At 73.0% G+C, this 57,671-nt stretch carries 47 protein-coding genes and 1 tRNA gene (2 of these 48 running past the window's edge); 37 read left to right on the top strand and 11 right to left on the bottom strand.

All coding sequences use genetic code 11. The features are described 5' to 3' along the window. Positions 1-24 (top strand) — tRNA-Glu (locus tag ACIP4O_RS14775); it begins 149 nt to the left of the window's first position. Positions 25-207: 183 nt separating this feature from the next. Here ACIP4O_RS14775 and ndgR read toward each other — a convergent pair. After that, on the bottom strand, positions 208-927 hold the full coding sequence (gene ndgR, locus ACIP4O_RS14780) for an IclR family transcriptional regulator NdgR (RefSeq protein WP_007821702.1): 720 nt from the start codon (positions 925-927) through the stop codon (positions 208-210). A 178-nt stretch (positions 928-1,105) separates the two neighbouring features. Between ndgR and leuC the strand changes: the two genes are divergently transcribed. The 4 genes from leuC to ACIP4O_RS14800 all read left to right on the top strand — a co-directional run bounded on the left by leuC (position 1,106) and on the right by ACIP4O_RS14800 (position 4,474). Then, entirely contained in the window at positions 1,106-2,527 is a 1,422-nt protein-coding gene (gene leuC, locus ACIP4O_RS14785; RefSeq protein ID WP_401574824.1) for a 3-isopropylmalate dehydratase large subunit, read from the top strand. Positions 2,528-2,533: 6 nt separating this feature from the next. Further along, positions 2,534-3,127 carry a 3-isopropylmalate dehydratase small subunit gene (gene leuD / locus ACIP4O_RS14790; protein ID WP_401574825.1) on the top strand — a complete coding sequence of 198 codons (594 nt, stop codon included), beginning with the start codon at positions 2,534-2,536 and terminating at the stop codon, positions 3,125-3,127. A gap of 336 nt (positions 3,128-3,463) precedes the next feature. Further along, positions 3,464-3,691 carry a hypothetical protein gene (locus ACIP4O_RS14795; RefSeq protein ID WP_361330163.1) on the top strand — a complete coding sequence of 76 codons (228 nt, stop codon included), beginning with the start codon at positions 3,464-3,466 and terminating at the stop codon, positions 3,689-3,691. 153 nt (positions 3,692-3,844) lie between these two features. Next, positions 3,845-4,474, top strand: a complete 630-nt coding sequence (locus ACIP4O_RS14800) for an HU family DNA-binding protein (RefSeq protein WP_009068862.1) — start codon at positions 3,845-3,847, stop codon at positions 4,472-4,474. 229 nt (positions 4,475-4,703) lie between these two features. Here ACIP4O_RS14800 and ACIP4O_RS14805 read toward each other — a convergent pair whose 3' ends face one another. Then, positions 4,704-4,907, bottom strand: a complete 204-nt coding sequence (locus ACIP4O_RS14805) for a hypothetical protein (protein ID WP_401574826.1) — start codon at positions 4,905-4,907, stop codon at positions 4,704-4,706. Positions 4,908-4,963: 56 nt separating this feature from the next. Next, entirely contained in the window at positions 4,964-5,662 is a 699-nt protein-coding gene (gene cofC, locus ACIP4O_RS14810; RefSeq protein WP_401574827.1) for a 2-phospho-L-lactate guanylyltransferase, read from the bottom strand. A 201-nt stretch (positions 5,663-5,863) separates the two neighbouring features. On the opposite strand from cofC, the gene ACIP4O_RS14815 reads away from it, so the two are divergent. From ACIP4O_RS14815 to ACIP4O_RS14825, 3 genes are all read left to right on the top strand, one after another. Further along, on the top strand, positions 5,864-6,754 hold the full coding sequence (locus ACIP4O_RS14815; RefSeq protein WP_401574829.1) for a lysophospholipid acyltransferase family protein: 891 nt from the start codon (positions 5,864-5,866) through the stop codon (positions 6,752-6,754). After that, positions 6,751-7,782, top strand: a complete 1,032-nt coding sequence (locus ACIP4O_RS14820) for an NAD(P)H-dependent glycerol-3-phosphate dehydrogenase (RefSeq protein WP_401574830.1) — start codon at positions 6,751-6,753, stop codon at positions 7,780-7,782. Before ACIP4O_RS14815 ends, ACIP4O_RS14820 begins: the two co-directional genes overlap by 4 nt. 269 nt (positions 7,783-8,051) lie before the next feature. Beyond that, positions 8,052-9,221 (top strand): D-alanine--D-alanine ligase family protein, encoded by a 1,170-nt coding sequence (locus tag ACIP4O_RS14825; RefSeq protein ID WP_361330178.1) that lies wholly within the window; start codon positions 8,052-8,054, stop codon positions 9,219-9,221. Positions 9,222-9,666: 445 nt separating this feature from the next. Here the strand turns inward: ACIP4O_RS14825 and ACIP4O_RS14830 are convergent, their stop codons facing one another. Together ACIP4O_RS14830 and ACIP4O_RS14835 are read right to left on the bottom strand one after the other, a co-directional pair. Continuing rightward, positions 9,667-10,167 carry a DUF3515 domain-containing protein gene (locus ACIP4O_RS14830; protein WP_401574831.1) on the bottom strand — a complete coding sequence of 167 codons (501 nt, stop codon included), beginning with the start codon at positions 10,165-10,167 and terminating at the stop codon, positions 9,667-9,669. Positions 10,168-10,188: 21 nt separating this feature from the next. Beyond that, on the bottom strand, positions 10,189-10,422 hold the full coding sequence (locus ACIP4O_RS14835) for an Lrp/AsnC family transcriptional regulator (protein WP_009068869.1): 234 nt from the start codon (positions 10,420-10,422) through the stop codon (positions 10,189-10,191). Between the two features lie 221 nt (positions 10,423-10,643). Here ACIP4O_RS14835 and ACIP4O_RS14840 point away from each other — a divergent pair, with 221 nt between their 5' ends. After that, positions 10,644-11,636, top strand: coding sequence for a thiamine-phosphate kinase (locus ACIP4O_RS14840; protein ID WP_361330184.1), 993 nt, complete (start codon positions 10,644-10,646; stop codon positions 11,634-11,636). 280 nt (positions 11,637-11,916) lie between these two features. Next, on the top strand, positions 11,917-12,726 hold the full coding sequence (gene thiD, locus ACIP4O_RS14845; RefSeq protein ID WP_401574832.1) for a bifunctional hydroxymethylpyrimidine kinase/phosphomethylpyrimidine kinase: 810 nt from the start codon (positions 11,917-11,919) through the stop codon (positions 12,724-12,726). 319 nt (positions 12,727-13,045) lie between these two features. Here thiD and ACIP4O_RS14850 read toward each other — a convergent pair whose 3' ends face one another. The 3 genes from ACIP4O_RS14850 to rpmB form a co-directional block, all read right to left on the bottom strand. Then, on the bottom strand, positions 13,046-14,353 hold the full coding sequence (locus tag ACIP4O_RS14850; protein ID WP_401574833.1) for an FAD-dependent monooxygenase: 1,308 nt from the start codon (positions 14,351-14,353) through the stop codon (positions 13,046-13,048). Between the two features lie 176 nt (positions 14,354-14,529). Further along, positions 14,530-17,880, bottom strand: a complete 3,351-nt coding sequence (locus ACIP4O_RS14855) for an AfsR/SARP family transcriptional regulator (RefSeq protein WP_401574834.1) — start codon at positions 17,878-17,880, stop codon at positions 14,530-14,532. Positions 17,881-18,115: 235 nt separating this feature from the next. Then, on the bottom strand, positions 18,116-18,301 hold the full coding sequence (rpmB, locus tag ACIP4O_RS14860; protein ID WP_008745436.1) for a 50S ribosomal protein L28: 186 nt from the start codon (positions 18,299-18,301) through the stop codon (positions 18,116-18,118). 268 nt (positions 18,302-18,569) lie between these two features. Between rpmB and ACIP4O_RS14865 the strand changes: the two genes are divergently transcribed. From ACIP4O_RS14865 to mutM, 9 genes are all read left to right on the top strand, one after another. Further along, positions 18,570-20,423 (top strand): DAK2 domain-containing protein, encoded by a 1,854-nt coding sequence (locus ACIP4O_RS14865; protein WP_401574954.1) that lies wholly within the window; start codon positions 18,570-18,572, stop codon positions 20,421-20,423. A gap of 356 nt (positions 20,424-20,779) precedes the next feature. Continuing rightward, entirely contained in the window at positions 20,780-23,020 is a 2,241-nt protein-coding gene (recG, locus tag ACIP4O_RS14870) for an ATP-dependent DNA helicase RecG (RefSeq protein WP_401574955.1), read from the top strand. 190 nt (positions 23,021-23,210) lie between these two features. Beyond that, positions 23,211-23,798: a 16S rRNA (guanine(966)-N(2))-methyltransferase RsmD gene (gene rsmD, locus ACIP4O_RS14875; RefSeq protein WP_401574835.1), complete on the top strand. Its 588-nt coding sequence runs from the start codon at positions 23,211-23,213 to the stop codon at positions 23,796-23,798. A 26-nt stretch (positions 23,799-23,824) separates the two neighbouring features. Further along, a complete protein-coding gene (coaD, locus tag ACIP4O_RS14880) occupies positions 23,825-24,304 on the top strand; it encodes a pantetheine-phosphate adenylyltransferase (RefSeq protein WP_203606758.1) in 480 nt (159 codons plus the stop codon). Positions 24,305-24,604: 300 nt separating this feature from the next. Continuing rightward, the gene (locus ACIP4O_RS14885) at positions 24,605-25,843 is read left to right on the top strand and encodes a cell division initiation protein (protein ID WP_401574836.1); all 1,239 of its coding nucleotides are present in this window, start codon (positions 24,605-24,607) and stop codon (positions 25,841-25,843) included. A gap of 196 nt (positions 25,844-26,039) precedes the next feature. Further along, on the top strand, positions 26,040-26,687 hold the full coding sequence (locus ACIP4O_RS14890) for a YceD family protein (RefSeq protein WP_401574956.1): 648 nt from the start codon (positions 26,040-26,042) through the stop codon (positions 26,685-26,687). 2 nt (positions 26,688-26,689) lie between these two features. Next, positions 26,690-26,863: a 50S ribosomal protein L32 gene (gene rpmF / locus ACIP4O_RS14895; RefSeq protein WP_007493396.1), complete on the top strand. Its 174-nt coding sequence runs from the start codon at positions 26,690-26,692 to the stop codon at positions 26,861-26,863. A 29-nt stretch (positions 26,864-26,892) separates the two neighbouring features. Then, positions 26,893-27,720: a ribonuclease III gene (gene rnc / locus ACIP4O_RS14900; protein WP_361330203.1), complete on the top strand. Its 828-nt coding sequence runs from the start codon at positions 26,893-26,895 to the stop codon at positions 27,718-27,720. A 166-nt stretch (positions 27,721-27,886) separates the two neighbouring features. Beyond that, positions 27,887-28,741 carry a bifunctional DNA-formamidopyrimidine glycosylase/DNA-(apurinic or apyrimidinic site) lyase gene (mutM, locus tag ACIP4O_RS14905; protein WP_401574837.1) on the top strand — a complete coding sequence of 285 codons (855 nt, stop codon included), beginning with the start codon at positions 27,887-27,889 and terminating at the stop codon, positions 28,739-28,741. Positions 28,742-28,965: 224 nt separating this feature from the next. Here the strand turns inward: mutM and ACIP4O_RS14910 are convergent, their stop codons facing one another. After that, entirely contained in the window at positions 28,966-30,240 is a 1,275-nt protein-coding gene (locus tag ACIP4O_RS14910; protein WP_401574838.1) for a CAP domain-containing protein, read from the bottom strand. Between the two features lie 135 nt (positions 30,241-30,375). Between ACIP4O_RS14910 and ACIP4O_RS14915 the strand changes: the two genes are divergently transcribed. From ACIP4O_RS14915 to ftsY, 4 genes are all read left to right on the top strand, one after another. Then, on the top strand, positions 30,376-30,657 hold the full coding sequence (locus tag ACIP4O_RS14915; RefSeq protein WP_401574839.1) for an acylphosphatase: 282 nt from the start codon (positions 30,376-30,378) through the stop codon (positions 30,655-30,657). A 380-nt stretch (positions 30,658-31,037) separates the two neighbouring features. Then, positions 31,038-31,247, top strand: coding sequence for a hypothetical protein (locus ACIP4O_RS14920; RefSeq protein ID WP_361330215.1), 210 nt, complete (start codon positions 31,038-31,040; stop codon positions 31,245-31,247). 682 nt (positions 31,248-31,929) lie between these two features. Beyond that, positions 31,930-35,871, top strand: coding sequence for an AAA family ATPase (locus ACIP4O_RS14925; RefSeq protein ID WP_401574840.1), 3,942 nt, complete (start codon positions 31,930-31,932; stop codon positions 35,869-35,871). Positions 35,872-36,090: 219 nt separating this feature from the next. Beyond that, positions 36,091-37,314, top strand: coding sequence for a signal recognition particle-docking protein FtsY (gene ftsY / locus ACIP4O_RS14930; protein WP_401574841.1), 1,224 nt, complete (start codon positions 36,091-36,093; stop codon positions 37,312-37,314). Positions 37,315-37,559: 245 nt separating this feature from the next. Here the strand turns inward: ftsY and ACIP4O_RS14935 are convergent, their stop codons facing one another. Further along, positions 37,560-38,213: a bifunctional DNA primase/polymerase gene (locus ACIP4O_RS14935; RefSeq protein ID WP_401574842.1), complete on the bottom strand. Its 654-nt coding sequence runs from the start codon at positions 38,211-38,213 to the stop codon at positions 37,560-37,562. A gap of 539 nt (positions 38,214-38,752) precedes the next feature. Between ACIP4O_RS14935 and ACIP4O_RS14940 the strand changes: the two genes are divergently transcribed. The 6 genes from ACIP4O_RS14940 to ftsH all read left to right on the top strand — a co-directional run bounded on the left by ACIP4O_RS14940 (position 38,753) and on the right by ftsH (position 49,851). Beyond that, complete coding sequence (locus ACIP4O_RS14940) at positions 38,753-40,267, top strand: hypothetical protein (protein WP_401574957.1); 1,515 nt, start codon at positions 38,753-38,755, stop codon at positions 40,265-40,267. A gap of 593 nt (positions 40,268-40,860) precedes the next feature. Next, a complete protein-coding gene (locus tag ACIP4O_RS14945; RefSeq protein ID WP_361330226.1) occupies positions 40,861-42,219 on the top strand; it encodes an ammonium transporter in 1,359 nt (452 codons plus the stop codon). Then, positions 42,216-42,554 carry a P-II family nitrogen regulator gene (locus ACIP4O_RS14950; RefSeq protein WP_030995537.1) on the top strand — a complete coding sequence of 113 codons (339 nt, stop codon included), beginning with the start codon at positions 42,216-42,218 and terminating at the stop codon, positions 42,552-42,554. Before ACIP4O_RS14945 ends, ACIP4O_RS14950 begins: the two co-directional genes overlap by 4 nt. Positions 42,555-42,913: 359 nt before the next feature. Then, positions 42,914-45,439, top strand: a complete 2,526-nt coding sequence (locus ACIP4O_RS14955; protein WP_401574843.1) for a [protein-PII] uridylyltransferase — start codon at positions 42,914-42,916, stop codon at positions 45,437-45,439. Positions 45,440-45,788: 349 nt separating this feature from the next. After that, on the top strand, positions 45,789-47,330 hold the full coding sequence (gene ffh, locus ACIP4O_RS14960; RefSeq protein ID WP_361330232.1) for a signal recognition particle protein: 1,542 nt from the start codon (positions 45,789-45,791) through the stop codon (positions 47,328-47,330). 598 nt (positions 47,331-47,928) lie between these two features. Beyond that, a complete protein-coding gene (gene ftsH / locus ACIP4O_RS14965; protein WP_361330235.1) occupies positions 47,929-49,851 on the top strand; it encodes an ATP-dependent zinc metalloprotease FtsH in 1,923 nt (640 codons plus the stop codon). A gap of 401 nt (positions 49,852-50,252) precedes the next feature. Here ftsH and ACIP4O_RS14970 read toward each other — a convergent pair whose 3' ends face one another. Beyond that, on the bottom strand, positions 50,253-51,218 hold the full coding sequence (locus tag ACIP4O_RS14970) for an SAM-dependent methyltransferase (protein ID WP_401574958.1): 966 nt from the start codon (positions 51,216-51,218) through the stop codon (positions 50,253-50,255). A gap of 680 nt (positions 51,219-51,898) precedes the next feature. Between ACIP4O_RS14970 and ACIP4O_RS14975 the strand changes: the two genes are divergently transcribed. The 8 genes from ACIP4O_RS14975 to lepB (ACIP4O_RS15010) all read left to right on the top strand — a co-directional run. Then, complete coding sequence (locus ACIP4O_RS14975; protein WP_401574844.1) at positions 51,899-52,543, top strand: hypothetical protein; 645 nt, start codon at positions 51,899-51,901, stop codon at positions 52,541-52,543. 562 nt (positions 52,544-53,105) lie between these two features. Next, on the top strand, positions 53,106-53,534 hold the full coding sequence (gene rpsP, locus ACIP4O_RS14980) for a 30S ribosomal protein S16 (RefSeq protein WP_030995531.1): 429 nt from the start codon (positions 53,106-53,108) through the stop codon (positions 53,532-53,534). Between the two features lies 1 nt (position 53,535). Next, positions 53,536-53,775 carry an RNA-binding protein gene (locus tag ACIP4O_RS14985; protein ID WP_009068901.1) on the top strand — a complete coding sequence of 80 codons (240 nt, stop codon included), beginning with the start codon at positions 53,536-53,538 and terminating at the stop codon, positions 53,773-53,775. Between the two features lie 141 nt (positions 53,776-53,916). Then, positions 53,917-54,603 carry a ribosome maturation factor RimM gene (gene rimM / locus ACIP4O_RS14990; RefSeq protein WP_401574845.1) on the top strand — a complete coding sequence of 229 codons (687 nt, stop codon included), beginning with the start codon at positions 53,917-53,919 and terminating at the stop codon, positions 54,601-54,603. Next, positions 54,600-55,520 carry a tRNA (guanosine(37)-N1)-methyltransferase TrmD gene (gene trmD / locus ACIP4O_RS14995; RefSeq protein ID WP_401574846.1) on the top strand — a complete coding sequence of 307 codons (921 nt, stop codon included), beginning with the start codon at positions 54,600-54,602 and terminating at the stop codon, positions 55,518-55,520. Before rimM ends, trmD begins: the two co-directional genes overlap by 4 nt. Before the next feature lie 128 nt (positions 55,521-55,648). Next, positions 55,649-55,999, top strand: coding sequence for a 50S ribosomal protein L19 (gene rplS, locus ACIP4O_RS15000; protein ID WP_009068904.1), 351 nt, complete (start codon positions 55,649-55,651; stop codon positions 55,997-55,999). Positions 56,000-56,086: 87 nt separating this feature from the next. Then, complete coding sequence (gene lepB, locus ACIP4O_RS15005) at positions 56,087-56,782, top strand: signal peptidase I (RefSeq protein WP_401574847.1); 696 nt, start codon at positions 56,087-56,089, stop codon at positions 56,780-56,782. Further along, positions 56,775-57,671, top strand: partial view of a signal peptidase I gene (lepB, locus tag ACIP4O_RS15010; RefSeq protein WP_401574848.1) — the 5' portion only. The gene runs 480 nt beyond the window's last position; 897 of the gene's 1,377 nt are visible here — the first part of the coding sequence; it begins with the start codon at positions 56,775-56,777; its stop codon lies off the right edge, out of view. The genes lepB (ACIP4O_RS15005) and lepB (ACIP4O_RS15010) overlap by 8 nt, the downstream gene beginning before the upstream one ends.

Here is a 57,671-nt window from a genome sequence, read left to right on the forward strand (position 1 = left end):
CCGGTTCGAATCCGGTCGGGGGTACTTCTCGAAAAGCCCTCCATCCTTCACGGATGGGGGGCTTTCTGCTGTGCGCGGGCTGTCCGCTGTGCGCGCGGCGGGCGCTGGTCCGGACGGGCGGGGCGGCTTCGTCGGCGTCCCGCCCGTACCGGCGGGGTACGGGAATGGTGCGTGCGGTACGGGGTCCTGCGTGCGGGTGCGGAGTGTTCAGCCACCGTTGCGGCGCAGCGCCTCGGAGAGGCGGGCCGCGGCGTCGATGATGGCCTGGGCGTGCATCCGCCCCGGGTGGCGCGTGAGGCGCTCGATCGGCCCGGAGACCGAGACGGCGGCGACGACACGGTTCGAGGGGCCCCGTACCGGCGCCGAGACCGAGGCCACGCCCGGCTCGCGCTCGCCGATCGACTGGGCCCAGCCCCTGCGCCGTACCCCCGAGAGCGCGGTCGCGGTGAAACGCGCGCCCTGGAGGCCGCGGTGCAGCCGCTCCGGCTCCTCCCAGGCGAGCAGGATCTGCGCCGAGGAACCCGCCTTCATCGTCAGCGTCGAACCTACGGGCACCGTGTCCCGCAGTCCGGACAGCCGTTCCGCCGCCGCGACGCAGATCCGGGTGTCGCCCTGCCTGCGGTAGAGCTGCGCGCTCTCGCCCGTCACGTCGCGCAGGTGCGTGAGCACCGGGCCCGCCGTGGCGAGCAGCCGGTCCTCGCCGGCCGCGGCGGCGAGTTCCGAGAGGCGGGGGCCGAGGATGAACCGGCCCTGCATGTCCCGCGCCACCATGCGGTGGTGCTCCAGTGCCACGGCAAGGCGGTGTGCCGTGGGCCTGGCGAGCCCTGTCGCGCCGACCAGGGAGGCGAGAGTGGCCGGACCGGACTCAAGGGCGCTCAGAACGAGAGCAGCCTTGTCGAGTACGCCGACGCCGCTAGAGTTGTCCATGCAACGATATTCGCGTCTCACTCTGTGAAACGCAAGTTCAATTTCCACGGGAAGTTGCCACTCTGTACGAGCGGGCCCGAGGACCACCGGGCCCCAGGACCGCCGCCACCCACGAGGGGACGGTTGGGTACTCACCTCCTAGTTGGGCCAGGCATCGCCGCCGGCCGAAGGGAAAGCGATGGGTAGGACACTCGCGGAGAAGGTCTGGGACGACCACGTCGTCCGGCGCGCCGAGGGCGAGCCCGATCTCCTCTACATCGACTTGCACCTGCTGCACGAGGTCACCAGCCCACAGGCGTTCGACGGCCTCCGCCAGAACGGCCGGCAGGTGAGGCGCCTCGACCTCACCATCGCGACCGAGGACCACAACACCCCGACCCTCGACATCGACAAGCCCATCGCGGACCCCGTCTCGCGCGCCCAGCTGGAGACGCTGCGCAAGAACTGCGCGGACTTCGGCGTACGGCTGCACCCGCTCGGCGACGTCGAGCAGGGCGTCGTCCACGTCGTGGGACCGCAGCTCGGCCTCACCCAGCCCGGCACCACCGTCGTCTGCGGCGACTCGCACACCTCGACGCACGGCGCCTTCGGCGCCCTCGCCTTCGGCATCGGCACCTCGCAGGTCGAGCACGTGCTCGCCACGCAGACGCTGCCGCTCGCCCGCCCGAAGACGATGGCCGTCACCGTCGAGGGCGAACTGCCCGCCGACGTCACGGCGAAGGACCTGATCCTCGCCGTCATCGCGAAGATCGGCACGGGCGGCGGCCAGGGCTACATCCTGGAGTACCGGGGCAGCGCCATCGAGAAGCTCTCGATGGAGTCCCGGATGACCATCTGCAACATGTCGATCGAGGCCGGTGCCCGCGCGGGCATGATCGCGCCCGACGAGACGACGTTCGCCTACCTCAAGGACCGCCCGCACGCGCCGCAGGGCCCCGAGTGGGAGGACGCGGTCGCGTACTGGAAGACACTGCGCACCGACGACGACGCGGTCTTCGACGCCGAGGTCGTCATCGACGGCTCCGCGCTCGCCCCCTTCGTCACCTGGGGCACCAACCCGGGCCAGGGCGCGCCGCTCTCGGCGAACGTCCCCGACCCGGCGAGCTTCGACGACCCCTCCGCGCGCTTCGCCGCCGAGAAGGCCCTGGAGTACATGGGCCTCGCCGCCGGGCAGCCGCTGCGCGAGATCCCCGTCGACACCGTCTTCGTCGGCTCGTGCACCAACGGCCGTATCGAGGACCTGCGCGCCGCCGCCGACGTGCTGCGCGGTCGCGCGGTCGCCGACGACGTCCGCATGCTGGTCGTCCCCGGTTCCGTACGGGTCGCGCTCCAGGCCGTCGAGGAGGGCCTCGACAAGGTCTTCACCGAGGCCGGGGCCGAGTGGCGGCACGCCGGCTGCTCGATGTGCCTGGGCATGAACCCGGACCAGCTCGCCCCCGGCGAGCGCTCCGCGTCCACGTCCAACCGCAACTTCGAGGGCCGGCAGGGCAAGGGGGGCCGCACCCACCTCGTCTCGCCCAAGGTGGCCGCAGCCACGGCGGTCCTGGGCCGCCTCGGCTCGCCCGCCGACCTCACCGCCACCGCGCCCTCGGGAGTCTGAACCACCATGGAAGCCTTCACCGTCCACACCGGCCGCGCCGTCCCGCTGCGGCGCTCCAACGTCGACACCGACCAGATCATCCCCGCGCACTGGCTCAAGAAGGTCACACGCGACGGCTTCGAGGACGGCCTCTTCGAGGCCTGGCGCAAAGACCCGGAGTTCGTACTGAACAAACCGGAGCGCGCCGGGGCCACCGTCCTCGTCGCCGGCCCGGACTTCGGCACCGGCTCCTCGCGCGAGCACGCCGTCTGGGCGCTCCAGAACTACGGCTTCAAGACCGTCATCTCCTCGCGCTTCGCCGATATCTTCCGCGGCAACTCGCTGAAGAACGGTCTCCTGACGGTCGTCCTCGACCAGAAGGTCGTCGAAGCGCTCCAGGAACTGGTCGAGCGGGACCCGCGGGCCGAGATCAGGGTCGACCTCCAGGAGCGCCAGGTGCGCGCCGAGGGCGTCACCGCGGACTTCGAGCTCGACGAGAACTCCCGCTGGCGGCTGCTCAACGGACTCGACGACATCAGCATCACGCTGCGCGAGGACGACTCGATCGCGGCGTACGAGGCGCGCCGGCCGGCCTTCAAGCCGCGCACGCTCCCGGTGTGAGGTGAGGGCCGGCCGCCGGATGGTGTGAACCGGCCGCTCGTGGAACCCGTTCTGTGCCCCTGGTCGTACGACGACCGGGGGCACGGTCGTGTGCGGCGTCGGCCGACCGGCTCGCGGAGCCTTGGCCAAAAACCCTCGGTCGGCGCAGTGTTGCGGTTGCCGGCGACGCGCCCGGGGCGCCGCCGAACGGGTGGTGTCAACTCCCTTGCCCCGCAAGGCAGAAGACCTGCGATTATGGCCTCTGCCTGCACTTCCCCGGGCCGCCGACGAGGCCGCCCCAGACGGTAGTTACCCCCTGCGCAGGCGACAACTCAGGCCAGATGGCACAATCGAGGCATGGAAAGCGACGGCCAACTCCAGCTTTACGGCGCGGTCGCCGACCAACTCAAAGAAGCACATACAAGGGTGCGCACACTGCAAGTCCCGGAGAGCGTACGGATGGCGCTGACCCGGAAGCTGCTGGTCATTACGGCCGCGGCCAAACACGATCTCGCAGGTGCGGCGGCACGCCTGGACCGGTTGTTGAAGGACATCGACGAGGGACGTTATCCCGGTGACGGCTGAATCCAGCCGTGGAGCGGGACTCTCCCGGGTCCAGTGGGTGTTGCGGCACAAGGGTGATTAGCCCGTTTCGTGTTTGATTTGCGGTATATATCCGCCTAGCGTGCGAAAAAGCTTGAACAGATTCGTTCTGGCAATGTCTCCGAAGGGGAAGACGTGAACAAGGCGCAGCTCGTGGAAGCGATTGCCGACAAGCTCGGCGGGCGGCAGAACGCCGCCGACGCCGTGGACGTGGTCCTGGACGCCATCGTCCGGGCCACCGTCGCCGGTGACCGGGTCTCCGTCACCGGGTTCGGCTCGTTCGAGAAGGTCGACCGTCCGGCCCGGTACGCCCGCAACCCCCAGACCGGGGAGCGGGTCCGCGTGAAGAAGACCTCGGTACCGCGCTTCCGCGCGGGCCAGGGCTTCAAGGACCTCGTCGCGGGGACCAAGAAGCTTCCGAAGAACGACGTCGCGGTGAAGAAGGCCCCCAAGGGCAGCCTCACCGGCGGTACCAAGACCACCGCCAAGGCGGCGGCGAAGAAGGCCACGGCGAAGAAGGCGACGGCCGCCAAGAAGGCCACCACGGCCGCCGCTCCGGCGAAGAAGACCACCGCCACGGCGAAGAAGGCCACCACCAAGAAGGCCACCCCGGCGGCGAAGAAGGCGACGGGCACCTCCGCGACCGCGAAGAAGACCACGGCCAAGACGGCGCCGGCGAAGAAGGCGACCGCCAAGAAGGCCCCGGCCAAGAAGAGCACGGCGCGCACGACCACCGCCAAGAAGGCGACAGCGCGCAAGAAGTGACCCTCCCGCACGTCGTGCGCCTTCGGCGGTGACGCTCTTTCTCCCGCACCGGACGCAGTGACGTCACGGCCGCGGCCGGACCTCCGGTCCTCCGGAGGGACGTGGCACCCACGCGTCGGGCCGGGCTCCTCGGGGAGCCCGGCCCGCGGCGTGTCCGGAGGGTGCGTGGTGGGGCGGGCGCGTACGGGGGCGCCGGGTGCGCGCGTGCGGGCCGGCCGCCGACGGTGGTTCAGAAGGTCTGCAGCGTCACCAACGTGATGCGCGGTGCCGCCGCTTCGCCCTCGGTCTCGATCCGCACGCGCTGCCCGGGACGCAGCAGCCGCAGCCCGCCCGCGAGGAACGCGGCGCCGTCGAAGGGCACGGGGGTGCCGTCGTCGAGCAGCACGCTGCCGCTGTGGTCCGAGGGATCGTAGGTGTACGCCGTTGCCTGCATGGGGGGACCCTAACGGGGCGACGGCCGCGGCGGGTCGGCGGGACGCCGCGCGGTGGCTACGTACCGGCGGGGCCCGCGACGTGTTCCCGCGACGGGAGCGCGGCGGCGACGCGGCGGGTGTGCGGGCCGACGCCCAGGGCGAGTGCCGCGCGCAGATCGGTGACCGTGTCCACGTCCTGCCGCACCGAGGCGACGGCGCCCGGGTCGAGTTCCACCGCGCCCGAGGCCCGGTGGCGGCTGCGGGAGTGCCCGCCGAAAAGGGGGCTCAATTCCGTACCGGAAAGCGCGGCGAGAAATGTCGTGCCGATTTCCGCGGCATCGGGAAGAAAAGAACGCGGGAAATGCGCGGCGGCGCGCAGGACGGCGGACAGCTCCGCCGGGCGCAGGGCGGGCAGATCCGCGTTGAGGGCGGCGACGGCGCCGCGCGCGGTGCCGCGCCTGGCCGCGCTCGCCCCGTGCGCGAGGGCGGCGTTGAGGCCGGCCCCCGGAGTGTCGGGGACCACACGCGCGCCGAGCGCGGCGAGGGCGGCACCGCCCCGCGCGTCGTCCGTGACGACCACCACACCCCGTACCTCGGGACACGCGAGCGCGGCCGCGACGGTGTCCTGCGCGAAGGCGAGCGCGAGGCGGCGACGGCTCGGCGCCGAGAGCGGCCCGGCGAGCCGGGACTTGGCCAGGGAGAGGGGCTTCACCGGGACGACCAGGGTCCATGGTGGGGGCGCGGCGGGCCCGGCGGGAGTGTTCATCGCCGCCATTGTCGCCCGTGGACGCCGCGCGGGCAGGGGGCGGTACGGCGGCCCGGACGGCGCGGGAGGGGGCGCGCGAACCGGCCTCGGGGGAGTGCGCGGGCGTACCGTGTTCTCGACAGACGGGGGAGGCGGGTCCACACTTGTGCGGCCTGCCAGGCGCAGTACGTGATCTTTGGCCCGGGTCGGGCCGAACAGGAAGGTGCACGCGTGTCCCGCCGTAAAATCGGCTTTTGGTATCGCTTTGCCGCGGCGATGCTCAAGCCGCTGTTGCTGGTCTTCTTCAAGCGGGAATGGCGCGGAGCGGAGCACATGCCCGAGGACGATGGATTCATCACCGTCGTCAACCACAATTCGTACATCGACCCGTTGTCGTACGCGCACTTCCAGTACAACACCGGACGGCTGCCGCGTTTCCTCGCGAAGGACGGCCTTTTCAAGCACGGCATTGTCGGCGCCATGATGCGCGGCACCCAGCAGATCCCCGTCTACCGTGAGACGACCGACGCGATGGACGCCTTCCGGGGCGCCGTGCGGGCCATCGAGAAGGGCGAGTGCGTCGCCTTCTACCCCGAGGGCACCCTCACGCGCGATCCCGCGCAGTGGCCCATGAGCGGCAAGACCGGTGCGGCGCGTGTCGCGTTGGCGACGCGCTGCCCCGTGATCCCCGTCGCGCAGTGGGGCGCCAACCTCGCGATGCCGCCGTACGCCAAGGAGAAGAAGCTGCGGCTGCTGCCCCGCAAGACGCTCCAGGTGCTCGCCGGGGCGCCCGTCGACCTCTCCGCGTACTACGGCAAGGAGCCGACGCCCGAACTCCTGCGCGAGGTCACGGAGGTGCTGATGCGCGCCGTCACGGACCTGCTGGAGGAGTTGCGGGGCGAGAAGGCACCGGCGGAGATCTACGATCCGCGCAGGGCCCGGATAGAACAGCGTCGTCGGGCCGCGGCCAAGCGTGCCGGCGGTCCGGACGGCGCGGCCCAGGCGCACGACGCGGACGGGAGCGGTCCGCGCGACGCGGGCGGGATTCGTCCGCGCGGCGTGGACGGAACGCGTCCGCGCGACGAGAGCACGACGCACGCGACAGGGGAGCACACCACGTGACAGGCCAGTCCGGCCGGAACGACCGTCCCGCCAAAGCCGCCGTCTTCGGCAGCGGTTCCTGGGGCACCGCCTTCGCCATGATCCTCGGCGACGCCGGGAACGACGTGACCGTATGGGCCAGGCGCCCCGAGGTCGCGGAGGCGATCAACACGACGCGCACCAACCCCGGCTATCTGCCGGGCACGGTCCTGCCCGAGCGGGTACGTGCCACGAGCGATCCCGCGGAGGCCGCGGACGGCGCGGAGCACGTCTTCTTCGTGGTCCCCTCGCAGACGCTGCGCGAGAACCTCACCGCCTGGGCGCCGTTGTTCGGGCGCGAGAGCGTGCTCGTCTCGCTCATGAAGGGCGTCGAACTCGGTTCGACGATGCGGATGAGCGAGGTCATCGAGGACGTCACGAAGGCGCCGCGGGAACGGGTCGCCGTCGTCACCGGGCCGAACCTCGCGGGCGAGATCGCCGCGCGGCAGCCCGCCGCCGCCGTCGTCGCCTGCCGCGACGAGGACGTCGCCCGGCGCATCCAGCACGCCTGCCTCACCCCGTACTTCCGGCCCTACACCAACACCGACGTGGTCGGTTGCGAGCTCGGCGGCGCGGTCAAGAACGTGATCGGGCTCGCGGTCGGCATCGCCGACGGCATGGGGCTCGGCGACAACACCAAGGGCTCGCTCATCACGCGCGGGCTCGCCGAGACGACGCGGCTCGGCCTCGCGATGGGCGCGGACCCGATGACGTTCTCCGGGCTCGCGGGGCTCGGCGACCTCGTCGCGACGTGCTCCTCGCCGCTCTCGCGCAACCACACCTTCGGCACGAATCTCGGGCGCGGGATGAGCCTCGCGGAGACCGTCGCGGTCACCAACCAGACGGCGGAGGGCGTCAAGTCCTGCGAGTCCGTCCTCGCGCTCGGCCGCGCGCACGGGATCGACATGCCGCTCACCGAGACGGTGGTGAGCATCGTGCACGAGGGGAAGTCGCCGCTGGTGGCGGTGGAGGAGCTGATGTCGCGCAGCGCGAAGTCCGAGCGGGCGTAGGGGGCGGGACGGCGCGTTCGATGGGCGTGGGGCGGGGCGATTGATGGGCGTGGGGCGGGGCGGGCCGGGAACTGTGGGGCTCCGTCCCACGCCCCGCTCCTCAACCTCCCCCAGCCTTCGGCCGGGGGGACGCCCGGGAGGGGCTGGATCGGTGGCCGGTGTGGTGCCGGGGCGCGGCTCCGTGAGGTTCGGCCGGGTGGTGACGGCGGGCGACAAGCCGGGCGCCGGGCGCTGACGGGGCGGGGAGCAGCAGGTACCCTCATCGCGATATGAGCAGCCAGAACCTCCCCCAGAGCCCTGTTCCTCCCGTCGAAGGGGGAGAGCCGCGCAAGCCGCGGGTCGCCGTCGTCTTCGGCGGGCGAAGCTCCGAGCACGGAGTCTCCGTCGTCACGGCCGGTGCCGTGCTCAGTGCCATCGACCGGGAAAAGTACGACGTGCTGCCGATCGGCATCACCGGAGAGGGCCGCTGGGCCCTCGCCGTCGACGAACCGGCCCGGATGGCCATCGCGGACCGTGCGATGCCCACCGTCGAGAGCCTCGCGGAGTCCCTGGAGGGCAGCGTCGTGCTGCCCTTCGACCCCTCCGTGCGTGAGGTCGTCTACGCCGAGCCGGGCTCGGTCCCCAAGGCGCTCGGCGAGGTCGACGTCGTCTTCCCGATGCTCCACGGGCCCTACGGCGAGGACGGGACGCTCCAGGGCCTCCTGGAACTCTCCGGGACGCCCTACGTCGGCGCCGGGGTGCTCGCCTCCGCGGTCGGGCAGGACAAGGAGTACATGAAGCGGATCTTCACGTCGTTCGGGCTCGCGGTCGGCCCGTACCTCGTGATCCGCCCGCGCGAGTGGGAGCAGGACCCCGACGGCGCGCGCCGCCGCATCGCCGATTTCGCCGGTGACCACGGCTGGCCGCTCTTCGTGAAGCCCGCGCGCGGCGGCTCCTCCGTCGGCATCAGCAAGGTCGACGGTTTCGACGACCTCGACGAGGCGATCGAGGAGGCGCGGCGCCACGACCCGAAGTTCCTGATCGAGGCGCTCGTCCAGGGGCGCGAGATCGAGTGCGGGGTCCTGGAGTTCGAGGACGGGCCGCGCGCGAGCGTGCCCGCCGAGATCCCGCCGGTCACCGACCACGCCTACTACGACTTCGAGGCGAAGTACATCGACTCGGCCTCGGGCCTCGTGCCGGCTCCGCTCACGCCCGAGGAGACCGCCGAGATCCAGCGCCTCGCGGTCGCAGCCTTCGAGGCGACCTCCTGCGAGGGCCTCGTGCGCGCCGACTTCTTCCTCACCGACGACGGCTTCGTCATCAACGAGATCAACACCATGCCCGGCTTCACTCCCATTTCGATGTACCCGCAGATGTGGGAGAAGAGCGGCGTCGGCTACGCCGAACTCGTGGACCGGCTCATCCAGGCGGCGCTGCGGCGGTCCACGGGGCTGCGGTAGGGGGTTGCGGGGGGGCGTGGGGCGTGGGGTGTGTGTGGCGCGGGGCGCGCGGTGCGTGGCGTGCGGTGCGTGGCGCGGTACGCGTGGCAGCGCGGTGCTTGTGGCTCCGTGTGCGTGGCGTGGCGCGGGTGGCGCGGTGTTTGTGGCTTTGCGTGCGCGTGGCGTGGCGCGGGTGGCGCGGTGCGCTGAGTCGTGACGCAGGTGCGGTGACGTACGCGACGTGGCATATGCGACGTCGCGTGTGACCTGCGGTGATGCGCGCGACGTAGGCGGTGCGACGTACGCGACGTACGCGACGTGGTCTCAGCGGCGGGCGGTGACGTCGTGGGCGCGGGGGCTGTGTGGCGGGGCCGGCGGGTGGGGTGCGCGCGACGCGGGTGGCCGCGTCGTGCCCGTACCGTCGCCTCGTCCCCGTACCACTGCCGCGGCGGGACCCTCTCGGCGCTCAGCCCTCCGCGATGCCCTTCGGGATGGTGCCCGCGACGGGCTTCGCGAGGTCGGTCAGGGGGGAGAGGCCGTTGTCGGTGCGTGAGGCGGGGATCGTGACCTCGACGTAGGCGATGCGCAGCGTCGTGTAGAGGCGGTAGGGGCCACCGTCCTTGTGGACGATGGCCCAGTCCACGCCGTTGACCTCGACGCCGTCCGTCTTCGGGTCGTCGAGAGCGGCCGGACGGGGCACTCCGCAGCGCAGTATGATCGCCGGGCCGCCCCATCCGGCCGTCAGTTCGGACTTCGGAGCCGGGTTGTTCCTGTCGAGTCCGTCCACGTGCTCCGGAAGCTTCGTGTGCAGCTTCCGGCACGCCTTCGCGGCCGCGGCGTCCGGTGCGGGGACCGCGGCCTTCGCCGCGGAGTCCGCCGCCGAGTCCGACGACGAACAGCCGACGGCGGTCAGCAGCGGGAGCAGGACTGCGGGAACGAGCAGTCGCCGCAGCACGGAGATGTTCACGCCGCCCAGCCTAGACGGGGGTTACAGATGGACGACGGGGCAGGTCAAGGTCCTGGTGATGCCCTCCACCTGCTGCACCTTCGCGACGACCATGCGACCGAGGTCGTCCATCGTCGTCGCCTCGGCACGCACGATCACGTCGTACGGGCCCGTGACGTCCTGGGCTTGTATCACACCGTCGAACGAGCCGATGAGTTCGGCTACCGCGGAGGACTTGCCGACCTCCGTCTGGATCAGAATGTACGCCTGTACCACGGAACCTCCAGGGCGGCCATGAGGATCATGGGGGAAAGGGGACGCCACGGTATCGCGTCGCCGCGCGCCGCGGGGAGCCCCCCGCGCGTGCTGCGCCCCGCTCCGTACGGCGGTGCCGCTTCCGGGGGACGCGGCGCACGGAAGTTCAGGCAAGACTTGACGGTATCCGCGGCGGCGAAGGCACAGGGCCGTGCACGGTACGGCGCAGAAGGGGCACAGGGATGAAGGGCACTGTGGGGGAACTCGGCGAGTTCGGGCTCATCAGAGAGATGACGGCGCGACTCACCACGACACCGGCGGTGCGGCTCGGCCCGGGCGACGACGCCGCCGTCGTGGCCGCGCCCGACCGCCGCGTCGTGGTGAGCACCGACGTCCTCGTGGAGGGCCGGCACTTCCGGCGCGACTGGTCGACCGCGTACGACGTCGGGCGCAAGGGCGCGGCGCAGAACCTCGCCGACATCGCCGCCATGGGCGCGGTGCCCACCGCCCTCGTCCTCGGCCTCGTCGTACCCGCGACGCTGCCCGCGACATGGGCGACCGAGCTGATGGACGGGCTGCGCGACGAGTGCCAGGTGGCGGGCGCGGCGGTGGTCGGCGGCGACCTCGTACGCGGCGACACGATCACCGTCGCGATCACGGCGCTCGGCGACATGCGCAACCAGGAGCCGGTCGTGCGCTCCGGGGCGCATCCGGGCGACGTCGTCGCCGTCACGGGCTGGCTCGGCTGGTCCGCCGCCGGGCACGCCGTCCTCTCGCGCGGCTTCCGCTCCCCGCGCGCCTTCGTCGAGGCGCACCGCAGGCCCGAACCGCCCTACCACGCGGGCCCCGCCGCCGCCGCGCTCGGCGCGACGTCCATGACCGACGTGAGCGACGGCCTCATCGCCGACCTCGGGCACATCGCCGAGGCGAGCAACGTCCGCATCAACCTCGTCTCCGGCAAGGTCGACGTGCCCTCGCAGATGTACGACATCGGGCAGGCCGTCGGCGTCGACCCGCTCCAGTGGGTGCTCACGGGCGGCGAGGACCACGCGATCGTCGCGACGTTCCCGCCGGACGTGAAGCTCCCGGCGCGCTGGAAGGTCATCGGCGAGGTCCTGCACCCCTCGGCCCGCCCCGAGGTGACCGTCGACGGCGCGCCGTGGACGCGCGCGGGCGGCTGGGACCACTTCGGCGCGGACGAGGGGGACGACGGGATCGAGGTGCCGGGGCGGTGACGGCGCGGGGGTGAACGTCGCGGGGTGGGGGCTGGTGACGTCGCGCGGGGGCGGCGTCGGTGCGGGGTGAGTCGGTGTGGTCGGCGCGGTCGGCGCGGTCGGCGTGGGGTGCGTCGGCGCGACGTGGCATATGCGACGTCGCGTGTGACCTGCGGTGATGTGCGTGGCGTGCGCGACGTGCCGGGGCGGCGCGGGGCGGTACGCGACGTGCCGGGCTGCGTGGGCGACGTAGCGCGACGTGAGTGCGCCGCGAAGCGGAGGGGGCGGTAGATTCGAGCGTATGCACATACCCCCGCGCGTTCTGACCGTGGCCGGTTCCGACTCCGGCGGCGGCGCCGGCATTCAGGCGGACCTCAAGACGATGCTCGCGCTGGGCGTGCACGGGATGAGCGTGCTCACCGCCGTCACGGCGCAGAACTCGCTCGGCGTGCAGGGCGCCTGGAACCTCCCCGTCGAGGCCGTGCGTGCCCAGTACCGCAGCGTCGTCGACGACATCGGCGTCCAGGCTGTCAAGACCGGGATGCTCTCCTCCGCCGCGCTCGTCGAGACGGTCGCGGAACTCCTCGCGGCGACGGACGCGCCGACCGTCGTCGACCCGGTGGGCGTCTCCAAGCACGGCGACGCGCTGCTCGCCTCGGAGGCCCTCGACTCGGTACGCACGCGGCTGCTCCCCGTCGCCACCGTCGCGACCCCCAACCTGGACGAGGTCGCCCAGCTCACCGGCGTCCACGTCACCCGCCCCGAGGACCTGCCCGAGGCGGCGGCGGCCGTCCTCGCCCTCGGCCCGCGCTGGGCCCTGATCAAGGGCGGCCACCTGGAGGGCGAGGCCGTGGACCTCCTCACGGACGGTACGGAAGAACACTGGCTGCGCGCCCCCCGCCTCGACAACCGCCACACCCACGGCACCGGCTGCACCCTCGCCTCCGCCGTCGCCTCCCACCTCGCCCTCGGCCACGACGTCCCGACCGCGGTCCGCGCCGCGAAGGACTACGTCACCGGCGCCATCGCGGCGGGCTTCCCGCTCGGCGCGGGCATCGGCCCCGTCGACCACGGGTGGCGGTTCCGGGGGGCGGAGGCTCAGGCGGGCTGAGCGGGCTGAGCGGGCTGCGGTTGGCGGTTGAGGCAAGCCGGCGGGGGTGTCGTGGTGACGCCGCGGAAGCCGCCGACGCCGTTGGACCTCACGACGTAGGGAGGGGCGGCGAGAGGTGTGACGCGGCGTGGCGTCCGCGCGACGTGGCATATGCGACGTCGCGTGTGACCTGCGGTGATGCGGGGCGTCTCCGCGACGTGGCGGCGCGAGCGCGCGACGTCGCGCCGCTTTCTCCTCGCGACGTCGCGTCGCCTGCTCCACGCCACGCCTACGCGCCTTCCACGCGGCGTCACCCCAGCCCGCACGCGACGTCGCGGCATCATCCGCGCGCGACGTCGCGACGCGCCCCGTAGCGCAGGGGGTAGTCCTTGAGCCGGATGTTCTGCGCGGCGTGGAGGGTCAGGCGCCGGAAGACGCGCGTCATGAGGCGTGCGCTGAGGACGCGGTACATGCGGTCGCGGCGGCGGATCGCCGCTTCTGTCGCGGGGGCGAAGAAGGGGCCGACGTTGGCGGCGGTCTTCTGGCAGCCGCGCGCGAAGGCCGTCATCTCCGCCTCGTAGGCCGCGAAGGCCTCACGGTGCGCGCCGCGCGCCGCCGCGAGTTCGCCGGCGAGCACGTATGCGCCGACGAGCGCGCAGCCCGTGCCCATAGCGCCCATCGTCGCGCCGTACCCCGCGTCGCCGAGCAGGACGACGCGGCCTCGCGCGAGCCCCTCCACGTCGCTCCGGGCGAGCGCGTCGAAGTACAGGTCGTGCGCGTCGTCCAGCGCGTCGAGGACGCGCGCCGTGTGCCAGCCGCCGCCCGCGAACCGCTCCCGCAGCACCCGCTTGTGCGCCGCGACGTCGCGGCGGTCGTGGTCCAGCGGCTCCGAGGCGAAGACGAGCGAGGCGAGGGCGCGCGCCGGGTCGCCGCCGTAGTGGCTGAGCAGGACGGTACGCCCGGGCTCCGTGTACATGCGCGCCGTGCGTTCCAGACCGAGGTGGTTCGGGAGACCGAAGGCGGCGAAGTAGTAGCCGCCGAAGCGTACGTGGCGCTCTTCCGGACCGAAGACCAGGGCGCGCGTGTGCGAGTGGAGGCCGTCGGCCCCCACCACGAGGTCGTACCGCTCCGGCGCGCCCCGCTCGAACGACACGTCCACGCCGTCGTCGTCCTGCCGGAGCGAAGCGATGGAGTCGTCGAAGACGTAGCGGACCGAGTACCGCGTGTGCTCGTACATGATCTCCGCCAGGTCGCCGCGGTGGATCTCGACGTCGCCGCTGAGCATCGACGCCGTCAGCGTCACGAGCACCTTGTCCCTCGCGTCGACGACGCTCTGCGCGCCCATGTGCGTCTGCCGCGCCGCCACGTCGTCCGCGATGTTCATGGCGCGCAGCACCTCGGCGTGAACGGCGCCCCGGAAGTCCACGGCGAAGCCGCCCGGGCGGAGTTCCGGCGCCTTCTCCACCACGGTCACCTCCGCCCCGTAACGGTCCAGCCAGGCCGCGACCGCAGGGCCCGCCACGCTCGCCCCGGAGACGAGGACGCGCAGCCCGGCGAGCGGCGGGCGTGCGACTGCGGGGGCTGGGGCGGGGGTGGCGCGGAGGGGGCGTCTGACGTCGGGCGGGGTGGTGTCGCTCTTCTCGGTCATGCCGACAGGGTCGGGCCGGGCGCTTACCGGGCGCTTACCGTGCGCTGACGGGCGGGTACAGGAGACGTCGCGGGGGAACGGTGCGGCGCGACGTGGGGGTGCTGGGTGTCTGATACGTCGCGAAGTGGCGGGCGCGGGATGCCCGGTGCGTCACGACGCGCCGTCACTACGCCGCGTCACGACACCTCCGGCTCCGCGCGACTTCCCCGCTCCCACGCCGTGCGGTACGCGGCATCGCCCAGTGCCTCGCCCAACGTCGCGCGCAGCCCGGCCTCTTCACTGCCCTCGCCCGAGCTAACGGCCGGGACCCCCCACAGGGCCTCCGCGTGCCCCAGATGCTCCGCCGCGCCGCGGAGAAGCTCCCGCGACGCCGCGGTGCCCGCGCTTCGAGCGGCTCCCGACGTGCGCGTCCCGTGCCCGGACTCCGCGACGTACAGGCGCGCGAGCACCTCGTACGTCTCCGCGCGCACGCTTCGTACCGGCACCGTCGCCGCCTTCGCCCGTGCGCGCTCCGCGCCGTCTCTCGCGCGCGCCACTTCGCCCGCGTCGAGGTCCGTTCGCACCAGCCCGAGCAGGGCTCGGACCTCCTCCGCGACGCCGAACCACGTCCCGGAGAACAGCTTGAGCGCCGCGGCGTAGCGCTCGCGCGCCGTGGACGCGGCGCCGTCGTGCCGCGCGACGTCGCCCAGGCCACGCAGCGCGACGCCGACTTTGTCGGCCAGCCCGTAGCGTCGGTACGCCGCTTCGGCACGCCTCAGGTCCGCTTCGGCGTCGCGTGGACGACGCGCCCGTAGCAGCACCTCCGCACGGTGGGTGAGCATGTCGGCGTGCTCCTCCGACGACCGCAGTCGCTCCGTCAGTTCCAGCGCCTCGTCGAGCATCACGAGCGCCTCGGCGCGACGCCCGAGGAACTCCGCGGCGTACGCGAGCCTGTCGAGGGTGTTGGCGATGCCCCAGCGGTCGCCAAGCGCGCGGAAACCGCGCAGCGCCTCGCGATACGTCGCCTCCGCCGCGTGGGGGCGTCCCGCCTCGGTCTCCAGCAGACCGGTGCCGAGCAGGAGCAGCGACCTCGCCCATGGCGACCCGCTCAGCTGCCACCCGGCCGACTCGTCGCCCCACTCCCTCGGCCCGCCCGCCAAGGACCACAGCACGCCGACCGCGGGGTGTCGCACCGGCGTCGTGAGACCTTCCAGCAAAGCGTTCGCACGGTCCGTCAGGGCCCGCCGCTCCTCCACCGGCAGATCCTCCGACGTCGCGGCGCACAGACACAGCGCGTACTCCTCGGCGAGACCCGGCGGCGGTATGTCGCCCAGCACCGCGAGGAGCGCACGCGCCGCGCCGACCTGTCCGCCGTGCAGTCCGCGTAGCCGCCAGAACCAGGCGAGCGCGGCGACCATGCGCAGGGCGCGGTCCGGCGCACGGGAGCACAGATGACGCAGCGCCGCGTCGAGTTCGTGGCGCTCGGACATGAGACGGTCCAGGGCCGCCACCTGGCGGGCCTCGTGCAGCAGAGGCTCGCTCTCCTCGGCGAGGCGCAGGAACCAGGCGGCGTGGGCATCCCGCAGGCGCTCCGTATCGTCCTCGGCGGCGAGTTGTCCCGCGCAGTAGTCGCGGATCGTCTGGAGCATGCGGTAGCGGCCGGACCGCACCTCAAGGAAGGACTTCTCGACGAGCGAGTCGAGAAGGTCCGCCGCGGTGGGCGTCGAGCAGACCTCGGCGATGGTGGCGGCGTCCGCGCCGTCCACGAACACGGAAACACGTCGCGCGAGTTGACGCTCACGCGCGTCGAGCAGCTCCCAGCTCCACGCTACGACGGCACGCAACGTCCGGTGCCGCGGTGCCGCCGTCCGGTCCCCGCGTGACAGCAGCGCGAAGCGGTCGCTCAAGCGACCTTCCAGCTCGCGCGGAGACAACGTGCGCACGCGCGCCGCAGCCAGCTCCACGGCGAGCGGAAGTCCGTCGAGCCGCACGCAGATCCGCCGGATCACGTCCCTTTCGTCGGAGGCCCCCGGATCGGACGAGGTGTCCCCCGTGTCCGCCTCGTGCGTCGTGCTCCAGCCCTCGTGTCTCGGCGGGCGGACCGCCGCGGCGCGCACTTCGAAGAGCCGTACCGCGTCGGGGAGAGGAAGCGGCCGCACCGGGCGGACGTACTCGCCCGTGAGCCCGAGTGCCTCGCGGCTCGTCGCGAGCACCCGTGCACCGCCGCAGCCGGCGAGGAGCGAGGCGACGCATCGTGCGACGTCGGCGACAAGGTGCTCGCAGTTGTCCAGGACGAACAACACGGGGTGCGCACCGACCGAGGTGAGCAGCCGTCCCAGAGCGTCGTCCCCCACCGGACCCAGGAACGCGTCGCGCACGCCGAGCGCCGTCAGCAGCGCGTGGGGCACCTGGGCGCCGTCCTCCAACGTGGCCAGCTCGACGTAGCGAACCGGCGCGGCCACCGCCCGCGCCGTCTCGACCGCAAGCCTGGTCTTGCCCGCACCGCCGGGGCCCGTGAGCGTGACGAGGCGGCGGTCGGGATCGGCGAGCAGCGCGGTGAGCGCGGCGCGTTCCCGGTCGCGGCCGATGAACTCGGTGAGCGGAACGGGAAGGCTGTGCGGGACGGTGGGGGACGTCGCGTCGTCCGGTGCGTATGGCGGGGACGTCGCGGCACCACGACGCGATGTCGCGTGCCGTGGGGATGCCGCCCCGTCCGGTGGGGACGTCGCGTGCGACCTGCGGATTCGAGGCGACGTCGGCGCGACGTCGGGGCGTGACGTACCCGCGACGTCGCGTGACGTCGTTCCGCGCAGGAGGTCCGTGTGCAGCTCCGCGAGTTCCGCCGACGGGTCGGTGCCGAGACGTTCCGCGAGGAGCGCGCGGGTCTCCTCGTACAGCACGAGTGCCTCGGCCGGGTGGCCCGTGTCACGCAGGGCGCGCATCAGGAGGGCACGCAGGGGCTCGTCGAGCGGGCATGTCGCGAGCAGGCCGCGCAGTTCGGCGATGAGCGCCGGCGTCGGCCGCACTCGGAGGTCCGCGGCGATGCGCCCGCGCAGGGCGGCGGCGCGCAGTGCGTCGAGCCGCGCGGCGTGGGCGGTCCGTACCGCGACGTCGGGCAGTGCCTCGCCCCGCCACAGTTCCAGGGCCGTACGGAAAGCGACGGCAGCTCCCGTCGCGTCATCGGCTTCCAGCCGTCGGTGCCCCGAATCCGCGAGCGTCGCGAAGCGGTGCGCGTCGACGCATGCGCGGTCGGGGAGGCGGAGGCGGTAACCGGCGGCGACGTGCGTCACTTCGGCGCCTGTCGCGGCGATGCGGAGGCGCAGCCGGGAGACCTGTGACTGGAGGGCGTTGCGCGCGCCGTCGGGCGGCTGCTCGCCGTACACGCCGCGCAGCAGGTGCACGGCTGGTACGGCGCGTCCTTCGTCGAGCAGGAGCAGGGTGAGCAGGGCTCTCGGGCGGGAGCCGCCCATGGGCAGCGTCGCACCGTCCGGTGAGCGCACCACAAGCGGGCCGAGCACGCCGAAGAAGGGGAGCGGAGCGGCGCTCACGGGACACGGCCGGCAGCGTCCGGCCCCTTGCGTGGAGGCGGTCCCGTGCGTGGAGTCGGTCCGGTACGGGGCCTCGGCCCCGTACCGGGAGGAGACGCCCCCGCATCCGGGTACACGTAAGAGCCGGTCCGCCCTGAGGGGGACCGGCTCTCACAGCAACCAGCCAGGTGGCCGCGCCGCACTACGTCAGCGCGAGACCGGATCGGTACCGTCGTGAAACGGGACCGCCTCACGCTTAGCGCGAGACCTTGCCGGCCTTGATGCACGAGGTGCAGACGTTGAGCCGCTTCGGCGTTCCACCGACCACGGCACGCACGCGCTGGATGTTGGGGTTCCAGCGACGCGGCGTACGGCGGTGCGAGTGCGAAATGTTGTTGCCGAAGCCCGGCCCCTTGCCGCAGACGTCGCAGTTGGCAGCCACGGGTCACTCCAAAGACTTCAGATGCACTTACAGTGAATCCCGGCAGGCCGGGATCAGAGACGGAAGTGCCTGATTTGGCGTTGCCGGGGGGAATGGCCCGATTCTCATCGGGCAACCGGAGCAGCATACAGCGGCTACTCCCGCTCTACGAAACTACCATGACCGCGGCGATGGCTGTCCCCGGGCTCCGGCCGCACCCGGTCCGAGCTGCGACTACGCTGCGTTCGTCCGGCTGCGCAAGGAGGCCCTGGTGCCCGGGAAGGCCCTGATGTCCGGGAACGAAGGACGGCTCCTCGACGCCGCCACGCTGCGCGCCTGGTGCGCGACGGCACTCGACGCACTGGGCCGGGCGCGCGAGGAGATCGACTCCATCAACGTCTACCCGGTCGCCGACGGCGACACCGGGACCAACCTCTACCTCACGACCGAGGCGGCCTCCCGCGCCGTCGAGGCTGTTTTCGAGGCGTACGAGGACGGGGCGGCGTCCGGGGACGGTACGGACGCCTCGCCGGGGCCCGGCCTCGACGGGGTCGCCCGCGCCATGGCGCACGGCGCGCTCGTCGGCGCGCGCGGCAACTCGGGCACCATCCTGGCGCAGTTGCTGCGCGGCGCCGCGCAGGTGCTCGTCGGGGCCGCGGGCGAAGCGGTCGACGGCGTCGTCCTGGCCGCCGCCCTGCGCCGCGCCGCCGACGCCGCGTACGAGGCCGTGGCGCATCCCGTCGAGGGCACGGTCCTCACCGTCGCGTCGGCGGCGGCGCGCGCCTGCCCGCCGGACGAGGCCGACTGCCGCGTCGTCGCCCGCGCCGCGTACGACGCCGCGCGCGACGCCTTGGAGCGCACCCCGGGACAGCTCGCCGCGCTCGGTCGCGCGGGCGTCGTGGACGCGGGGGGCAGGGGCTTCGTCGCGGTACTCGCCGCGCTGGTGGCGGCGTTGGGCGGGGAGCCGTTCGCGGGCGGCCCCGTCGCGCGACCGGAGCGTTGGCAGTCGCGGCACCCGGAGACCCCGCGCGGGGTACGGGGCGGGGACGCGGCGCGGGTGGACGGCGCGGGATTGGACGGCGCGGGGGACGGGGACGACGCGGCGTCCGGGGAGGACGTCGCGGGGGGTGACGCCGCGCGGGGCGGAGACGTCGCGCGCGCGGGCGACGTTGCGGGGCGGGGGAGCGGTGACGTCGCGTGCCGGGACACCGAGGAGTGGGACGGGTCGGGGCCCGGGTACGAGGTGATCTACCTCCTCGACGCCGAGGACGACGCGGTGGCGCGTCTGCGCGCGCGGCTCGACGCGCTCGGGGAGTCCCTCGTCGTCGTCGGCGGGGACGGCCTGTGGCACGTCCATGTGCATGTGGACGACGCGGGGGCCGCCGTCGAGGCGGGTATCGAGGCGGGCCGCCCGCACCGCGTCCGCGTCACGCACTTCGCCTCCGACGCCGCGCGGCCCGCCCCCGCGAGCGGAGAGCGTGTCCCGCGCGCCATCGTCGCCGTCGTCCCGGGCGAAGGGCTCGCCGGGCTCTACGCGGAGGCGGGCGCCGCGACGGTGCCCGCCAGGCCGGGCGAACTGCCCGGCAGCGGAGAACTCGCCGAGGCGGTGCGTCGCGCGCACGCCCACGAAGTCGTCCTGCTGCCCAACGACGCCGACCTCCACCACACCGCCGCGGCCGCCGCGCAGGACGCGCGCCACCTGGGCGTACGCGTCGCCGTGATCCCCACCCGCTCCGCCGTGCAGGGCGTCGCCGCGCTCGCCGTGCACGAGGCGGAGCGGCGTTTCGACGAGGACGTCGTCGCCATGACCAGCGCCGCGGGCGCGACGCGCTACGCGGAACTCGCCGTGGCCGAACACCGCTCGTGGACCTCGGTCGGCATCTGCCAGGCCGGCGACGTGCTCGGGCTCATCGACGGCGACGTCGTGGTCATCGGGCAGGACGTCGCCGCGATCGCACGCACCGTGCTCGACCGGATGCTCGCGGCGGGCGGCGAGATGGTCACGCTCGTCCTCGGCGAGGACTGCCCGGGCACGCTCGCGGACGAACTGGAGCAGCACGTACGCGCGCACCACCTCGCGGTGGACACCGTCGTCTACGCCGGGGGACGGGACGCGGCGCTGCTGCTCGTCGGGGTGGAATGAGGCGTCGCGGCGGGGGCGTGCGGTGCGTCGTACGCGACGTGGCGCCGAGCCCATGGCTTACGCGACGTGGCGCCGTCCCCGCGACGTCGCGCCCTTCCCGCGACGCAGGCGACGCGGCGTACGCGCCGTGATGCCGCGCCGCGCGACGTAGCGCAAGCCCCGTACCCGCGTACCTCCCTCAGACCCCCCGGCTCCCCCCGGCCCCCCCGCCCCCGCACAGCTCCCCTCCCCGCCTCCCCCTCTGCTCTCCCGCGAGGCGTGGGCGACCGGTTGTCGGTCCCGTGGTGTGCAATGGGAGGGTGCCCACGCTCGATGAACCGCTGAAGAAGGTGCTCGGACCGCCCACCGCGAAGGTGATGGCCGAGCACCTCGGCCTGCACACCGTCGGTGACCTGCTCCACCACTACCCACGCCGCTACGCCGAGCGCGGGGAGCTGACGCGGCTCGCCGAGTTGCCGCTCGACGAGCACGTCACCGTCGTGGCGCGCGTGGCCGACGCGCGGGTGCACACCTTCAACGCGGGCCGCGGCAAGCGGCTCGAAGTGACCATCACGGACGGCAGCGGCCGGCTCCAACTGGTGTTCTTCGGGCGCGGCGTGCACAAGCCGCAGCACGACCTGCTCCCCGGCACGCGCGCGATGTTCGCGGGCAAGGTCTCCGTCTTCAACCGGAAGCTCCAGCTCGCCCACCCCGCCTACGAACTGCTCGCCGAGGAGAGCGACGCGCGCGAGGCCGCCGGGACCTGGGCGTCGAGCCTGCTGCCGATCTACCCGGCCACCGCGAAGCTGGAGTCCTGGAAGATCGCCAAGGCGGTCGACGCGGTGCTGCCGAGCGCGAACGAGGCGCTGGACCCCTTGCCCGATGCCCTGCGCGAGGGACGTGGGCTGCTGCCCCTGCCCGAGGCCCTGCTCAAGATTCACCGGCCGCGGAGCAGGGCCGACGAGGAGGCGGCGCGCGACCGCCTCAAGTGGGACGAGGCGTTCGTCCTCCAGACCGCGCTCGCCCGCCGCCGCCACGCCGACGCGCAACTGCCCGCCGTTCCGCGCCGCCCCGCCCCCGACGGGCTGCTCACGGCCTTCGACGCGCGCCTGCCCTTCACCCTCACCGAGGGCCAGCAGAAGGTCTCGCGCGAGATCTTCGACGACCTCGCCACCGATCACCCCATGCACCGTCTCCTCCAGGGCGAGGTCGGCTCCGGCAAGACGATGGTCGCGTTGCGCGCCATGCTCGCCGTCGTCGACGCGGGCGGTCAGGCGGCGATGCTCGCCCCGACCGAGGTCCTCGCGCAGCAGCACCACCGCTCGATCACCGAGATGATGGGCGACCTCGCCTCGGGCGGCACGCTCGGCGCGGCGGAGCACGCGACCGGCGTCGTGCTGCTCACGGGCTCGATGGGTGCCGCCGCGCGCCGGAAGGTCCTCCTCGACCTCGTGACCGGCGAGGCGGGGATCGTCATCGGTACGCACGCGCTCATCGAGGACGTCGTGAAGTTCCACGACCTCGGGCTCGTGGTCGTCGACGAGCAGCACCGTTTCGGCGTCGAGCAGCGCGACGCGCTGCGTTCCAAGGGCGCGCAGCCGCCGCACCTGCTCGTCATGACCGCGACGCCCATCCCGCGCACCGTCGCGATGACGGTCTTCGGCGACCTGGAGACCTCGGTACTCGACCAGCTTCCCGCCGGACGCTCCCCGATCGCGACGCACGTCGTCCCCGCCCAGGACAAACCCCACTTCCTGGCGCGCGCCTGGGAGCGCGTGCGCGAGGAGGTCGCCGGGGGCCATCAGGCGTACGTGGTCTGCCCACGTATCGGCGACGAGGAGGAGGCCGCGGGGGCCAAGGCGGCCAAGAAGGGGGCCAAGGCGGGCAAGGGCGCGTCCTCGCGCACGAGGGCGGCGCAGGACGCGGACGGCGCGGCGTTCGGTACGGGGTTCGGCGCGGACGACGAAGCGGGTGCCGACGCCGCCGGGGACAAGCGTCCGCCCCTCGCCGTGCTCGACGTCGCGCGCGGCCTCGCCGAGGGGCCGCTCGCCGGGCTGCGCGTCGGCATCCTGCACGGGCGGATGGCGCCGGACGGGCCGGACGGCAAGGACGCCGTGATGCGCCGCTTCGCGGCGGGCGAACTGGACGTGCTCGTCGCGACGACGGTCATCGAGGTAGGCGTCAACGTGCCCAACGCGACCGCCATGGTGATCATGGACGCCGACCGCTTCGGGGTCTCGCAACTCCACCAGCTGCGCGGGCGGGTGGGCCGCGGCTCCGCGCCGGGCCTGTGCCTGCTCGTCACGGACATGCCGGAGGCGAGCCCGGCGCGCGCCCGTCTCGGCGCCGTCGCCGCGACGCTGGACGGCTTCGAACTGTCGCGCGTCGACCTGGAACAACGTCGCGAGGGCGACGTCCTCGGCCAGGCGCAGTCCGGCGTCCGCTCCTCGCTGCGGATGCTCGCCGTCATCGAGGACGAGCAGATCATCGCCGAGGCCCGCGAGGAGGCCACGGCCGTCGTCGCCGCCGACCCCGCCCTGGAGGCGCACCCGGCACTGCGCACGGCACTGGACGCCCTGCTCGACGAGGAGAGGGAGAGCTATCTGGAGAAGGGGTGAGGAGCTGAGACGGGTGCGGGGCGAGGCGGCCTCGCGCGGGCATCACGCGGGCCCCCGCGCGCGTGCGCCGTCCCGCCGCCTACGCTGGACACGTACCGACCGGGTCCGGCCGGGAGGCCCGGTGGTGCGTATGCCGTGGTCGCCGGGACGGGCGCCGGCGAGGGCCGAGCGACGAGGACCGACTAGCACCATGACCCGCGTGATCGCCGGGACGGCCGGGGGCCGCCGCCTCGCCGTACCACCAGGCACCGGCACCCGCCCCACCTCCGAACGGGCGCGCGAGGGCCTCTTCTCCACGTGGGAGGCGCTCCTCGGCGGCCCGCTCGACGGCGAACGCGTCCTCGACCTGTACGGGGGCTCCGGCGCCGTGGGCCTGGAGGCGCTCTCGCGCGGCGCGGCACACGCGCTGCTCGTCGAGAGCGACGCGCGCGCCGTGCGCACCATCCGTGCGAACGTCCGCGACCTCGCCCTCCCGGGCGCCGAGGTCAGGCCGGGCAAAGCGGCGCAGATCGCCGCCGGGCCGCCGCCGTCGGCCCCGTACGACCTCGTCTTCCTCGACCCCCCCTACGCGGTCACGGACGCCGAACTCAGCGAGATTCTGATCACACTCCGTACTCACGGCTGGCTCGTTGACGAAGCGCTGGTCACCGTGGAGCGCAGCACCAGGGGCGGGGAGTTCGGCTGGCCGGGCGGCTTCGACGCACTGCGGTCCCGGCGCTACGGCGAAGGGACCTTTTGGTACGGTCGCGCCGCCTCCACGTGCGAAAACGCACCATGAATCGACCGCAGAGCGAGGGGATCACGTTGCGCCGCGCCGTCTGTCCTGGGTCCTTCGACCCGATCACCAACGGTCATCTCGACATCATCGCCCGGGCCTCCAAGCTCTACGACGTCGTGCACGTCGCCGTGATGATCAACAAGTCCAAGCGCGGGCTCTTCACGGTCGACGAGCGCATGGAACTGATCCGCGAGGTGACCGCCGAGTTCGGCAACGTCGAGGTCGAGGCCTTCCACGGTCTCCTCGTCGACTTCTGCAAGCAGCGCGACATCCCGGCCATCGTCAAGGGACTGCGCGCCGTCAGCGACTTCGACTACGAGTTGCAGATGGCCCAGATGAACAACGGGCTCTCCGGCGTCGAGACCCTCTTCGTCCCCACGAATCCCACCTACAGCTTCCTCTCCTCCTCGCTCGTCAAGGAGGTCGCGCAGTGGGGCGGCGACGTCTCCCACCTCCTGCCGCCGACCGTCCACACCGCGCTCACGCGCCGCCTCGCGGAGCAGTGAGGAGTAAGGGGAGAGCGGTGAGGCGAGAGCGGTGAGCGAGGCGGCGCGGGGGAGGGGCGCGACGTCGCGCGGTGACGTCGCGCCGCGCGGCCCCGTACGGCGCGACGTCGCGCCCCGCGCCACGTCCCGTACGCCGCCCCACGCCACGCGACACGTCGCGTCACGTCGCCCCGCGCCCCGTCATGACGTCGCGTCACCCGGTGTCGCCGCGCCGCGTCGTGGCCGTACAGTCGTCCCGTCCGGCTCCGCAGCAGCCGAGCGGTCCGTCTCCCCATCAGTCGAGAGAGTGGCGAGCACACGGTGGACGTGCAGAAGAAACTCGATGAGATCGTCGAGGTCGTCAACGCGGCCCGGTCCATGCCCATGTCGGCCTCCTGCGTGATCAACCGCGCCGACCTGCTCGCGATGCTGGAGGAGGTACGGGAGGCCCTGCCGGGTTCGCTCGCCCAGGCGCAGGAGCTGATCGGGGAGCGCGAGCGCATGGTCGGCGAAGCGCGCGCCGAGGCCGAGCGCATCATCCGCGGTGCGCACGACGAGCGCGGCAGCCTCGTCGCGGACACCGCCGTGGCGCGGCAGTCGCAGGGCGAGGCGGACCGCATCCTGGGCGAGGCGCGGCGCGAGGCGGCCGAGGTCAAGGCCGACGCCGACGACTACGTGGACAGCAAGCTCGCCAACTTCGAGGTCGTCCTCACCAAGACCCTCGGCTCCGTCGGGCGAGGCCGCGAGAAGCTCCTCGGTACCGGTGACGGTCTCGACGCGCAGGGCTACGAGGACCCCGACTACGCGGAGGCCCCCGAGCGCAGCGGCGACCCGGAGACGCTGCGCCGGCGCGCCGACGAGTACGTGGACGTCAAGCTCGGCGCCTTCGAGGCCGTGCTCGCCAAGACCCTCGACGCGGTGGGTCGCGGCCGCGACAAGCTGCACGGGCGCGTCGCGACCGACGACCTCGCCGCCCTCGCCGAGGACGGCGGCGAGCGCCAGTACAGCAGCGACTCCGACTACCTCGCCGACCTCGCCGCGACGCGCGACGCCACGCCGGACGCCGCGCCGCCCGGCGACTCCTCCGCGGGCGCCGGCGCCTCGGGCGGCACCTTCGGCGGCGGCATGTCGGGTGGCGGCACTCCCGGCGGCGGCACGTCGGGCGGTCTCGTACTCCCGCCGCTCCCCGAGCCCGCCGTCGCCGCGCTCCCCGAGCAGGCCCCGCAGCCTCCGGCGCAGCAGCCCTACGCCGCGCAGGCCGATCCGTACGGCTACGGGACGCAGACCGACGCGTACGGCTATCCGCAGCAGACCGACCCCTACGCCGCGCCCGCCGACCCCTACGGCTACCCGCAGCCGCAGGACCCGTACGCGACACAGAACGGCTACGGCTACCCGGACCCGCAGCAGGGGTACGAGCAGCAGCCCGCGCAGACGTGGCCGCAGCAGCAGACCCAGCAGCAGACCCAGTCGCAGGGCGGCTCGCTCGACGAGACGAGCTTCTTCGACACCACGATGATCAGCGCGGAGCAGTTGCGGGCGTACGAGCAGGGGCGCTGAGGGGACCGTCCGGCCGGGCCGGGGCCGGATTGGGCCGATAGCGCACTCTCCAGTACCCTGGTGTTTCGGTTTGTCTCTGCCCGGACGTGGCCTAGGCCACGACATGTGGCCACAAGGTTCACGTACGCGGACGGAGCGCCCCGCCTGCCGCCGCGCAGGCCCCCCCAGATCTCAGGACCCGAACTCAGGAGCAGCTCTGAACGCCCGCCTCGACCACCGCAACCCCCTCGTGTTCGACACGCACGAGCTGGGGCGCCGTCCTGGTGCGATGCAGAAGCTCTCCCGGACGGTCCAGGCCCCGGGCGGCGACAACGTCTTCGGTATCGCCGACGTCATCGCCATCCCGGGGGACTCCCCGGTGGAGATCGATCTCCGCCTCGAATCGGTGATGGACGGAGTGCTCGTCACGGGCACCGCCCGTGCGCACGCCGAGGGGGAGTGCGTAAGGTGTCTGGAACCGCTGGAGCGCGAGCTCACCGCGGATTTCCAGGAGATGTTCTCGTACCCCGAGGCCGAAGAGCGCCACCGCCGTATGGCGGGCACCGACGCGGACTCGGACGAGGACGAGAGCATCACCCCCCTTGAGGACGGAATGTTCGACCTCGAACCCGTGCTGCGTGACGCGGTGGTGCTGTCACTGCCCATGCAGCCGGTGTGCCGGGAGGACTGCCCGGGGCTGTGCGCCGTCTGCGGTGCGCTGCTCGCGGACGACCCGGACCACCACCATGACGCCGTCGACGCACGTTGGGCGGCTTTGCAGGGACTCGCCGGGACCATGCCGGCCGGCGAGAAGGACGAGCTGGACGGCGCCGAAATCGGCGTCGACGAGAAGCAGGAGAAGTAGCCGTGGCTGTTCCGAAGCGGAAGATGTCGCGCAGCAACACGCGCCACCGCCGGTCGCAGTGGAAGGCTGCGGTCCCCACCCTGGTGGCGTGCGAGCGCTGCCACGAGCCCAAGCTCCAGCACATCGCGTGCCCGAGCTGCGGCACGTACAACAAGCGTCAGGTCCTCGAGGTCTGACGAGAGTGGCGAGAAAGGCCGAGAGGGAATTGGTTAACGCCCCTAAGAAGAAGGCGCCCCGCTCGGGCGCCTCGGCGGACACCGCGGCCTCGTCCCACACGCTCCTGGAAGGGCGGCTCGGGTATCACCTGGAGTCCGCCCTTCTGGTGCGTGCGCTCACGCACCGCTCGTACGCGTACGAGAACGGCGGTCTGCCCACCAACGAGCGCCTGGAGTTCCTCGGGGACTCCGTGCTCGGCCTGGTGGTCACCGACACGCTGTACCGCACCCACCCCGACCTCCCCGAGGGACAGCTCGCGAAGCTGCGCGCGGCGGTCGTCAACTCCCGCGCGCTCGCCGAGGTGAGCCGGGGCCTCGACCTGGGGGCCTTCATCAGGCTCGGCAGGGGCGAGGAGGGCACGGGCGGCAGGGACAAGGCATCGATCCTCGCCGACACACTGGAAGCCGTGATCGGCGCGGTCTACCTCGATCAGGGTCTCGACAAGGCGGCGGAGCTGGTGCACCGCCTCTTCGACCCGCTGATCGAGAAGTCCGCGGAACTCGGCGCGGGCCTGGACTGGAAGACCAGTCTCCAGGAACTGACCGCGATGGAGGGGCTCGGGGTTCCCGAGTACCTCGTCACCGAGGAAGGTCCCGACCACGAGAAGACCTTCACTGCTGCCGCCCGCGTCGGAGGCGTCTCGTACGGCACCGGCACCGGCCGCAGCAAGAAGGAGGCGGAGCAGCAGGCCGCCGAGTCGGCGTGGCGCGCCATCCGCGCCGCCGCCGACGCGCGTGCGGCCGAGCAGGCCGCCGCGGGCGAGGTCCCCTCGCCCGGCGACGTCGTCCCCGAGGGCGGCTCCGCTTCCACTGCCTGACACCCGACGGCACCGTCCGTCGTCCCACCCGGCACCCGCCCCGCTCCGGCCCGTACGTCCACGGGCCGGGACGGCGGGTGCCGGGTGGGTGTCGTTGGGGGCGCTCACGCCTCGTACGTCCCTTCCACCCCGCCGTTGGCGCCTTTGATCCCAGGAGAGCCGCACCGTGCCCGAACTGCCCGAGGTCGAGGTCGTCCGCAGGGGGCTCGCCCGCTGGATCGACGGGCGCACCGTCGCCGCCACGGAGGTGCTGCACCCGCGCTCCGTGCGGCGGCACGTCGCGGGCGGCGAAGACTTCGCCGCCCGCCTGAGGGGGCGGACGTTCGCGACGCCGCGCCGTCGCGGCAAGTACCTGTGGCTGCCGCTCGACGGCGGCGGCGAAGCGGTCCTCGCGCACCTCGGCATGAGCGGCCAGCTCCTCGTCCAGCCCCACGCCGCGCCCGCCGAGAAGCACCTGCGCGTCCGTATCAGCTTCGACGACGCGCTCGGTACCGAACTCCGCTTCGTCGACCAGCGCACCTTCGGCGGCCTCTCGCTCCACGAGACGGGCGAGGGCGGCGTCCCCGACGTCATCGCCCACATCGCGCGCGACCCGCTCGACCCGCTCTTCGACGACGCGGCCTTCCACGCGGCACTGCGCCGCAAGCGCACCACGATCAAGCGCGCCCTGCTCGACCAGTCGCTCATCAGCGGCGTCGGCAACATCTACGCCGACGAGGCGCTGTGGCGCGCCCGCCTCCACTACGACCGTCCCACAGCCGGCCTGACCCGCCCCGGCACCGACGAACTCCTCGGCCACGTGCGCGACGTCATGAACGCCGCTCTCGCCGTCGGCGGCACGAGCTTCGACAGCCTGTACGTGAACGTCAACGGTGAGTCGGGCTACTTCGACCGCTCCCTCGACGCCTACGGGCGCGAGGGCGAGCCGTGCCGGCGCTGCGGGACACCGATCCGGCGCGACGCGTGGATGAACCGGTCCAGTTACTACTGCCCGAAGTGCCAGCGGCGGCCGCGGGGGTGATGGGGTGGGGCGATGGGGTGGGGGGAGGTGGTGGGGGTGACGTCGCGGGGTGGGGGGCGACGTCGCGTGGAGGGGGCGCGACGTCGCGGTGCAGCGGTGTGCGCGTGGCGTATGGGACGTCGCGGCGTGCGCGACGTGTCGGCGTGGCGGCGTGCGCGACGTCGCGTAGGTAGGCGACGTGGCCGGGTCCGCGCGGCGTGCGCGTCGTGTCGGCGTGCTGTGGCTCAGAAACCGAAGTCCTGCGTCCACCAGGGGCCGCCGGAGCCGAAGTGGACGCCCACACCCAGCGTCTTGTAGTCGCAGTTGAGTATGTTCGCGCGGTGGCCCGGGCTTTTCATCCAGGACTCCATGACAGCGGCGGCGTCGGCCTGGCCGCGCGCTATGTTCTCGCCGCCGAGGTTGCCGACGCCGGCCTGGTCCGCTCGGTCCCAGGGCGTGTCGCCGTCGGGGTCCGTATGGTCGAAGAAGCCGCGTGCCGCCATGTCGTCGCTGAATGCCGTGGCGAGCGAGGCGAGCGCGCCGTCCGCACGGACCGCGCTGCATCCCGTCTTGGCGCGCTCCTGGTTGACGAGGGCGAGGACGGCAGCCGCCGCCGCGCTCTCGTCACCGCTGGGCGCCGCCGCGACGGGCGGCCGCGCGGGCGCCTGTGACGCGGGCCCCGTCTTGGTGGGCGCCGCGCTCTGCGGAGGAGCCGCCGTCTTGGTGGTCCCGGTGCCGGGCGACGTGGAGGTGCCCGTACCGCCCCGCCTCGTGGCGACGGAGCGGGAGGGGCTCGGCGTGGCGTCGGCCTTGCTCTTCTTCTCGGTACGGGGCGAGGCGGACGCCGCGGGGGAGGGCGAGCCGGAACGCGCGGCGCCCCGGCTGGCCGAAGGCGTCGTACGGTCCGCCGGCGACGCCTCCTCGCCCTGCCCCTCGTCCGACGGCGCGTCGGCCGCACGGACCTTCGCGTCGTGGCCCCCGCCGAAGGAGTAGCCGCCACCGGGCACCAGCCCCGTACCGACCGCCACGGCACCCAGCGCCACCGCCGCGGACACCCCGAGCAGACCGGTGCGGACGGGCGCACCGCGCCGCTTCCGGCGATGACCGCCCGCGTCGCCGTGCTCGTCGCGGCCTATGTCGGCGACGGGATGTGCGGCGGGGCGGGGACCTGTGGAGGGGGCGAGGAAGAGCTCGGACGCGGCGTACGGGCTGGAGGGGGCGGACTTCGCGTACGGCGACGGCGCCGGATGCGTCGCGAACCTCGGGTACGGCGACGGTGCCGGGTACGTCGCGTACGTCGCGGGCGCGTAGGGGGCGGCTGGGGCCTCGTACGACGCGTGCGTCGCGTGGTCGCCGTACGTCGCGTCGTGGTCGTACGCTGCGTGGCCGGGCGCCTCGCGCGCGTCGTAGTCGTACCCGGCGTGGTCGTACCCGGCGTGGTCGGGCCCCGTGCGGGCTCCGGCCGGAGAGCCCGCCGCTGGTTCGGCGCGGCCGGCGGCTGAGCGTCGGTGGCGTCCCATGGTCCTGGCCTTCCCTCGTCACCACTGTCCCGGGCGTACTCACCCGTTCGGGTGAGTCCTCCGCGGTGCGGACCCTACGCCATGGCCCCGGGGGACGAAGTGTGCCTGAGGTGATTGGCCGGTTAGCGTGCCCTCATGGAAGACGAGGCACGGCTGACCGCGTGGGTCAGAGGAACGGTTCAGGGCGTGGGTTTCCGCTGGTTCACGCGGGCACGGGCGCTGGAGATCGGCGGACTGAGCGGTTTCGCTCTCAATGTGCGCGACGGACGCGTTCAGGTCGTCGCGGAAGGGCCGCGCGCGGCGTGCGAGGAGTTGTTGAAGTGGCTGCGGGGAAACGACACACCCGGCAGCGTCCAGGGCGTGACTGAGATCTGGGACACGCCTCGCGGCGGCTACGAGGGATTCGCGATCCGCTGATCGCCGCGTGCGCGCCCCCGCCGTGCGCCGCCGACGCTCCCCCGCGTGCTTCGGTGGCGCCGGGGAAAGCCGCTGGTGACTGCCGCGAGCCCCTTGCGCCGACCGCCGGGCGCTCGCCAGGATGACCCGCACGCCCCCACGGCTCGCGGGAGTGCGCGCGCCGTCGCCAGAAGCACCGCGCGCCCCGCGGCCGTGCCGCACCGGGGCTTGATCGTGTTGACCGTCAAACTTTTTGGTGAGACTCTGGAATCCCCGCGCACCTTAGCTGTCTGACGGGCGACGTCACAGACGGAGTGCTGCCGGACACCGCGGGTGCGGACCGAATCCCTCTCGACCCACCACCGTACTGGTCGGTCACTCAGTGTGGAGGACCACTCATCATGGCAAAGGCGCTTCTCGGTTACGTCGGCGGCTCCGACCCGCGACTCCTCGCCGAGATGCGACGGCTCCAGCAGCGCGTGCAGGACCTCGAATCCGAGCTTGTACGGATTCAGACGGAGAACGACGCGCTCGCGGCTGCCGCTTCTCAGCACGGCGGCTCTCTCCTGGAGAGCCTCGACGTACCGCAGGCGGAGCCCGCGCTCACCTGACACAAGCCGCTGCCGCACACCGCCGCGTTCCCGCGGCGGGGCGCGGGGCAGGGGCGTGACAGGTGAACCGTGCGGCCACGCCGGTACCGCCAGGGACGCTTCGGCGTCCCTTTCTTTTTACCGTCCCCCCGTCCTTCCCTCCCCGCTCGCGCCGTCCCGCTGTCCGGGTGGTCGTCCGTTCGCCGCTCGCGACCTCTTCCGCGCGGCGCGGTCGCCTCGTGCGGCCTTGCGCGAGGCCCGGGCCCGTACGCCCTCCCCGCGGCCACCTGCCGCCCTCACCCGCCCGTTCCCCGCTGTTTCCCGCCCCTCCCGGCCGTGTCTACCGACTGATCTGCCCTGCGCGCTCCGTGGTGAAACCGTGACGGTGCGCGGGACATCGCGTGGTGCCGCCCGGGCCGCTACTCCGCGTACATGACGCGGCGGGGCGCGACGCTGCGTGACGGCGTGACGGCGCAGTGGCGGGTAGCGGCGCGAGGTGACGCGGCGGTAGGAGACGTGGGGGCGACGCGACGTGGGGGCGACGCGACGCCGCGTTGCGCGACGTGCCGCGACGTGCCCGCGTCGCGGCACCCGGCGTACCCCCGCGCCGCCCCCGCTCCGAACCGCCCCGTCCCAGGTCACGTCGCGCCGCGCGCTTCGTCGGCCGTCGCCGCGCGGAGCCGGGGCGGTAGAGTCCGGCGGCGTGCACCTCAAGGCCATGACTCTGCGCGGGTTCAAGTCCTTCGCCTCCGCGACGACGCTGCGGTTCGAGCCGGGGATCACGTGTGTCGTCGGGCCGAACGGCTCCGGCAAGTCCAACGTCGTGGACGCGCTGACGTGGGTGATGGGCGAGCAGGGCGCCAAATCGCTGCGCGGCGGCAAGATGGAGGACGTCATCTTCGCCGGGACGACCGGCCGGCCGCCGCTCGGCCGCGCCGAGGTCTCGCTCACGATCGACAACAGCGACGGCGCCCTGCCCATCGAGTACGCCGAGGTCACGATCGCGCGGACGATGTTCCGCAACGGCGGCAGCGAGTACCAGATCAACGGCGACACCTGCCGCCTCCTCGACATCCAGGAACTCCTCTCCGACTCCGGCATCGGCCGCGAGATGCACGTCATCGTCGGTCAGGGGCAGCTCGACTCCGTGCTGCACGCCGACCCGATGGGGCGCCGCGCCTTCATCGAGGAGGCCTCGGGCGTCCTCAAGCACCGCAAGCGCAAGGAGAAGGCGCTGCGGAAGCTCGACGCGATGCGCGCCAACCTCGCCCGGGTCCAGGACCTCACCGACGAACTGCGCCGCCAGCTCAAACCCCTCGGCCGCCAGGCCGCCGTCGCGCGACGTGCCGCGGTCATCCAGGCGGATCTGCGCGACGCGCGCCTGCGGCTGCTCTCCGACGACCTCGTCACGCTGCGCCGCGCGCTCGACGCCGAGGTCGCCGACGAGGCCGCGCTCAAGGAGCGCAAGGAGACGGCGGAGAGCGCCCTCAAGGCGGCGCTCGCCCGCGAGGCGCGCCTGGAGGAGGCGGTCCGCGCCCTGACGCCGCGCCTCCAGAGCGCGCAGCACACGTGGTACGAGCTGTCGCGCCTCGCCGAGCGCGTACGCGGCACCGTCAGCCTCGCCGAGGCGCGCGTCACGAGCGCGACGTCCGTACCCGCCGAGGAGCGCCGCGGACGCGACCCGGAGGACCTGGAGCGCGAGGCGGCGCGCATCCGCGAGCAGGAGGCCGAACTCTCCGCGGCACTCGAAGCCGCCGAACGCGCCCTGGAGGACACCGTCGCGCACCGGGGCGAACTGGAGCGTCAGCTCGCCCTCGAGGAACGTCGCCTGCGCGACGTCAGTCGCGCCCTCGCGGACCGGCGTGAGGGCCTCGCCCGCCTCCAGGGCCAGGTGACCGCCGCGCGCGGCCGGGCCGCATCGGCGCGTGCCGAGATCGAGCGCCTCGCGACGTCGCGCGACGAGGCGCGGGAACGCGCCGACGTCGCGCACGAGGAGTACGAGCGTGTGCGCGCCGAGGTCGAGGGGCTCGACGCGGGCGACGTCGCGCGCGAGGAGCGGTACGAGGCGGCGCGCCGTGCCCGCGCGGAGGCCGACGCCGCGCACCACGACGCGCGCGACGCCGCGGCGGCGGCTGAGCGTTCCCGCGCCGCGACCGAGGCACGACGCGACGCCTTGGCCCTCGGCCTGCGCCGCAAGGACGGCACCGGCGCCCTCCTCGCGGCGGGCGACCGGCTCACCGGACTGCTCGGCCCTGCCGCCGAACTCCTCACCGTCGCACCCGGCCACGAGGCCCACGTCGCGGCCGGACTCGGCACCGCCGCCGACGCCCTCGCCGTCAACGGCCCCGACGCCGCGGCCCAGGCCCTCCGCCTCCTGCGCGAACAGGAAGCGGGCCGCGCCGTCCTGCTCCTGGCGGGCGAAGTCACGGAGGGCGCCGTGGCGTCGTACGACGCCGGTGCGCCGTGCGCGAAGGCGACGCACGACGCGACGTCAGGTGGGGCGTACGACGGGGCGTACGACGCGACGCACCGTGCGACGTCCGACGCCGCGACGTCGCGCCGCGACCTGCGCGACGTACCCGCGCCGCGCGACGTACCCGACGCCCCGGCCGCCGTAGACAAACCGGTGGCGCGCGACACCGCGTCGTACGGCGGGGCACGCGACGTCGCGCCGTACGACGGAGCACGAGACGCCGCGTACGCCGCGCCCGCGACGCCCCCCGCCCCCCGCGACGTCGCCCCGCACACACCGCCCCGCGACGTTGCCCCGCACAAACCGCCCCGCGACGTCGCGACGAACGGCGCCCCCGACGCCCCCGCCCTCCCCCTCGCCGACCTCGTCAGCGGCCCCGAGCACCTCCTCCGCGCCGTACGCCGCCTGTTGCGCGGCATGGTCGCGGTCGGCACGCTCGACGACGCGCTCGCGCTCGTCCGTACGCACCCCACGCTCATCGCGGTCACCGCCGAGGGCGACGTCCTCGGCGCGCACCTCGCGCAGGGCGGTTCGGCCGGGGCGCCGAGCCTGATCGAGGTACAGGCGTCCGTCGACGAGGCGTCCGCCGAACTCGAAGAGCTGGCGGTACGGTGCGCCGCGCTCGCCGACGCGCAGGAGGACGCCGCGATGCGTCGCGCCGAGGCCGCGGCGGCCTTGGAGGAACTGGAGCGTGAGCGGCGTACCGCGGACCGCGAGAAGTCTGCCGTCGCGCAGCGTCTCGGCGCGCTCGCCGGGCAGGCGAAGGGCGCCGCGGGGGAGGCGGAGCGCTCCGCCGCCGCGGCGGCGCGCGCGCAGGACGCGCTCGACCGCGCGGAGGCGGAGGCGGCCGAACTGGAGGAGCGCCTCGCCGTGGCCGAGGAGTCCTCGCCCTTCGGCGACGCGGGGGAGTGGGACGGCGACGAGGAACCCGACACCTCCGTACGCGACCGGCTCGCCGCCGACGGCGCCAACGCCCGCCAGACCGAGATGGAGGCCCGGCTCCAGCTCCGTACGCACGAGGAACGCGTCAAGGCATTCGCGGGCCGCGCCGACGGCCTCGACCGCGCCGCGCGCGCCGAACGCGAGGCGCGGGAGCGCGCGGAGCGGCGCCGCGCACGACTGCGCCACGAGGCGGCCGTCGCACGCGCCGTCGCCTCGGGAGCGCGGCAGCTCCTCGCACACGTCGAGGTCTCGCTCGGCCGCGCCGAGACGGAGCGCGCCGAGGCGGAGCGGTACCGCGAGGAGGCCGAACGCGAGCTGACGCACGAGCGCGAGAGCGGTCGCAGGCTGAAGGCAGAACTGGACAAGCTCACGGACTCCGTCCACCGGGGCGAGGTCCTCGGCGCCGAGAAGCGCCTGCGCATCGAGCAACTGGAGGGCAGGGCGCTCGACGAACTCGGCGTCGAGCCGAGCGTCCTGCTCGCCGAGTACGGCCCCGGCACCCTCGTACCGCCTTCGCCGCCGGCCGAGGGCGAGGAATTGCCCGAGGACCCCGAGCACCCGCGCAACCAGCCGCGCCCCTTCGTCCGCGCCGAACAGGAGAAGCGACTCAAGGAGGCCGAACGCGCCTACCAGCGGCTCGGGAAGATCAACCCGCTCGCGCTGGAGGAGTTCGCGGCGCTCGAAGAACGCCACCAGTTCCTCTCCGAGCAACTCGAAGACCTCAAGAAGACCCGCACCGACCTGCTCCAGGTGATCAAGGAGGTCGACGAGCGCGTCGAACAGGTTTTCACGGAGGCGTACCACGACACGGCGCGCGAGTTCGAGGGCGTCTTCTCGCGGCTCTTCCCCGGCGGCGAGGGCAGACTGCTGCTCACCGACCCGGAGAACATGCTCACCACCGGCGTCGAGGTCGAAGCCCGGCCGCCGGGCAAGAAAGTGAAGCGGCTCTCACTGCTCTCCGGCGGCGAACGCTCGCTGACGGCCGTCGCCCTGCTGGTCGCGATCTTCAAGGCGCGGCCGAGCCCGTTCTACGTGATGGACGAGGTCGAGGCGGCACTCGACGACACCAACCTCCAGCGCCTCATCCGCATCATGCAGGAGCTCCAGGAGAGTTCCCAGCTCATCGTGATCACGCACCAGAAGCGCACGATGGAGGTCGCCGACGCGCTCTACGGCGTCTCAATGCAGGGCGACGGCGTCTCGAAGGTCATCAGCCAACGGCTGAAGTGAGGCACGCGACGTAGGGGACGCGGCGACGCCGCGTACGCGTCGTATGCCGGGCGACGTCGCGTCGCCGGACGGGCCGCGGCGTCGCGGCGTCGTACGCGCCCAGGCCGCGCGACGTCGCGTCGCCACGTCCCGCGACGTCGCGCCGCAGCCCCCTCCCCAGCCCTCCGTCGGACGCAATCCCCGACCGTGTCCCGGCCATGGCCGATACTGGGGGGCGTTATGGACATCGTCATCCTTGCAATCATCATCGCGGTCGTCGTGATCGGTGCGATCAGCGGTCTGGTGGTGAGCGGACGCCGCAAGAAGCGGCTCCCCCCCACGCCGCCGGAGCGCACGCCGAGCGTCACCGCCCCGGAGGCCGAACCGCACGTCGGGGACGAGGCCGAGAAACCGCGCGACGAGCAGCGCCGCACGATCGAGGAGGTACCGCTTCCCGACGCGGAGGCGGCGACCTCGACGCCCGAGGCCGTCGAGGACCCGGTCGTCGCGCTGCCCCCGCGGCCCGAGATCGAGGTGCCCGAGCCCACCGCCGGGCGCCTGGTGCGCCTGCGGGCCCGTCTCTCGCGCTCCCAGAACGCCCTGGGCAAGGGGCTGCTGACCCTGCTCTCGCGCGAGCACCTCGACGAGGACACGTGGGAGGAGATCGAGGACACGCTCCTCACCGCCGACGTCGGCGTCGCGCCGACGCAGGAACTCGTCGAGCGGCTGCGCGAGCGCGTCCGCGTGCTCGGCACCCGCACCACCGACGAGCTGCGCACGCTGCTCCGTGAGGAACTCCTCACGCTCGTCGGCGCCGACACGGACCGCACCGTGCACACCGAGGCCGCGCCCGACAAACCGGGCATCGTGATGGTCGTCGGCGTCAACGGCACCGGCAAGACCACGACCACGGGCAAGCTCGCCCGCGTCCTCGTCGCGGATGGCAAGAGCGTCGTGCTCGGCGCGGCCGACACCTTCCGCGCCGCCGCGGCCGATCAGCTCCAGACCTGGGGCGAGCGCGTCGGCGCCCGCACCGTGCGCGGCCCCGAGGGCGGCGACCCGGCGTCGATCGCCTTCGACGCGGTCAAGGAGGGCATCGCCGAGAAGGCCGACGCGGTCCTCATCGACACCGCGGGCCGCCTGCACACCAAGACCGGTCTCATGGACGAGCTGGGCAAGGTCAAGCGCGTCGTCGAGAAGCAGGCGCCGGTGGACGAGGTGCTCCTCGTCCTCGACGCGACGACGGGCCAGAACGGCCTCGTCCAGGCGCGTGTCTTCGCCGAGGTCGTGTCGATCACGGGCATCGTGCTCACGAAGCTGGACGGTACGGCCAAGGGCGGCATCGTCATCGCGGTGCAGCGCGAACTCGGCGTCCCGGTCAAGCTCATCGGGCTCGGGGAAGGCGCGGACGACCTGGCCCCGTTCGAACCCGGCGCCTTCGTGGACGCCCTCATCGGCGACTGAACCGTCCGCGCGACTGAACCGTCCGCGCCATTGAACCGTCCGCGCGGCAGCGCCGGCCGCGGAGGCGGCGGCGGGCCGCGACGAAGCGCGAGGAAAGGCCCCGTGGCACACGCCTGCGGGGCCTTTTCGCTGTCTCCGTTGCGGGGTGGGCCCTGGTGCGGCGGCGGTGAGGGGGTACGCCTACGCCCGCCGCCCCCGCGCGCGGCCGCCCCAACCCCGTACCGCCCGCCCCGCCCCCTACTCCGTTACCCCCGCACCCGGTGCGCCACGTACGCGAGCGTGCCGAGCAGCAGGCGGAGCTCCGGCGGGCGCAGAGCCGTGTCGAGCGAGGGCGCGCGCAGCCAGCGCACCGGGCCGAGCCCGCCGCGGTCGGAGGGCGGCGCGGTGACGTACGTGCCGGTGCCGAGCGCGCGGAGGTCGAGGTGCGCGTCGTCCCAGCCCGTGCGGGCGAGGAGACGGGGGAGGGCCGCGGCGGAGCCCGGTGCCACGTAGAACTGCGCGCGGCCCTGCGGGGTGAGGGCGACGGGGCCGGGGGGCAGGCCCATGCGCTCCAGGCGGGCGAGGGCGTGGCGGCCGGCGCGCTCCGCGACGTCGAGCACGTCGAAGGCCGCGCCGACGGGCAGCATGAGCGCGGCACCCGGCCAGCGGGACCACGCCGCCGTCGCGTCGGCGAGCGTGGCGCCGGCCCGGACCGGACGCGCCCGGCGCAGCGGGTGCGCGCCGGGCGCCCCGCACGCCGCGTCGCCGCAGGAGCAGCCGCCCGCCTCGATCCGCGCCCCCGGCGCGACGGCCCAGCCCCACAGCCCCGTGAACTCGGCCACCGTGGTGCCCTCCGAGGAGCGTCCGCGGCGCCGCACGCCCTCGCGCTTCTCCCGAATGCCGCCGATCGTGAAGCCCATGCCCCCTCCAACGTGTCTGGAGCGTCCAACGCCGTTGACGCTCCGCCGGTTACGCACTGAACCACCGGAGTGACGCTCCGTGCGTATCGCGTGGCGTGCGGAGGGGCGCGTGTATCTGCGTGCGCGCCCCGGCGCGCTTCTGTGCGCTGCTTCCCGTTCGTCTGTCGTCAGTCAATCGTGTGAAGTCCAGGGCGAGTTATTGGCGCGGGGGTGGCGAAAGGTGGCGTTTCCCCGGGCGGGCTCGTGCGCGCGTAAGGGACGTCCTACCTTCACGGGACAGGCTCCGGCAGTGTGGCGCGCCGCGTCGGGCCATGACGAGGAGGCGTCGAACGCCGCCCGCGGATGCGGCGACGGCGCGCGTGGCGACGGCGGCGACGCGGCGTGGCGACGGCGCGTAGCGAGGGTGGCGGCGCGATCGTGCGCACCGTCGCCCCCTGGCGCGCGTGGGCGTACGCGACGTCGCGCATGCTGAGGGGGTCGGGGCCGCGTACGGCAGAGGCGCGGTGCGACGGGTGACGGATGGGGGCGTGCTCATGGACATGAGCCGGGGATTCGGTGGAACGAACAGCGAGGCCGACTACGGCGCGGGTGACGGCGTCGACAAGAAACCCAACGCACTCCTCGAATCCTGGTTCGTCCGCAGCGGCTGGTCCAAGGGCGAACTCGCGCGGCAGGTCAACCGCAGGGCGCGCCAGCTCGGAGCCGTGCACATCTCGACCGACACCTCGCGGGTACGCCGCTGGCTCGACGGTGAACAGCCGCGCGACCCGATCCCGCGGCTGCTCTCGACGCTCTTCTCGGAACGCTTCGGCTGCGCCGTCAGCGTCGAGGACCTCGGCCTGCGGCCCGTCCACCAGACACCGTCGACGGCGGGCATCGACCTGCCCTGGACGGCGCCCCAGGCCGTCGCCCTGATGAGTGAGTTCTCGCGCAGCGACCTCATGCTCGCGCGGCGCGGCTTCCTCGGCGGCTCCCTCGCGCTGACGGCGGGCGCCGCGCTCGTCGAGCCGATGCAGCGCTGGCTTCAGCCCGCGCACGGCGAACGCCTCCCCACGCTCGCCGACATCGCCACGCCCAACCGCACGGCGCGCCGCCTGTCCGAACCAGAACTCGCTCTTCTCGAATCAACGACGGTCATGTTCCGCAAGTGGGACGCCCAGAGTGGGGGCGGACTGCGCCGCAAAGCGGTCGTCGGGCAATTGCACGAGGTCACCGACCTGCTCCAGGAACCGCAGACCGCCGAGACCGGGCGCCGCCTCTTCCGCGTCGCGGCCGAACTCGGCGAACTGGCCGGTTGGATGAGCTACGACATCGGCCTCCAGCCCGCCGCGCAGAAGTACTTCGTCCTCGCCCTGCACGCGGCGAAGGAGGCCGGGGACCAGCCCCTCGGCTCCTACATCCTCTCCAACATGGCGCGTCAGATGATCCACCTCGGCCGCGCCGACGACGCGCTCGAACTCATCCACCTCGCGCAGTACGGCAGCCGCCACGAGGCGACGGGGCGCACGCAGGCGATGCTCTACGCCATGGAGGCGCGCGCCTACGCCAACCTCGCCCAGCCCGGCAAGTGCAAGCGCGCCGTACGCATCGCGGAGGACACGTACGCGGAGGCGACCGAGTCCGCGGGCGAGGAGCGCGACCCGGACTGGATCGGGTTCTTCACCGAGGCCGAACTGCACGCCGAGAACGGCCACTCCTTCCGCGACCTCGTTTACACGGCCGGGCGCCACAAGGAGTACGCCGCCCTCGCCGAGCCGCGCATCGAGCGCGCCGTCGAACTCTTCGGCAGCGACCTCGATCACCACCGTTCGTACGCGCTCAATCTCATCGGCCTCTCGACCGTCCACCTGATCAAGAAAGAACCCGAACTGAGCGCCGAACGTGCCGGCGCGGCCATCGGCATCGCCCGCAAGGTCCGCTCGGAACGCCTCAACAACCGTTTGCGCACGACGGTCGACCAGGTCGTCCGCGCCTACGGCGCCGTCCCCGAGGTCCGCCGGCTCCGCGACGAAGTGGCGCGGCAGCTTCCGGAGGACGGGGACGCGGAGGTGTAGGTGGCGGGTGGGCGGTGGGGCGTAGGGCGACGCGACGTCGCCTCCCTCCGCGCGACGCGACGTCGCCCCCGCCCGACGCGACGTGGCCCACCGTGCGACGCGGAACGTGGCGGCGCGACGTCGCCCCGCCGCGTACGCGACGTAGCGCGACCGACACGCGACGTACCCGGTCCGCCACGCGACGTCCCCCGTCCGTCATGCGACGCCCCCCGTCCGCAGCGCGACGTACCCGGTCCCCCACGCGACGCCGCGACCGCCCGATTCCGGCCATCTCCGCCCGTACGTCGCCCCTCCTCCGTCGCCGCGTCGTGCTCCGGCGCGGCATCCGGGTGGCCCGCGCAGGTATACGGACGCCGGAAGCGCGCGAGGCGTCGCGGGCCGTCCCGTAGGTTGCGCGACGATAACGACGCGGCACGGGCCCGCGTCGCGGTTCATGAACGCGTAACACGCATCGTGCCTTCGTCATGGCGGTGAAACACCGAGGGGCATCGACCGAAACCGCGCTGCGACAACCTCATGGCGCATAACGGCCCACCCCTCACGACCGCACTGGTTGAGCCCGCACGGGCCGCACCGACGACGAGGAGACGCAGATGCCCCCAGGCATTGCGCTCGCCGCAGACGCTCCCCAGCTGTCTGCCGCGAACACGGGATTCATGCTCATCTGTTCCGCCCTGGTCATGTTGATGACCCCGGCGCTGGCCTTCTTCTACGGAGGCATGGTCCGCGTCAAGAGCACTCTCAACATGCTGATGATGAGCTTCATCAGCCTCGGGATCGTCACGATCCTGTGGGTGCTCTACGGCTTCAGTCTCGCCTTCGGGACGGACAAGGGAAGCCTGATCGGCTGGAACGGCGACTTCGTCGGACTCAGCGGAATCGGCGTCGTGGAGCTCTGGGACGGTTACACCATCCCGATCTACGTCTTCGCCGTCTTCCAGCTGATGTTCGCGATCCTGACGCCCGCGCTCATCAGCGGCGCGCTCGCCGACCGCGTCAAGTTCACCGCCTGGGCGCTCTTCATCGCGCTCTGGGTCACGATCGTGTACTTCCCCGTCGCGCACTGGGTCTGGGGCACCGGCGGCTGGGCCTACGACCTCGGCGTCATCGACTTCGCCGGTGGTACGGCCGTCCACATCAACGCGGGCGCCGCGGCGCTCGGCGTCATCCTCGTCATCGGCAAGCGCGTCGGCTTCAAGAAGGACCCGATGCGGCCCCACAACCTGCCGCTCGTGATGCTCGGCGCCGGACTGCTGTGGTTCGGCTGGTTCGGCTTCAACGCCGGCTCGTGGCTCGGCAACGACGACGGCGTGGGCGCCGTGATGTTCCTCAACACACAGGTCGCCACCGGCGCCGCGATGCTCGCCTGGCTCATCTACGAGAAGATCCGCCACGGCGCCTTCACGACCCTCGGCGCGGCGTCCGGCGCCGTCGCGGGCCTCGTCGCGATCACCCCGTCCGGCGGCGCGGTCAGCCCCCTCGGCGCGATCGCCGTCGGCGCGATCGCCGGTCTGCTGTGCGCCATGGCCGTCGGGCTCAAGTTCAAGTTCGGCTACGACGACTCGCTCGACGTCGTCGGTGTCCACCTCGTCGGCGGGATCGTCGGCTCCCTGCTCGTCGGCTTCTTCGCCACCGGCGGCGTCCAGTCCGACGCCAAGGGCCTCTTCTACGGCGGCGGGCTCGACCAGCTCGGCAAGCAGGCCGCGGGCGTCTTCGGCGTCCTCGCGTACTCTCTCGTCGTCTCCGCGCTCCTCGCCTTCCTCATCGACAAGACCATGGGCATGCGAGTCGCCGAGGACGACGAGGTCTCGGGCATCGACCAGGTCGAGCACGCCGAGACCGCGTACGACTACAGCGGGGCCGGCGGCGGCTCCCTGCCCCGCAGCACATCGGCCCCGCTCGCGACCGAGACCGCGGCGGCCCCGGCGACGAACAAGAAGGTGGACGCATGAAGCTCATCACCGCGGTCGTCAAGCCGCACCGGCTCGACGAGATCAAGGAAGCCCTCCAGGCCTTCGGCGTCCACGGACTGACGGTGAGCGAGGCGAGCGGCTACGGCCGGCAGCGCGGCCACACGGAGGTCTACCGGGGCGCGGAGTACACCGTCGACCTCGTGCCCAAGATCCGCGTCGAGGTGCTCGTCGAGGACGAGGACGCCGAGCAGCTGATCGAGGTCGTGGTCAAGGCCGCCCGCACCGGCAAGATCGGTGACGGCAAGGTCTGGAGCCTCCCCGTCGAGACCGCTGTCCGCGTCCGCACCGGCGAGCGCGGCCCCGACGCACTCTGACCCCCTCCACGATGCCCGGCGCCGCCCCGACGTCCCCCGCCCCGCACGCCGCCCACGCGACGTACGGGGCGGGGGACGGGCGTATCGGGGGTACGGGACGTGGCACATGCGACGTCGCGTGGGACGGCGGGGCGGCGGGTACGGGGCGCGCCGCGCGTTCGGGCGCACGCGACGTGGCATATGCGACGTCGCGTGCGACCTGCGCTTTTACCGCGACGTCGCGACGCCGCGACGTCCGGCAGATCGCGGGAAACCGTCGCGATCACGAGAGACCTATCTCGCAGGAACCAACGAACCTTCGCCGTTGACACCGCCGACCGACCACGAATCCCGCTCCGGCGGGGGCCAGGAGCTGCCGGGTGACGAGCCTCGACCAACGCCAGGAAACCGAAGACGCCGAGCCCGGGGGCTACGCGGCGGCGCGACTGCGTCTGCTGCACGAGAACGCGCAGGACGGCCGCGCCCGGCGGCAGGCGCTCGCCACCCTCACCGACACCTGGCTCGCCGCGCTCTTCGACGCCGCCGCGCCCCCACGCGGCGTCGCCCTCGTGGCGGTCGGCGGCTACGGACGCGGCGAACTCTCCCCGCGCAGCGACCTCGACCTGCTGCTCCTCCACGACGGCCGCGCCGAACCGGCCGCCGTCGCCGCCGTCGCCGACCGCGTCTGGTACCCCGTGTGGGACCTTGGCCTCGATCTCGACCACTCCGTGCGCACCCCGGACGAGGCGCGCAAGACCGCCGGCGAGGACCTGAAGGTCCACCTCGGCCTCCTGGACGCCCGCCACGTCGCGGGCGACCTCGGGCTGACGACCGCGCTGCGGTCCACCGTCTTCGCCGACTGGCGTAACCAGGCCCCCAAACGCCTGCCGGCCCTCCACGAACTGTGCGTCGAACGCGCCGAGCGCCACGGGGAGCTCCAGTTCCTCCTCGAACCCGACCTCAAGGAGGCGCGCGGCGGCCTGCGCGACGCGACAGCCCTGCGCGCCGTCGCCGCGTCGTGGCTCGCCGACGCGCCGCGCGCCGGCCTCGACGAGGCGCGCCGCACCCTCCTCGACGTACGCGACGCCCTCCACCTCGCGACGGGGCGCGCCACCGACCGCCTCGCGCTCCAGGAACAGGACCAGGTCGCCGCCCACCTCGGCCTGCTCGACGCCGACGCGCTGCTCCGGCACGTCTACGAAGCGGCACGCACCCTCGCGTACGCGGGCGACGTCACGTGGCGCGAAGTGGAGCGCGTCCTGCGCGCCCGCTCGCTGCGGCCCCGGCTGCGCGCCGTCTTCGGCGGCGGGCGCGGCGCCCCCGAGCGCACGCCACTCGCCGAGGGCGTCGTCGAGCAGGAGGGCGAGGCGGTGCTCGCCCGGACGGCGCGCCCCGAACGCGACGCCGTCCTGCCGTTGCGCGCCGCGGCGGCTGCCGCGCAGGCCGCTCTCCCGCTGTCGCCCCACGCCGTACGCCGCCTCGCCACCGCCTGCCCTCCGCTCCCGGCACCGTGGCCGGCCGAGGCCCGCGAGGAACTGGTCACCCTGCTCGGTGCCGGACGCCCCACCGTCGAGGTCTGGGAGGCAATGGAGGCGGGCGGCCTCGTCACCAGGCTGCTGCCCGACTGGGAACGCGTACGGTGCCGCCCGCAGCGCAACGCCGTCCACACCTGGACCGTCGACCGCCACCTCGTCGAGACGGCGGTACGCGCCGCCGCGCTCACCCGTCGCGTCTCCCGCCCCGACCTGCTGCTCGTCGCGGCGCTGCTCCACGACCTCGGCAAGGGATGGCCGGGCGACCACTCGGCGGCGGGCGAGATCATCGTGCGCGACGTCGCGGCGCGCATCGGCTTCGACGCGGCGGACGTCGCGACGCTCGCGACAGTCGTGCGGCACCACCTGCTGCTCGTCGAGACCGCGACGCGACGTGACCTGGACGATCCCGCGACGGTGCGCGGCGTCGCCGACGCCGTGCGCGACGTCGCGACGCTGGAACTGCTGCACGCCCTCACCGAGGCCGACGCCCTCGCGACGGGCCCCGCCGCGTGGTCCGCGTGGCGCGCCTCGCTCGTCGACGACCTCGCCGGCCGCGTCGCCGCCGCGCTCTCCGGCGCCGAGCCCCCCGCGCCGGAGCCCGCGGCGCTCACCGCCGAGCAGGAACGGCTGGCCGTCGAGGCGTACCGCACCGCGGGCCCCGTCCTGACCCTCCGCACCCGTCACGAGGCAGAGCCGGGGGACGCGGAGGCTGACGCGCAGGCTCCCGTGGGCGTCGAACTACTCGTCGCGGTGCCGGACCAGCCCGGCGTCCTGCCCGCCGTCGCCGGCGTCCTCGCGATGCACCGGCTCACCGTCCGCACCGCGGAATTCCGGGGCACGGACATCCCCCGGGAACTGCGCACGGCGCCCGATGCCCCGCGGGACGTGCCGCGCGACGTCCAGCGAGACGTCGCGTCCGGTGAAGCGCGCGCGGGCGAGGCCACCGCCGTCCTCGTCCTGGACTGGCGCGTGTCCGCCGCGTACGGCTCACTGCCCCAGGCGACGCGATTGCGCGCCGACCTCGTCCGCGCCCTGGACGGCAGCCTCGACATCCGGGGCCGTCTCGCGGAGCGCGACGCGGCGTACCCACGCCGCAAGGGCCTCTCCGTACCCCCGCCCCGGGTACGCGTCGCCCCCGCCGCTTCCCGCAGCGCGACGGTCATCGAGGTCCGGGCCCAGGACGCCCCCGGTCTGCTGCACCGCCTCGGCCTGGCGCTGGAGAGCGCCGGGGTACGAGTACGCAGCGCCCACGCCAGCACCCTCGGTGCCAACGCCGTCGACGCCTTCTACGTCACAGGCCCGGACGGCGGCCCCCTCGCCCCCGACGTCGCGTCGGCACTCGCGGCCGAACTGGAACGCAGGCTGGGGTGAGAGCACCGCGACGCGAGGGGGGCGGGTGCGACGCGGCGGCGACGTAGCGACCAACGACGCGGCGGCATGCGGCGACGCGCTCCGTGCCGACGCACGACGCGGAGACGTCGCCCCCGAAGCGCGCGCGACGTGGCGTAAAAAGCGCAGGTCGCACGCGACGTCGCATATGCCACCGCGCGTGCGCCCCGACGTTCCCGGCGCGACGTCGCATGTGCCACGTCGCGTGCGATCCGCCCGCCCCGTACCCGCGACTGGCCCCCTTTCCCCCGCGACGGCTTTCGTTCGCGGCAGGGCGGATACCCTAGACAGCGATTACCCCTGCCCCCGACCCCGAGGACCGACGAGCGCCGTGTTCGATACCCTCTCCGATCGCCTCTCAGCGACTTTCAAGAGCCTCCGTGGCAAGGGGCGGCTGTCCGAGGCGGACATCGATGCCACCGCGCGGGAGATCCGCATCGCGCTCCTCGAAGCCGACGTCGCGCTTCCCGTCGTGCGCGCCTTCATCAAGAAGGTCAAGGAGCGAGCCCTCGGCGAAGAGGTCTCCAAGGCGCTCAACCCCGCGCAGCAGGTCATCAAGATCGTCAACGAGGAGCTCGTCGGCATCCTCGGTGGCGAGACGCGTCGCCTCCGCTTCGCGAAGCAGCCCCCGACCGTGATCATGCTCGCGGGTCTCCAAGGTGCCGGTAAGACGACCCTCGCCGGCAAGCTCGGCCGCTGGCTCCAGGGGCAGGGCCACTCGCCGCTGCTCGTCGCCTGCGACCTCCAGCGCCCCAACGCGGTGAACCAGCTCAGCGTCGTCGCCGAGCGGGCCGGCGTCGGCATCTACGCGCCGCAGCCCGGCAACGGCGTCGGCGACCCCGTCCAGGTCGCGAAGGACTCCGTCGAGTACGCGCGGACGAAGCAGTACGACGTCGTGATCGTCGACACCGCCGGCCGACTCGGCATCGACCAGGAGCTGATGCGGCAGGCCGCGGACATCCGCGACGCCGTGAGCCCCGATGAGATCCTCTTCGTCGTCGACGCGATGATCGGCCAGGACGCGGTGAACACCGCCGAGGCCTTCCGCGACGGGGTCGGCTTCGACGGCGTCGTGCTCTCGAAGCTCGACGGCGACGCGCGAGGCGGTGCGGCGCTCTCCATCGCGCACGTCACCGGCAAGCAGGTCATGTTCGCCTCCAACGGCGAGAAGCTTGAGGACTTCGACGCGTTCCACCCGGACCGGATGGCGTCGCGCATCCTCGACATGGGCGACGTGCTCACGCTCATCGAGCAGGCCGAGCGGACCTTCAGCCAGCAAGAGGCCGAAGAAATGGCCCGCAAGCTGCAGAAGGGCCCGAAGGAGTTCACGCTCGACGACTTCCTCGCGCAGATGGAGCAGGTCCGGAAGATGGGCTCCATCTCCAAGCTGCTCGGCATGCTGCCCGGCATGGGCCAGATCAAGGACCAGATCAACAACCTCGACGAGCGCGACGTCGACCGCACCGCCGCCATCATCAAGTCGATGACGCCGGCCGAGCGCGCCGACGCGACGATCATCAACGGCTCGCGTCGTGCCCGTATCGCCAAGGGCTCCGGCGTCGAGGTCAGCGCGGTGAAGAACCTCGTGGAGCGCTTCTTCGAGGCGCGCAAGATGATGTCGCGCATGGCGCAGGGCGGCGGCATGCCCGGTCTTCCCGGCATGCCGGGCATGGGCGGTGGCCCAGGCCGCCAGAAGAAGCAGCAGAAGCAGGCCAAGGGCAAGCGCCGCAGCGGCAACCCGATGAAGCGCAAGGCCGAGGAGCAGGCCGCCGCCGAACGCCGCGCCCAGGCCGCGATCGGCGGCCAGGACGACGCCCAGCAGGGCGGCGGGGCCTTCGAGCTGCCGGACGAGTTCAAGAAGTTCATGGGCTGAGCGGTCCTCGGACTGTCGTACGCGAGGGCGGGGCGCCCCCTGAAGAAGGGGGGCGCCCCGCCCTCGCGTACGCCCCGCCTTCGCGTACGCCCCGCCTTCGCGTACGCCCCGCCTTCGCGTACACCCCGCCTTCGCGTACGCCCCGTCTTGGCGTGCGGGGCGCGGGGTCGGGCGGCAGGGGACGCGCCGTACGACGCGTGCACGCGCCGTACGGCGGTACGCGACCACGCGACGTCGGGTGCGCACAGGCCCGGGCGTCCCGCCGCGACGCCGGCGACGTCGCGTGGCTGGGCGGCGTCCGGCCCGTACGCGACGTCGCGTCGTCGCGCGCGTAGGCGACGTCGCGTCGCTGCCGCCCGTGCGCCACGTCGCGACGTGCCCGTCGTTCCATCCGCGACGCGACGCGACACGTACGCGACGTCCCCCAGCTCCCGAACGCACGCGACGTCCCCGCCGTCGCCGTCCCCCCTTCCGCGACCCCCCGTCTCCTCGCCCGCCCCCTGTCCGGCCGAAGCCGGGGAGCTGCCACGGCATACCTCCGTTAATGTCCGGATCAAGGCATGCGGGGGAGGACCCGTCCGGCGGCGAAGGAGCACGCGTGAGCAATCCCGTACCCCCGCGCGACCGGACGGACCAGCCGTGGCGCTCGGAGGGGGCACCGCCTCCGCCGCCGCCGAAACGGAAGCCGCCCTGGGGGCGGATCATCATCGCCGCGCTCCTCGTCTACCTCCTGACCAACCTGATCCTCACACTGGTCAACCACGACGACGACACCACGATCTCGTACACCGAGTTCAGCAAGCAGGTCGCCGACAACAACGTCGACAAGATCTATTCCAAGGGCGACTCGATCCAGGGCGAACTCCGCACGTCCAAGCCGAAACCGAAAGACGCGGACGGCGACGGGGACTACAAGAAGTTCACGACGCAGCGCCCTTCTTTCGCCGATGACAAGATCTGGGCAGACCTCGAACGCCACAAGGTCACCGTCACCGCACGCCCCGTCGTGCAGGAACGCAGCCTGCTGACCAATCTGCTCATCTCCCTGGCGCCGATGATCCTGATCATCGTGCTGTGGCTGTTCATCGCGCGCCGCGTCAGTTCCGGCCTCGGCGGCGCCGGCGGGATGCTCGGCCGCAAGCAGCCGCCCAAACCGATCGAGATGGAGGGCGGCAAGCGCACCACCTTCGCCGACGTCGCGGGCATCGACGAGGTCGAGGGGGAGCTGAACGACGTCGTCGACTTCCTCAAGCATCCCGACGCCTACCGCGCCATGGGCGCGAAGATGCCGCGCGGCGTCCTGCTCACCGGACCGCCCGGAACGGGAAAGACGCTGCTCGCACGCGCCGTGGCGGGCGAAGCGAACGTGCCCTTCTTCTCCGCTTCGGCCTCCGAGTTCATCGAGATGATCGTCGGCGTCGGCGCGAGCCGCGTGCGTGAACTGTTCGCCGAGGCGCGCAAGGTCGCGCCATCGATCATCTTCATCGACGAAATCGACACGATCGGTCGCGCACGGGGCGGCGGCTCCGGGCTCGGCGGCCACGACGAGCGCGAGCAGACCCTCAACCAGATCCTCACCGAGATGGACGGCTTCTCCGGCTCCGAGGGCGTCGTCGTCATCGCCGCGACCAACCGGGCCGACGTCCTGGACCCCGCCCTCACCCGCCCGGGCCGCTTCGACCGTACCGTCGTCGTCAGCCCCCCGGACCGCGAAGGCCGCGAGGCGATCCTGCGCATCCACACCCGCGGCATCCCGCTCGCCCCCGATGTCGACCTCGCCCAGGTCGCCCGCATCACCCCCGGCATGACCGGCGCCGACCTCGCCAACCTCGCCAACGAGGCCGCCCTCCTCGCCGTCAAGCGTCGCAAGCAGGACGTGACCATGCCCGACTTCACCGGCGCCCTGGAGAAGGTGCAGCTCGGCGCCGAACGCAGCCTGGTCATGCCCGGCGAGGAACGGCGCAGGACCGCGTACCACGAGAGCGGCCACGCTCTGCTCGGCATGCTGCAACCCGGCGCCGACCCGGTCCGCAAGATCACGATCGTGCCGCGCGGTCGCGCCCTCGGCGTCACCCTCTCCACCCCGGACGCCGACAAGTACGCCTATACGGAGGAGTACCTGCGCGGCCGTATCATCGGCGCGCTGGGCGGCATGGCGGCCGAGCAACTCGTCTTCGGCGTCATCACGACCGGCGCCGAGAGCGACCTCGAACAGGTCACCAACCTCGCGCGCGGCATGGTGGGCCGCTGGGGCATGAGCGAACGCGTCGGGAGGCTCTCCGCCCTCCCCAACGACGGCCAGCAGCCCTACGGTCTCGCCGCCGCGCCCGCGACGCTCGACACCATCGACGAGGAGATGCGCCGCATCGTCGACGAGTGCTACGCCCACGCCCTGCGCACCCTCCAGGAACACCGTGGCCAACTCGACGCCCTCGCCGGCGCCCTCCTGGAGAGCGAAACCCTCGACGAGGCCGACGCCTACCGCGCCGCGGGCATCCCCCGCCTCGCCAAGACCGACTGAAGCGGGATACGGGCGACGGCTTTCGCGTGGCCGAAACCGGACCCGTCGCGGCGGAGGGATACGCCGCGTGGCGGACGCCGCGCGCAGACGCGGCGGCCGACGGCGGTACGACACTTCGCCCTGACGCCGCGATGTCCGCGCCCGAGCCGACGGGGCGCAGGTGACGGCTGTCGGCGCGACGTGGCATATGCGACGTCGCGTACGGTGCGGCGACGGTGCGGAAGCGGCGCGACCTGCACGCGGCGCGGCGGCAGGGCACGGCACGGTGCCGCGGGGGCGCGACGTGGGGCCGACTGTGCGCGCTACGTCGCGACGTCGCGCGGCGTGGGCAGCGGTGCGGAGCCCGCGCGACGTCGCGCCACGTACCGCCCGTTCTCCGCGCCGCGTTCTGCCGCGTCCCCTCAGTCCCGCCGCGCGACGACGTAGCGGAAGACGTTCGGCATCCAGACGGTGCCGTCCCGCCGCGTGTACGGGTGCAGGGCCTCGCGCAGTTCCTTGTCCACCTGCGCGGCGTCCGTCGCCTCGATCGCCGCGTCGAAGAGCCCGGTGGACAGCAGACCGCGCACCGCGGCCGACAGCCCCGCGTACCCGAAGGGGCAGGCCACGCGCCCCGAGCCCAGCAGTCGCAGCCCCGCCCGCGCGGCGACGGCCTCCAGGTCGTCCCTGCGCTCCGGCCGCCAGCCTTCGCCCGCGCCCAGCTCACCCGGGCCGAAGGGAAGTGACGCGTCGGTGTCCGCGAGTCGCGTCGCGACGCGCAGCACCGTCGAGGCGGCGCACCGCTCGGGCGGTCCCCAGCCGGCCACCACGACCGTCGCGCCGTGTGCCGCGAAGGGCAGCGCCGCGCGCAGCCGCGCCGTGAGGCTCTCGTAGTCGCCCGCCGTCGCGCCCGCAGGCTGAAAGGCCGTCACGACCGTGTACAGCGGCGCGTCCACGTCGCGCAGGAGGGCGGGCGACCCGTGCAGGAGACGCGACGTCGCGACGTCTTCCGGGCCCTGGACCGCGTCACCCGCCGCGACGTCGCGGCGTGCCACGGACGCCCCGGGCGGGGGAACCGGCTCCCGCGAGTGCCCCGCACCGGACATGGAGCAGCCGAGGCGCTCAGCGGCGAGCGCCAGCCGAGCCCTCGGCCCCTCGTCCACGCCGGTCACCGCCGCGCCCCGCGCCCGCGCGAGCACCAACGCGAGCCCCGCCCCGCAGCCGAGCCCGAGCAGGCGCGCGTCCGGTCCGACCTCAAGGCGCTCGTACACGGCCGCGTAGAGCGGGACGAGCATGCGCTCCTGGATCTCCGCCCAGTCCAGGGCGGCCCGTTCCTCGTCGTGTGTGCGCCGCGAGCCCGTGGCCCCGCGACGTGGTTCCCGCACGAGCATGGATGTCATGGATGGCGCCCCCATCGGCCCAGAGGTGTGTGATGCCTGTGCAGTCCGCCCCCGTGCGGCCCGTGCCGCCCTCGTGCGCGGCGTGAGCCGTCGCTTGTCCGCGCGTGCTCCCCCTCACGTATGCCAGGAAACTCCGTCCGCGCCACGCCGTCCAGGGGACGCCCGGGGCTTGTCGGCCAATGCTCGCGTGCCACGTTCCGCGCTCCCGTGCGCCGTCCGCGTTCCGGTTTGCCCCGGGCGACGCCCCCTCTCCGCGCCACCGGACGAGGCGCGCCGCGCGCCGTTGCCGCGACGTCGCGGCGGGTGCGCGGCGCGGGCCGCGAGGGGACGCCGCGGTGACGTCGCCTCGCCGGAGCACGCGACGTCGCGCCGCATCCGTCCCTCGCACCCCGCCGCGAACGCCGCTCGCGCCGCGCGGTAACGTCGCCCCGTCGCGCCGCGCGGACACCACCCGACGCGGCACGCGACGGAGCCGGACGACCCGCGTCTCCCGCCGCGTGTTCCCCGCCGCCGCCCCTGACCTGTCCCGGCGCCGCGTCCCCCGGACGCTGTGCGTAGCGGCGCTACGTACCGTCTTGCGGGGAGCTGTGACGGCTTCTCCGCACATCGACGCACCCGCCCTCCTCCGGACGCATCACGGCCAACTGGCGGGTACGAGCAAATTATTTGGGATGGCCCGGAATAGGAACACGCCGCGCGCGCGGCTCGTTGGTCACGACGTGAGCACGACACCACCTGTTCTCGCCGCAGAGCTGGCGCGGGCGTGGGCCGATATTCAGCGGTACCACCCCGACCTGCCGGATCTTGCCGCGCCCGAGTCCCTGATCGGGGAGTCCTCGTCCGCCTGCGGACACGAACTCTCCTTCGAACGACTGCTTCACGAGGCAGTTCACGGTCTCGCCGCCGCCCGGGGTGTGCGCGACACCTCCCGCGCCGGCCGCTACCACAACCGCAGATTCCTCACGATCGCCGAGGAACTGGGCCTGGACCACCCCGAGGAGCCGCATCCGAGCAGCGGATTCTCCCTCGTGACTCTCGGTACCGAGGCGAGGAAGCGGTACCGGGCCACGATCGACCAGCTGCACCGCGCGCTGAAGGCGCACTCCGCCGCGACCTCCACCGACTCGTCGAGCAGCTTCCGCGGCCCCGCGGCCCGGCACGGTTCGTCCGGCGGCGGCGTGCGCGTCAAGGCGGTGTGCGACTGCGGGCGCAACGTACGCGTCGTTCCCTCGGTCCTGGCCCAGGCGCCGATCATGTGCGGCGGATGCGGAGAGCCCTTCCGCATCCCCGAGCCCGCTGTGCCCGCCATGTCCTGAGCGCCAGGCCGCGCGCCACCGTGCCAGCCGACGGCGCGGCATGTCCGGCCCCGCCCCGGACGTGCCACGCCGCCGGACGCTCCGGCGCGTACCGGCCTCGCTGGCCGCGACGTCGCGTCCCGCCGTCCACCACGTCGCGGCACAGCGCTTCGTGGCTTCGCGGTACAGGGCTTCGTACGTCGCGGCAGAACGCCTCGTACCTCCGGCATGGCGCCTCGTACGTCGCGGCGTGTACGTCGTATGTCGCGGCGCTTCGGTACGACCCCGGGCCTCCGCCGCGGCCCGGCCTCGGCGCGACGTCGCGCCGTCCCAAGGGTGCGTCTCGCGACGCGGCATCGTCCCCGCGACGTCGCGTGACCCCCGTAGCGAGGGCGGTCCGGGTGCCTCCACCCACGGGTCCGGGCGCGTCGTCGGCTGTGGCAGAATGGACAGCTGTACTCGACAGCCGCACAGGACCCCTCTCTCCTCCGGCTGACGTGTCCTGCGGGCCCGGTCGGATTCCGCAACCCCACGCGGCATCATCCGGTGCCCCACCCCGTCAAGACCAGGAGACACCACTCCCGTGGCAGTCAAGATCAAGCTGAAGCGTCTGGGCAAGATCCGCGCGCCTCACTACCGCATCATCATCGCCGACTCCCGCACGCGCCGTGACGGCCGTGCGATCGAGGAGATCGGTCTGTACCACCCGGTGCAGAACCCCTCGCGCATCGAGGTCGACGCCGACCGCGTGGCGTACTGGCTGGGTGTCGGCGCGCAGCCGACCGAGCCCGTGCTCGCCATCCTGAAGAAGACCGGCGACTGGCAGAAGTTCAAGGGCGAGCCCGCCCCGGCGCCGCTGCTCCAGCCGGAGCCGAAGCCCGACCACAGCGGTCTCTTCGAGGCCGTCTCGGCGAAGGCCGGAGACGAGCCCAAGGGCGAGGCCATCACCCAGAAGGCGAAGAAGGCCGACAAGAAGGACGAGTCCGACTCGTCCGAGTCGACCGAGGGCTGACATGCTCGACGAGGCTCTCGAACACCTCGTGAAGGGCATCGTCGACAACCCCGACGATGTGCAGGTTGCCGAGCGCACCCTGCGCCGCGGGCGCGTTCTCGAGGTGCGGGTGCATCCCGACGACCTCGGCAAGGTGATCGGCCGCAGTGGCCGCACCGCGCGCGCCCTGCGCACCGTCGTGGGTGCCATCGGTGGCCGTGGCGTCCGCGTCGATCTCGTCGACGTGGACCACGTGCGCTGAACTCGTACACGCGCTGACGTCCCACCGGACACAGCACAGCACCGGCGCGGGCCGGGGCGGGCCCTCGGGCCGGCCCCGGCCCGTCGTCGTACCAGGACCCACGTCGTAGCAGGCGTCGTAGCAGGACAGGAGATCCCCAGAGTGCAGCTGGTAGTCGCACGGATCGGCCGTGCCCACGGCATCAAGGGCGAGGTCACCGTCGAGGTGCGTACGGACGAGCCGGAGCTGCGGCTTCCGCCCGGCGCCGTGCTCGCGACCGATCCGCCCGGTGCCGGACCGCTGACGATCGAGCAGGGGCGGGTGCACAGCGGCCGGTTGCTGCTGCGCTTCGCGGGGGTGAAGGACCGCACCGCCGCGGAGGCGCTGCGCAACACTCTGCTGATCGCCGAAATCGATCCGGAGGAGGTGCCCGAGGACCCCGAGGAGTTCTACGACTATCAGCTCATGGACCTCGACGTGGTCACCGAGGACGGGCAGGAGATCGGGCGAATTACGGAGATCTCACACCTTCCCTCGCAGGATCTCTTCATCGTCGAGCGTCCCGACGGCAGCGAGGTGATGATCCCCTTCGTCGAGGAGATCGTCACCGAGATCGACCTCCACGAACAGCGCGCCGTGATCAATCCGCCGCGAGGGCTGCTCGATCCGGACGAGGCCGACGTCGCGTCGGAGCGGGAGACGTCGCGTACGGAAGCGGACGCGACGTCGGACGAGGCGGCGCCGCGCACCACGTCGCGTACGGACGACGCGACGTCGCGCCGTAGCGACGCGGCATTCGCCGGCGACGACGCGACGTCCCGCGACGTCGCGCCCGAGGACCCCCGGTGACCGCCCCCGCGCCGCGTACCGCCGCCACGTCGCCTGCCGCCGCCACCTCGCCCGAGCCCGCGGCCCCGACCGCCTCGTCCCCCGTCGCTCCCTCGCTCCGTCTCGACGCGCTCACGATCTTCCCCGAGTACCTCGACCCGCTCCATGTCTCCCTCGTCGGCAAGGCGCGGGCCCGCGGACAGCTCGACGTCCACGTGCACGACCTCCGGGACTGGACGTACGACCGTCACAACACGGTCGACGACACCCCGTACGGCGGCGGGCCCGGCATGGTCATGAAGACCGAGCCGTGGGGCGACGCGCTCGACGAGGTGCTCGCGGACGGCTACGAGGCGGGGGCGCGCGAACCGGTTCTCGTCGTGCCGACGCCGAGCGGCCGGCCCTTCACCCAGCGGCTCGCCGTCGAACTGTCGGCCCGCCCGTGGCTGATCTTCACGCCGGCGCGCTACGAGGGCATCGACCGGCGCGTCATGGAGGAGTACGCGACGCGGCTGCCCGTGTACGAGGTCTCCATCGGTGACTACGTGCTCGCGGGCGGCGAGGCCGCGGTACTCGTCATCACCGAGGCCGTCGCCCGGCTCCTGCCCGGCGTGCTCGGCAACGCCGAATCGCACCGCGACGACTCCTTCGCCCCCGGAGCCATGGCGGACCTGCTCGAAGGCCCCGTCTACACGAAGCCGCCCTCCTGGCGGGGGCACGGCATCCCCGACGTCCTGCTGAGCGGTCACCACGGCCGTATCGCGCGCTGGCGTCGCGACGAGGCGCTGGCACGCACCGTCGCGCACCGCCCCGACCTCATCGCGCGCTGTGACCCCGCGGCGTTCGACAAGAAGGACCGCGAGACGCTCTCGATCCTCGGCTGGCGACAGGGGCCCGACGGCCGATTTGGGCCTGCCCCCTCCGACGTGGAAGAATAGGCCGCTGCCGTCCGTCCGGCGCGCGCCCCTGCCACAGGGGGAACGACGCCCGCCCGGCGAAGCGGCACCCTTCACTCATCACCATGTTCCGTTGATGACCTGTGGCATCAGCGAGGAAGCAGACACACATGTCCAACCTGCTCGACTCCGTCGACGCCGCGTCGCTGCGCAGCGACCTCCCGTCGTTCCGCCCCGGCGACACCGTCAACGTCCACGTGCGCGTCATCGAGGGCAACCGCTCCCGTGTGCAGCAGTTCAAGGGCGTCGTCATCCGCCGCCAGGGCGCGGGCGTCCGCGAGACCTTCACGGTCCGCAAGGTCTCCTTCTCCGTCGGCGTGGAGCGCACCTTCCCCGTGCACACCCCGATCGTCGAGAAGATCGAGCTCGTGACCCGCGGTGACGTCCGTCGCGCCAAGCTCTACTACCTCCGTGAGCTGCGCGGCAAGGCCGCGAAGATCAAGGAGAAGCGCGAGAGCTGATCTCGCACGCGCGGCCGACGGGCCGCGCGCACCGGGCCACCACGGCCTGGAGGGACCCACAGCGTCGCCCGATAGCATCGGGGCGCCATGGACACCGAAACGCAGGACACGGAGCGCGACAGCTCCGCCGTACCGAATCCGTCCGCACCAGCGACGGACCGGGCGGTGGAGAGGTCGCGCTCTCGTCTGTCCTGGCTGCCCGGCGGCGTCTGGACCGTCGCGGGACTGGCTCTCGTCGTCGTCCTGCTCCTCGTGAGCCGCTTCGTCGCGCAGCCCTTCGGGATTCCGAGCGCGTCGATGCAACCCGCGCTTCACGTCGGCGACCGTGTCATGGTCGACAAACTGGCGTACCGTTTCGGCGGCGAGCCGCGCCGCGGCGACGTCGTGGTCTTCGACGGCACCGGGTACTTCGGTGACGGCGACTACATCAAGCGCGTCGTGGGAGTCGGGGGTGACCGGGTGCGGTGCTGCGCCAAGGACGGCAGGCTCACGATCAACGGAAAGCCGGTCACCGAACCCTTTCTCCACACCGGGGACGCGCCCTCGGACGTCGCCTTCGACATCGTGGTCCCGGCCGGACGCCTCTTCGTCCTCGGTGACCACCGCGCGGACTCCGCCGACTCGCGCGACCACCTCGGTTCGCCGGGCGGCGGCATGATCCCCCTCTCCGCCGTACGTGGCCGCGCGGACCTGGTGGTCTGGCCGCCGAGCCGCTGGAACGGCCTGCAACAACGCGACGCCTACGCACGCGTTCCCGCGCCGTCCGCCGCGGCCCATGGGTAGGCACGGGGGACAGCCGGGGCATCGCGGAACGGCGGACGACGGCGACGACGAAGATGTCGCGTCGCGCGCGGCAGGGCCGGCGGGATCATCACCCGACGCGACGTGGCACGCCTCGTACCAGGAGCAGGAGGCGACAGCGTCCGAAGGCCGCGAGGTTCCGCGCGAGGGTCGCGCCGCCCGGTACGACCCGGACGACGATCAATACGACGCGGACGCCGCCCGGTACGTCGCGTACGACGCCACGCGCTCCGTGCGCGACGTGGAGGCGACGGACGACGCGACGTACGACCAGGAGGCGACGTACGGCGCGCAGGCGCTGCACGACGCGCAGGCGCTGCACGACGCGCAGGCGACGTACGGGACCGCGAGCCCGACCCGACGCGACGTGGGGCACGTGGGACGTCGCGCGCGGGCACGTCGCGTCGCGCGCCGCAGACGTCGCGCGACGTTGCGCGAGATCCCCCTCCTCCTGGGCGCGGCGCTGCTCATCGCCCTCGTCCTGAAGACCTTCTTCGTGCAGGCCTTCGTGATCCCCTCGGGATCGATGGAGGAGACGCTGCGGATCGGCGACCGCGTGGCCGTCGACAAGCTCACCCCGTGGTTCGGCGCCGACGTGCACCGCGGCGACGTCGTCGTCTTCCGCGACCCCGGCGGTTGGCTCGGTGAGGAGGCGCAGGGCCAGGACACCTCGTCCGGGCCCGTACGGCAGCTGAAGAAGGGGCTGGCGTTCATCGGTCTCCTGCCGTCCGCTGATGAGAAAGACCTGATCAAACGCGTCGTGGGCGTCGGAGGCGACACCGTCGCGTGCTGCGACGCGCGAGGCCGGGTCACCGTCAACGGCCAGGCCGTGGAAGAGCCGTACGTGCGTGCGGGGAATAGGCCTTCCGAA

Origin of the sequence: Streptomyces sp. NPDC088923, from assembly GCF_044749745.1 — a bacterium.
In the GTDB taxonomy this organism is placed as follows: Bacteria; Actinomycetota; Actinomycetes; order Streptomycetales; family Streptomycetaceae; genus Streptomyces.

Bases quoted from the DNA above. Each gene is read 5' to 3' on its own strand.
- ndgR (WP_007821702.1), bottom strand. From the start codon at position 927: ATGGACAACTCTAGCGGCGTCGGCGTACTCGACAAGGCTGCTCTCGTT.
- leuC (WP_401574824.1), top strand. From the start codon at position 1,106: ATGGGTAGGACACTCGCGGAGAAGGTCTGGGACGACCACGTCGTCCGG.
- leuD (WP_401574825.1), top strand. From the start codon at position 2,534: ATGGAAGCCTTCACCGTCCACACCGGCCGCGCCGTCCCGCTGCGGCGC.
- ACIP4O_RS14795 (WP_361330163.1), top strand. From the start codon at position 3,464: ATGGAAAGCGACGGCCAACTCCAGCTTTACGGCGCGGTCGCCGACCAA.
- ACIP4O_RS14805 (WP_401574826.1), bottom strand. From the start codon at position 4,907: ATGCAGGCAACGGCGTACACCTACGATCCCTCGGACCACAGCGGCAGC.
- cofC (WP_401574827.1), bottom strand. From the start codon at position 5,662: ATGGCGGCGATGAACACTCCCGCCGGGCCCGCCGCGCCCCCACCATGG.
- ACIP4O_RS14825 (WP_361330178.1), top strand. From the start codon at position 8,052: ATGAGCAGCCAGAACCTCCCCCAGAGCCCTGTTCCTCCCGTCGAAGGG.
- ACIP4O_RS14840 (WP_361330184.1), top strand. From the start codon at position 10,644: ATGAAGGGCACTGTGGGGGAACTCGGCGAGTTCGGGCTCATCAGAGAG.
- thiD (WP_401574832.1), top strand. From the start codon at position 11,917: ATGCACATACCCCCGCGCGTTCTGACCGTGGCCGGTTCCGACTCCGGC.
- ACIP4O_RS14850 (WP_401574833.1), bottom strand. From the start codon at position 14,353: ATGACCGAGAAGAGCGACACCACCCCGCCCGACGTCAGACGCCCCCTC.
- ACIP4O_RS14865 (WP_401574954.1), top strand. From the start codon at position 18,570: ATGTCCGGGAACGAAGGACGGCTCCTCGACGCCGCCACGCTGCGCGCC.
- recG (WP_401574955.1), top strand. From the start codon at position 20,780: ATGGCCGAGCACCTCGGCCTGCACACCGTCGGTGACCTGCTCCACCAC.
- rsmD (WP_401574835.1), top strand. From the start codon at position 23,211: ATGACCCGCGTGATCGCCGGGACGGCCGGGGGCCGCCGCCTCGCCGTA.
- ACIP4O_RS14910 (WP_401574838.1), bottom strand. From the start codon at position 30,240: ATGGGACGCCACCGACGCTCAGCCGCCGGCCGCGCCGAACCAGCGGCG.
- ACIP4O_RS14915 (WP_401574839.1), top strand. From the start codon at position 30,376: ATGGAAGACGAGGCACGGCTGACCGCGTGGGTCAGAGGAACGGTTCAG.
- ACIP4O_RS14920 (WP_361330215.1), top strand. From the start codon at position 31,038: ATGGCAAAGGCGCTTCTCGGTTACGTCGGCGGCTCCGACCCGCGACTC.
- ftsY (WP_401574841.1), top strand. From the start codon at position 36,091: ATGGACATCGTCATCCTTGCAATCATCATCGCGGTCGTCGTGATCGGT.
- ACIP4O_RS14935 (WP_401574842.1), bottom strand. From the start codon at position 38,213: ATGGGCTTCACGATCGGCGGCATTCGGGAGAAGCGCGAGGGCGTGCGG.
- ACIP4O_RS14940 (WP_401574957.1), top strand. From the start codon at position 38,753: ATGAGCCGGGGATTCGGTGGAACGAACAGCGAGGCCGACTACGGCGCG.
- ACIP4O_RS14945 (WP_361330226.1), top strand. From the start codon at position 40,861: ATGCCCCCAGGCATTGCGCTCGCCGCAGACGCTCCCCAGCTGTCTGCC.
- ACIP4O_RS14950 (WP_030995537.1), top strand. From the start codon at position 42,216: ATGAAGCTCATCACCGCGGTCGTCAAGCCGCACCGGCTCGACGAGATC.
- ACIP4O_RS14970 (WP_401574958.1), bottom strand. From the start codon at position 51,218: ATGCTCGTGCGGGAACCACGTCGCGGGGCCACGGGCTCGCGGCGCACA.
- ACIP4O_RS14975 (WP_401574844.1), top strand. From the start codon at position 51,899: ATGGCCCGGAATAGGAACACGCCGCGCGCGCGGCTCGTTGGTCACGAC.
- ACIP4O_RS14985 (WP_009068901.1), top strand. From the start codon at position 53,536: ATGCTCGACGAGGCTCTCGAACACCTCGTGAAGGGCATCGTCGACAAC.
- rplS (WP_009068904.1), top strand. From the start codon at position 55,649: ATGTCCAACCTGCTCGACTCCGTCGACGCCGCGTCGCTGCGCAGCGAC.
- lepB (WP_401574847.1), top strand. From the start codon at position 56,087: ATGGACACCGAAACGCAGGACACGGAGCGCGACAGCTCCGCCGTACCG.